This window comes from Prauserella sp. PE36 (assembly GCF_003311655.1).
Lineage (GTDB): Bacteria > Actinomycetota > Actinomycetes > Mycobacteriales > Pseudonocardiaceae > Prauserella_A > Prauserella_A endophytica.
In genome coordinates, this window is sequence record NZ_QEQT01000048.1 from 56,936 (window position 1) to 109,853 (window position 52,918).

A 52,918-nucleotide genomic window follows, 5' to 3' on the forward strand; every position below is an offset into this window, starting at 1 on the left:
GCCCCGGCCGTCGCCCAGATCCAGCTGGTCGGGCAGTCCGCCGCGGACGGTCACGCGGTCGCCGCCGAGCACCCGCTCGGCCTCGCGTTCGAACCACCCGCTGTCGAACTTGACCCCGAGCACCGTGCACGTCGCGTCCCAGTGGCTGATGAGCGACGGCGTGTCCGCGCGGAACACCGTGGCCTGCCCCGGCACGGAGGTCACCGGCCCGTACCGGCCCCGGCTCTCCAGGTGCCCGGTCAAGGGCAGGTTGATCTCGTAGGCGCCGGGGTAGTCACACGCGATCCGCACGTCGGCGCCCCAGCCCACGTGGCCGACCAGCACCGGTCCCAGATCGAGCGTGCGCAGGGTCAGGCGGGGGTCGCGGCCGCCGCCGACCAGCCGCAGTTCGTGCGGGAAGTACGCCTTTGCCACCTCCCGGGAGGCCTGATCCCAGTCCCGGGGTGCGGCACTACGCCGTGCGCGCATGGTGGAAAGGGTACCTGAGAGCCAGGTCACGAACTCGCCGCGCGATCCGTGCCGGAGCCGCGCGAAGCGTGTCGCCGGGTCGGCCCGCGGCCGCTTACCTTCCCGTCCATCCCGGACAACGACGTGGGAGGACCGAGAACGATGACGACGACCGAGCGGCCCGATCTGGCCTGGCTGAACGACGTCACCATGACCGAGCTGGAGCGCAATCCGTACCGGGCGTACGAGCGGCTGCGGGCGGAGGCGCCGCTGGCCTACGTGCCGGTGCTGGGCTCGTACGTCGCCTCGACGGCCGAGGTGTGCCGCGAGGTAGCGACCAGCCCTGACTTCGAGGCTGTGATCACGCCGGCGGGCGGGCGGACGTTCGGGCATCCGGCGATCATCGGGGTCAACGGTGACATCCACGCCGACCTGCGTTCCATGGTCGAGCCGGCTCTGCAGCCGGTCGAGGTGGACCGCTGGATCGACGACCTCGTGCGCCCGATCGCCCGCCGCTACCTCGAGCGGTTCGAGAACGACGGCCAGGCTGAGCTGGTGGCGCAGTACTGCGAGCCGGTCAGCGTGCGCTCGCTGGGCGACCTGCTCGGCCTGCAGGACGTCGAGTCCGACAAGCTCAGGGAGTGGTTCGCGAAGCTGAGCCGCTCGTTCACCAACGCCGCGGTGGACGAGAACGGCGAGTTCGCCAACCCGGAGGGCTTCGCCGAGGGCGACCAGGCGAAGGCCGAGATCCGCGCGATCGTCGACCCCCTGATCGACAGGTGGATCGAGCACCCGGACGACAGCGCGATCTCGCACTGGCTGCACGACGGAATGCCTCCTGGGCAGACCCGCGACCGCGAGTACATCTACCCCACGATCTACGTCTACCTGCTCGGCGCGATGCAGGAGCCAGGGCACGGCATGGCGTCCACGCTCGTGGGTCTGTTCTCCAGGCCCGAGCAGCTGGAGGAGGTGGTGGACGACCCGGCGCTGATCCCGAGGGCGATCTCGGAGGGGCTGCGCTGGACGTCGCCGATCTGGTCGGCCACCGCGCGCATCTCGACCAAACCCGTGACGATCGCCGGTGTCGACCTTCCCGAGGGCACCCCGGTGATGCTGTCCTACGGCTCCGCCAACCACGACACCGGGCAGTACGAGGCGCCGTCGACCTACGACCTGCACCGGCCGCCGCTGCCGCACCTCGCCTTCGGCGCGGGCAACCACGCGTGTGCCGGCATCTACTTCGCCAACCACGTGATGCGGATCGCGCTGGAGGAGCTGTTCGAGGCCATCCCGAATTTGGAGCGCGACACGCGCGAGGGCGTCGAGTTCTGGGGCTGGGGCTTCCGCGGCCCGACGAGCCTGCACGTCACGTGGGAGGTCTGAGATGGGCTTCGCGGTGAGCGTCGGCGGCCGCCGGGTCGAGTGCGCCGCCGACCAGACCCTGCTCGACGCGTGCCTGCGGGCCGGGGTGTGGATGCCGAACTCGTGCAACCAGGGCACATGCGGCACGTGCAAGCTCACGGTGCTCTCCGGCGAGGTCGACCACGGGGCGTCCCCGCTCGACACGCTCACCGAGGAGGAGCGCGGCGCCGGCCTTGCGCTGGCCTGCCAGGCCAGGCCGGTCGCGGACGTCACCGTGGGCGGCGCGCCCGAGGGCCGCACGACGCACCCGCTGCGGGATCTCACCGCCACGGTGCTGGAGGTCTCCGACATCGCCCGCGACACCCGTCGCGTGCTGCTGGGCCTGGCCGAGCCGCTGGAGTTCGAGGCGGGACAGTACGTCGAGCTCGTGGTGCCCGGCTCGGGTGCGCGGCGGCAGTACTCGCTGGCCAACACCGCCGACGAGGACAAGGTGCTCGAACTGCACGTCCGCCGGGTGCCCGGCGGTGTCGCCACCGACGGCTGGCTGTTCGCGGGGCTGGCCGCGGGGGACACCGTGGACGCCACCGGCCCGCTCGGGGACTTCCACCTGCCGCCGGAGGCCGAGGACGACGGCGGGCCGATGGCGCTCATCGGCGGCGGCACCGGCCTCGCGCCGCTGGAGGGCATCGCCAGGACGGCGCTGCGGCGGCACCCGGACCGTCAGGTGCTGCTATACCACGGCGTGCGCGGCGCGGCCGACCTCTACGACCTGGACCGCCTTGGCGAGCTGGGGGAGGAGCACCCGAACTTCGAGTTCGTCCCCGTGCTGTCGGACGAGCCGGACCCGGCCTACCGCGGCGGCTTCCCGACCGACGCGTTCGTCGAGGACGTCGGCAGCGCGCGCGGCTGGTCGGGTTGGCTGTGCGGGCCGCCGCCGATGGTGGAGGCCGGGGTCAAGGCGTTCAAGCGCCGCCGCATGGCTCCCCGGCACATCCACCGCGAGAAGTTCACTCCGGCCGACGCGATGTGACCCGGCCGGAGGCGATCCCACTCGGTTGATCGCGACTTCCGATCGCCGGGTCGGCCGTTCCCCCTGCGGCCACGAACCGCTGTCGCGCTGAGCCCCGTTCGGTGGAAGGGCGCCGACGAAGGGAAGGCGAGACAGCAGGCGTGAGCCGGATCAACTGGAAGGGCTGACCCGGCACTTCGGCGTGGTCACGGCTGTCGGCGGGTGGCTCGACATCACCGGCGGCGAGTTCCTCGTCCTGCCGGTGGGCCCGAGCGGGTGCGACTGTCCAGTCTGGACATAAGCCTACGAGCCTCGTCCAGCAGCCGTGGCTTCACTTTCGGAGCAGGAGGCTCCGTTCCAGTCGGCGGGAACCCCGACGGGGTAGGGCGCAGCGTCGAACACGCCGGTGCGCGCTGACGTCGTTGTCCTGGACGGGGGCCGCGCCGGTGACGACCAGCGCGGCGATCGTGAGTCCGGTGAGCAACATGCCCGACACTGTGCTCCCGGCGGGCCAGGGCCGATCCGCCGGGAAGCGGCTCCTTCGCCCGCGCGCACCGACGTGGCGTGCCGCAGGCCCCGTGGTGTCCACATCGGAATGCGCGGACGTTGGCGTTTGGCGTCGCCGACCGCGGGTATGCCGCTGGGGTGGACCTGACCTTGGGTCCAGCGAAGGGAGTGAGCTCGCGATGACCAAGGCCCGCGACATCATGACCAGGGACCCCGCGTGCGTTCGCACCAGCGACACCGCGCTGGACGCCGCCAAGCGGATGGCCGAGCTGGGCGTAGGCGCGCTGCCGATCTGCGGTGAGGACAACCGGCTCAAGGGCATGCTCACCGATCGCGACATCGTGGTCGAGGTGCTGGCGGAGGGCAAGGACCCGCGTGCCGTGCGGGCGGGCGACCTGGCGCAGGGTGAGGCCGTGACAATCGGCGCGGACGACGATGCCGACGAGATCTTCCGCACCATGTCCCGGCACCAGGTGCGCCGGCTGCCGGTGATCGACGGCCACGACCTCGTCGGCATCGTCGCGCAGGCCGACGTGGCCCGTGCGCTGGACGATCCGCAGGTTGGCGACCTGCTCGAGGCGATCTCGCGCTGAGGTACCCGGAGGGGATGACCGGGCCGGCCCACCGGTGGCCGACGCGGTCGATCCGGACGTGCCGCTGGACCGCGTCGGGGACGCGCGCGGTGCCGCTCGGCGAGGCGAGCCTCGGCACGCGCGAGTTCGACGTCAACGGGAGTGTGCGTGGCCTGCCCGGTGCGCCTGGCGATCCGAGGGTGGCGCTGGGGCCTTCGAGCGCTGGCCGACGTGCATCGGTCGGCTCGCCCGGAGCGCAACGGTCGCGGTGGCGTCGTGCCGGCGGGCCTCGGCGCACACCACGGTCGCGTCATGGCGGCGCGGGGCCGGGGAGGGCCGACGGAGGTCATGCCGGGCGCCCGGGTTCGCTCGACGCCGTGCCCCGGAGCGCCGCGTTCGTCTTACCCGGCGGCGAACCCGCCCCGGGGTGCTGACCGGCAAACCGGGCCGCTGGGACCTCGGCGTGGCCCGCCGCCCCGAGCGGGAACGGTGGGGCAGCTACGTGCCGACCGTACCTCTGCGCTGCGACGTGTTTCCGCGGGTCGCCGAGACCTGGGAGTGCGACCACTGGTGGCCAGCGTGGCCGATGGCCCGGAACCCGTCGAACGGACGTAGCGAGCCTGCCACGCCGGGCGGCAGACTGGCCGGTCATGATCAGATCGACGTTCACGGGACTGCTCGCCGCCGTCGCCGTACTCGGTTTCGTCTCGCCGGCACAGGCCACCCCGCGTGACCAGCCGGTCGACCCCCGGCCCAGCACCGCCGAACTGGCCTGGGAACTGCACGCGCTGGAATGGCGGAGCCGGGGTGCGGTCGACGTGTCCGAGATAGGCAGGTCCAACCAGGGCAGGCCGGTGTGGAGCGCACGGGTCGGCCACGGACCGCTGCGCATCCTCTACGTCACCCAGCAGCACGGGGACGAGCCCCTCGGCACCCCGGCGGCACTGGAGTTCCTGCGGGAGACCGGCGTCGGCCAGAGCAGGTACCAGCGCTGGCTGCGCTCGCGGGTCACCGTCGACATCATCGTGCGGGCCAACCCGGACGGGCACGAGCAGAACTGGCGCTACAACTACGATCCCGACGCCCAGCCGGAGTACGGCGAGGCGGGCAAGGGCTACGACATCAACCGGTACCACGACCCGGCGGTCGCGCCGGAGGACAACCCCGCCACCGAGGCGGGACTCATCCAGGCCCACCACGCGAACTTCGACCCGGCCATCGTGGTCGACTACCACATGCAGGGCCGCTACGTCGACGACGACGGCAGGGAGATCACCGCGTCGCTGATGTGGCCGACCCATCCCGGCGTCGACCCCGCCGCGGTCGCGCTGGCCAAGCAGGTCTCGGCGGTGGCGCACCGGGCGATGACCGAAGCCGGCGGGAACGCCACGCAGTACCCCGGCGGCGACTACGAGGGCATCGCCCGCAACGCCTACGGGCTGCTCGGCAAGGGCAGCGTGCTCATCGAGCTGAGCGACATGGGCGACGAGCACGAGCAGGCGCAGATCGCCTCGGCGCTGAGCTCGATGCTGGCGATCGCGCGGAGCGCCGCGGACGGCTCGCTCGGCACGGTCGATCCCGGCGAGGCGGAGCGGATCCCGCCGCGCGGTGAGCCGTTGCCGCGGGCCGCTGGCGCCCTCCTCGTGGACAGCGGCGACTGACCGGCCGAGCCCGCGGCTGACGACTGCGGTGAAGGCCACGATCACTGCGTTGATCGGGCACAGTGGCGCGGGGCGTCTCCGTTTGGGTGGTGGGGAGACGGGTGGGCGCGGGCAGGGTGGCCTTCACCGCAGTCCGGCCGATCAGGCGCTGACCTTGGCGGAGAGCTCGACGTTCTCCTCCACGGGGCGACGCGGGGACGTCCCGGTGCGGGCGTGTGTGGCCTAGGGCGTGAGCCCCACGAGGTCGCCGATGCCATCGGATCACGTCGGGATCACCGTCGGCGGCCGGGCGGTGTGCGGGGCCGCCGGGGTCAGCCGAGGCGCTCGCGCAGCCGGATGTGCACGGTGTCGCCCTCGCTCTTGCCGATCGCGCGCTGGACGTCGGTCTTCACCGGCAGCTTGTGGGTGCCGTCGCCGAGCGCCATGAACGACGCGCGGAACGGGTGGCCGTCGATCGTGCCGCGGACCTTGACGAGCCCTCGGGTGCCGAAGAACTCGGCGGAGCCCGGCAGGACCACATAGGTCCAGCCGCCCTTGGCCGGGCTCTTGAGCAGAGTCGCGGTGAACTCCTTGTTCAGCGGTCCAGGGTGCTTGCCGGTCATGACGTCCTCCTCGCCGGGGGTGGAGCGCGGTTCGCCGTCGGGTCGAAGCCGGTGGCCCCCTTCTCGACATCGCCGTGGAGAAAAGTTCGTGACGCCATGGACGTGCCGAGATGGATAGTGTAGGTTTCCATTATGGATAGTTGAGGTATCCATCACTGCTTGGGAGGTCAGGTCTCATGACAACGACAGACGTTCGTCCCTCGCGTTTCCCCTCGGTCACCCGCAGGGCGGTGCTGCACTACCTCGAGATGTCGGCCGCGATGGGCCTGGGCATGGCGATCCTCGGGCCGCTGGTGCGCTGGGGCCTCGGCGCGGCGGGCTGGTCGGCCGTGTTCGAGTACACCGACGTGCGGGCAATGATCATGGCCACGGAGATGGCCGTCGCGATGGCTGCGTGGATGCTCGTGCGCGGACACAGCCTCCCGGCGGTGGCCGAGATGACCGCGGCGATGTACGTGCCGTTCGTGGTGCTCCTGGTGCCGTACTGGGCCGGGCTGATCTCCGGGGGCGCGCTGATGGGCGTCGGCCACGCCGTGATGTTCGTGGCGATGGCCTGGCTGGTCTACCGGCGCAGGCACGAGCACCAGCACGGCTGACCCCTTGCCGGCGAACCGGTCGGCGCCCACCATTGGTCGTGATCGAACCTGGGAGGACCGGTGAACGACGACCTCTGCCGCCTCAGCGCCCTGGACCAGCTCGCGGCGCTCCGGCGGCGTGAGCTCAGCGCCGAGGAACTGGTGCGCGCCCACCTCGACCGCATCGACCGGCACAACCCGGACGTCAACGCGATCGTCACGCTCGTGCCGGAGCGGGCGCTGGCCGACGCGAAGGCCGCCGACGACCGCCTCGCCTCGGGTGAGGAGCCGGGCCCGCTGCACGGGCTTCCCGTCGCGCACAAGGACCTGCACCTGACGAAGGGCATCCGCACCACGTTCGGCTCGCCCTCGCTGGCGGACTTCGTGCCCGACGAGGACGACCTCGTGGTCGAGCGGCTGCGGGCCGCCGGCGCCATCACGATCGGCAAGACGAACACCCCGGAGTTCGGCGCGGGGTCGCACACCTTCAACCCGGTCTTCGGCGCCACGCGCAATCCCTACGACCTCACGCGCAGCGCCGGCGGCAGCAGCGGTGGGGCCGCAGCCGCGCTCGCCGCGGGCTTCCAGCCCATCGCCGACGGCAGCGACATGGGCGGCTCGCTGCGCAACCCGGCCTCCTTCTGCAACGTCGTCGGCCTCCGGCCCTCGCCGGGAAGGGTGCCCGGCTACCCGGCCGCGCTGGGCTTCGCGCGCCTCGGTGTGCAGGGGCCGATGGCGCGCACGGTGGCCGACACGGCGTTGACCCTGTCGGTGCTGGCCGGGCCGGACGACCGCAGCCCCATCGCGCTGACCGACCCCGGTGAGACGTTCCGGCGGCCGCTGGAACGGGACCTGACCGGGCTGCGCGTGGCGTGGTCGCCGGACCTCGGCGGCGCGGTGCCGGTGGAGCCCGGCGTGCTGGAGGTGCTGACGCCGGGGGTGAAGCTGTTCGAGCGGCTCGGCTGCCACGTGGCTGAGGACTGCCCCGACTTCGCCGGCGCCGACGAGGTGTTCCGGACGTTGCGGGCCTGGCAGTTCGAGCAGGCCTACGGCAGGCTCGTGGAGCGTGAGCCCGAGCTCGTGAAGCCCTCGCTGCGACGCAACGTGGAGCAGGGCAGGGCGCTGACCGGACCCGACCTCGGCCGGGCGGAGGCGTTGCGCACCCGGCTGTACCACCGGGTGCGCGAGTTCTTCACCCGCTACGACGTGCTCCTGCTGCCCGTGTGCCAGGTGCTGCCCTTCGACGCCGGGCAGGAGTACCCCGCGTCGGTCGACGGCATCCCGCAGGACGATTACCTCGGCTGGATGCGGTCGTGCTACTTCGTGTCCACAGTGGGCAATCCGGCGCTGTCCGTGCCCGGCGGGTTCACCGACGACGGGCTGCCCGTCGGGTTGCAGATCGTCGGCCCGCCGAGGGCGGACTTCTTCGTGCTGCAGGTGGGGTACGCGTTCGAGCAGCTCACCGGGTACGGCGGGCGCGCTCCCGCACTCAGCTGACCGGGTCCCGGTCGGCGACGTGCACGGCCCGCCCGTCCTGGTAGACGGCCAGGACGCGCTTTCCGAGGTCGTGCACGTCGAGCGGGTCCCCGTCGACGACGACGAGGTCGGCCCGCTTACCGGGGGTGAGGGAGCCCAGCGTGGCGTCGAGCCCCATCAGCTCGGCGGCCGACAGGGTCGCCGCGTGCAGCGCGTCGGCCGGGGTGAGGCCGTGCTCGACGAGCAGTTCCAGTTCGAGGAGGTTCTCGCCGTGCGGGTAGAGGGGAGCGTCGGTGCCCATCGCGATCCGCACCCCGGCCTCGACGGCGCGCCGGACGCTGTTGTCGCTCGGCGCCTGGATCTTCTCGACGATGTGCTCGGGGTAGGGGACACCGGCCTCGATCGCCTGCCGCAGGCCGACTCCCGCGCTGAGCGTCGGAACGAGCCATGTGCCGCGGTCGGCCATCATCGCGAGCGTCTCGTCGTCGAGGAAGTGGCCGTGCTCGATCGAGCGGACCCCGTTGCGCACGGCGGCCTTCGCGCCCTCGCCGTGCGCGTGCGCCATGACGTGCAGCCCGGCCGCCCCGGCCTCGGTCACCATCATGCTGATCTCGTCGTCGCGGAAGTGCGGGATCCGCGGCCCCGCTCCGCTCGACACGACCCCGCCGCTCGTGGCGACCTTGATGACGTCCGCGCCCGCGCGCACGAGTTCCCTGATCTTGCGACGGATCTCCTCCGGCCCGTCCACGATCACGGGCGGACGGCCCGGGTGCGGCGGGAGCAGGTCCAGCACACAGGTCGACGGCCACCACGGATCGCCGTGCCCGCCGGTCTGGCTCAGCATGTTGAGCGAGAGCTGCATCCGGGGCCCGGGAATCAGGCCGCGTTCCCGCGCGACCCGCATGCCGAGGTCGGCGCCCGCGGCGTCGCGGACGGTGGTGACGCCCGCGGCCAGTGTCTTCGCCATGTTCAGGGCGCCCTCGTAGAACTGGAGCGAGAACGGCTGCTGCGCGCTCTCGACGATGTCCGAACCGGTCATCGTCAGGTGCACGTGGCAGTCGATCAGTCCGGGCAGGACACCACGGCCGGCGCAGTCCACCTCCTCGTCGCCGTCGAGGCCGGTGCCCACGTCTACGATCCAGCCGTTCTCCACCGCCACGTCGGCGGGAGCGGCGGTCCGGGACACCGCGTCGAACAGGGTGCCGCCGCGGAAGACGGTGCGCTTCATCGCTGAACTCCACTCACGGTCTCGGCGCCGGGTTCACCGCTCGGCGCCTTCCGTTCGGTCTGCCTGCGGATCAGGGGAGTGACGGCGAGCAGCAGCAGCGCGATCACGACCGCGCCGGCGCCGAGCAGGCCGAAGTAGGCCGCCGCCGAACCGGCGTCGTAGAACTTGACGAGCTGGGCGCCGATGCCCTGGCCCGCGGCGTTCGAGGACAGCCACAGGCCCATCGTCTGCGTGGCGAACGCGGCGGGCGCGAGCCGCGCCGTCGCGGAGAGCCCGATCGGCGAAAGGCACATCTCGCCGATCGTCACCACCGCGAGGCTGGCGACCAGCCAGAGCGGGTTGGTCTGCCCGCCACCCAGCGCGGGCAGCACGAGCAGCAGGTACGACAGGCCCGCGATGGCGAGGCCCACGGCGAACTTGTGGGCCGGCGACGGTGGCCGCGTGGACCGGTCGAGCCGCAGCCACAGCACCGCGAACAACGGCGTCAGGACGATCAGCACCAGCGAGCCGACCGACTGGAACCATGACGCCGGGATGGTGAACCCGAGCGCACCCAGGTCGGTGCTCTCGTCGGCGTATTGAGCGATCACCGTCGCGCCCTGCTCCTGGATGCACCAGAAGGCGACCGCGGCGACGAACATCGGGATGTAGCCGCGCACCCTCGCGCGTTCGACGGCGGTGGTCCGCCCGCTGCGCAGCATGACCGTGAAGTACGCGGCCGGAACGGCGATCGCGACCACGCTGATGAGGTTCACGACCCCGCCCGCGTCGAGCGTTCCCGTCGCCACGGTCCCGACGATGATCGCGACGAGCGCCGCGATGCCCGCGAGCACGCCGGCCAGCCGCCCACGCGGAACCTCCCGCAGCCGCAACGGGTTCTTCGGGCGGTCGCTGAGCGGGCTGAGGTGCCGCTGCGTGCGGACGTACACGATCAGGCCGACCGCCATGCCGACCGCCGCGATCCCGAATCCGAGGTGGTAGTCGTACGTCTGGCCGACCGTGCCGACCACCAGCGGAGCGGCCACGGCGCCCACGCTGATGCCCATGTAGTAGATGCTGAAACCGGAGTCGCGCCTCGGGTCGTCCCGGGCGTAGAGGTCACCGACGGATGAGGAGATCGTCGGCTTCAGCAGTCCGGTGCCGCTGGCGATGAAGATCATCGACGCGAACAGCGCACCAGCGCCGGCCGGGATCGCCAGGCAGATGTGCCCGCACATGATCAGGACGCCGCCGAGCAGGGTCGCGCGCCGGTCGCCGAGCAGCCGGTCGCTGATCCAGCCGCCGAGGATCGCAGCCAGGTAGGTCGCGGAGCCGTAGACCGCGATGAGGGACCGGGCGTCGGCGGAGTCGATCCCGAGCCCGCCGTCCAGCATCCGGTCGGTCATGTAGTACAGCAGCAGCGCCCGCATGCCGTAGTAGGAGAACCGCTCCCACGCCTCGGCGAAGAACAACCCCACCAGGCCGCGGGGCTGGCCGAAGAACGCGCGATCCGTATCCGTACTGCCCATCCCACCGCACCCTTCGGCCAGACCCGTGATTGGCAGCAGACGATACATCTGCCCTATCGGCTGATCAATAGACGATTCGGCGGCGATCGATGGACTCGGTCGCTGTTACGGTCTTCGGTACCTGAGTGTGCGTGCTATTCGGCGATCGAACCGGGATGCGTTAGGTTGGCTCGCGTGCGAGCGAACCTGGACGAGATCGACGAGCAGCTCGTGCGCGCGCTGCACCGGGACGGCAGGGCATCCTACGAGACGCTGGCGCGGCTGGTCGGCCTCGCCAGGTCGACCACGAAGGCGCGCGTGCAGCGGCTGCTCGGGGAGGGCGGGATCCGGCTGGTCGGCGCCATCCATCCCGCCGTGTTCGGGCTCAACCAGCTCGGCCACGTGATCGTCGAGACGCACGGGCCGGCGGCGCCCGTCGCCGAGCAGATCGCCGAGCTCGACGAGATCTCCTTCGTCACCACCACCGCGGGCCGGTTCGCGGTCACCGCCGAGCTGCGCACCGAGGACATGGAGGCGTTCGCGCGCGGCCTCGCGCGGGTCCAGGCCGTCCCCGCCGTGCGCGCCGTGCAGGCGATCACGTACCTGCGGATCTGGAAGGACCCGTACTTCCCGCCGGGGCCGCTGGAGAGCCCCGGTCCGCTGAGCGAGATCGAGCTCGACGCCTCCGACCACGCGCTGCTCGCCCACCTGCGGGTCGACGGGCGCGCGTCCTTCGCGGAGCTCGCGAGCGTCAGCGGACTCTCGCCGGGAGCCACCCGGGCGAGGGTGCTGCGCCTGCTGGAGTCCGGTGTGGTGCACGTCGGCGCGCTGGTCCGGCTCAACCCGCTCAGCCGGACCTACACCGTGGGGTTCGCGCTCAACGTGGTCGGCGAGACCGAGCCGGTCGCCAGGGAGGTCGCCGCGCTCGACGAGGTGGACTGCTTCGCGACCGGTGTCGGCTGGTGCAACGGGATCGGCACCATCCGGGCGGGTTCACTCGACGAGGTGCTGGCGACGCTGGAACGCCTGCGCGCACTGCCCGGCGTCCGGACCGTCGAGTCGTGGGCGCATCTGCGCGCGATCAAGGAGGAGAGCGACCGGGCGCTGCCGCTCGCGGCTGCTCCCGCGTCCGTCCACAGTTGACTCCACGAGGTTCAGCGCAGTCCGTCGAGTACCGCTTTCGCGACGGGGCTGGGGTGTGGCGTGTCGAGATCCAGCAGGCCGGTCGGCGTCAGTGGTGGCTGCGCCATGAACCGCGGCCGTGTGCCCCGGTGGGGCTGGGCCGCGTGCACCAGGAACGGGTGGCACACATAGACGTCGCCCAGCTCGCCGGTCGCGAGCGTGACCGGGCGGTGCGCCGACGCCTCGACCGCGTCGACGCACAGGGACATCCACTCGCGGCCCTCGTCGCCCGCCTTCGCCAGCAGCGGTGGGACGTCGAGGTGGGAGCCCGCCCGGATCCGGGTCGGCGCGTCGTCGGGACCGATGTCGGAGAACAGGAACAGCAGCAGCAGTGCGCGGTTGCGGGAACGCAGGTTCAGCCGCGGTTCGCCCTGTGTCCCGGCGTAACTCGCCTCCACGTGCCAGCCGTCGTCGCCGGGCTCGGCTTCGCTGGGGAAGCGCACCGGAAACGTGCCGAGCCCACCGAGCGGCACCCAGCGGTCCTCGCCGACGAGGGCGTCGAACGTCTCGTGCAGCACGGGGGTGGTGGCCGCCTCGCGGAAGGGTGGGGTCGAGAACCCGCCGAGCCGGACGACCGGTTCGCGCCACGTCGCCGGGTCGCCGGGGGAGCAGCCCGTGGCCTGCCACAACTCATCGACGCACCGCTTCCCGACGTCGCGGGGGAACGCCCCCGGCAGCTTGACGAAGCCCTCGGTCACGAACCGGTCGATCTGCTCAGCACTCAGGCCCACGCGGTCATCCTGGTGTGCGGCACCCGGCGGGAGCCACCGGTTTTCACCGTGGCGATGCCGTGTGGACGGTCCCTGTAACGACACGTAGTGCCATTACTGAGGGTGTCCGCCCGAGGGCCGCAGTGACGCGCTGATCTGCTGGACGACCTCCGCCAGTGACGCGGAGCTGCGCAGCACCGCCACCACGGTCTCGTCGTCGCCGGTCTCGCGCCGGGGCTGCTCCGTGGAGAAGGCGTCGACCACCAGCTGGAAAGCCTTGCGCGCCATGGCATGCGCGTCCTCGGTGCCGCCGCTGCGCAACCACCGGCGCAGCACGTGGTTGTGCGCGGCGGCGACGGCCGCGGCGGCCACGGACGCCCGGAGATCCGCGAGTGGTTGCCCGTCGGTCTCGAACCGCGCGCGCAGGTACCGCGCGAGCACGCGCTGGTAGCGGTCGACGCTGGCGACCTCCCTGTCCCGCAAGGGGGCCACGGTGTGGGTCAGCGTGTAGCGCTTGACCGAGACGTCGGGGTCGGACAGGTACGAGTCGAGCACGAGGGTGACGCCCGCGCAGGCCACCTCGATGGGGTTCTGCCGGTCGTCGGCCTCGGCGAAGAGGCGCTCGATGTCGCGCAGAACCTCGTCGTGGCTGGGAAAGATGGCGTCTTCCTTGGAGCGGAAGTACCGGAAGAAGGTCCGCCGTCCCACGCCGGCGGCCGCCGCGATGTCGTCCACGGTCGTTTGTTCGTACCCGCTCTCGAGGAACAGGTCGATCGCCGCCACGGTGAGCGTGCGCCGCAGGAGCCTGCGACCCTCCGTGGTCCGGCCGACCCGGCGGCGGCCCGTCTGCTGAGGTTCCACCGACACGCGCCGAACTTACCAGGACCCATTGCTAATGGCACGGAGTGCCGTTAGCATCGACACATACCCGAGGTGCCGTGGAGACGAGGAGCGCCATGGAGCTGCAGCGAGACCTGGTAACGAGGCCGGCGTTTCCGGACTACCGTGGCGTGTTCGGCTGGCCCGTGCGGTGGGAGGCGACCGGCCCGCATCTGGTGATCGGGTCGGGAATCGGCGCCGTGGCCATGCCGAAGGCGCAGTCGGAGGCCGTGCTGGCCGGGCTCGCCAGGCAGGACTGCCTCGGTCCCGTGCTGGCGATACCCACCAAGCGCGAGATGATGAGCGTCCTGCTGGTGGAGGCCGAGCTGCCCGCCTGGGGTGACGCGCCGCCGCCCGAACAGGTCAGGGTGCTGCCCGCGGGCACCACGGTGCCGCTGCCCGACTGGCGCAGGCCCGAGATCCACGCCAGGTGGATCGTCGAGCCCGACGCCCATCGCCGCTGGTTGCCGAGCCTCGGCGCCGTGCTGGCCACCATCCGCTCGTCGACGCCCGGCGCGCTGTTCCGGACGCTGGTGCCCGGCGGCGCCCGCTGAGACCTCGGGGCGCCTACGTGGGCACGTCGGCGTTGTCCTGGTGGTCCGAGGCGGCCCGCAGCTCGGCGCCCCTGGTCTCCTTGACGGCGGAGACCGCGGCGAACGAGACCACGCACAGCACCATGATGTAGACGCCCACCGAGCCCGACCAGCCGGTCCGCTGCATGAGCAGCTCGGCGATCATCGGGGCGAAGGCGCCGCCGAGGATGGTGCCCAGCGCGTAGCCGATGGAGACGCCGGAGTACCGGACGGCCGCGGGGAACATCTCCGCGTACATCGCCGACATCGGCCCGTAGGACAGGCCGAGCCCGATGGTCAGCACGAAGATCGCGGCGCCGAAGAGCCAGATGTTGCGCGTGTCGATCAGCAGGAACAGCGGGATCATCCACACGAACACCAGTCCGTAGCCGAGCTGGAACGTGCGCACCCGGCCGAGCCGGTCGGAGAGCGCGCCGCCGTACACGGTCGCCGAGAGCCAGCCCAGCGAGCCGATGACGATCGCGAGGAGCACCGACGACCTCGGCAGCTCGAGAGTCGCGACGCCGTAGTTGAGGAAGTAGGCGATCACGAGGTACCCGGCGGCGTTGTTCGCGACGAAGATCAGCGCGCTGAGGACGATCTGCCTGGTGTTGCCGCGGAAGACGTCGCGCAGCGGCGCGGCGGACTGCTTCTTCTTCGCCAGCATCTCCCGGAAGACCGGGCTTTCCTCGACGGCCCTCCGGATGACGTAGCCGATGCCGATCAGCACCACGGAGAAGAGGAACGGGACGCGCCAGCCCCAGCTCTCGAACTGCTCCGGCGTGGTGACGGTGGTGGTGACCCACAGGACGCCGGTGGCGAGGATGAGCCCCAGCGGCACGCCGGCCTGCGGGTAGGAGCCGAACAGCCCGCGCCGGTGGAGGGGCGCGTGCTCGACCGACATCAGTGCCGCGCCGCCCCATTCGCCGCCTGCCGAGAACCCTGCAGGATGCGCAGCAGCATCAGCACGATCGGAGCGGCCAGCCCGATGTCGGCATACGTGGGCAGCGCACCGATCAACGCGGTCGCGGCGCCCATGAGCACGAGCGTGAGCACGAGCATCTTCTTGCGGCCGAGGCGGTCGCCGTAGCGGCCGGCCACGACGGCTCCGAGTGGACGGAAGAGGAAGCTGATGCCGATCGTCGCCAGCGAGATGACCGTGGCCAGTCCTGGTGCGTGCTCGCCGACGGGAGCGAAGAAGAGCGGCGCCAGTACGAGGCTCGCGGCCTGCGCGTAGATGAAGAAGTCGTACCACTCGATGGTGGTCCCGGCGAGGGTGCTCACGAGCACCCTGCGCTCCTCGGTCGATCTGCGGTGCCGGCGCGCGGCCGCGGCTTTCTCGGTGGGCATTGGAACTCCGTTGTTCGAGCGGGGATCGGGGAGGTCGCCCTAAACGACCGAATGGACGGTAATTAATACGCTCCCCGAAGGCAAGGCCGAGATAGGGTCGCCGGGTGCCCGACCCGATCTTCGCCCACCGCCGCCTCGCGCCCGTCTACGACGCTTTCGAGGGGGACCGCGACGACCTTTCGGCCTACCTCGCCGTCGCCGACGAGCTGGGCGCGCGCCGGGTCGTCGACGTGGGCTGCGGGACGGGCTCCCTGGCGATGCTGCTCGCCGACAGCGGCCGCACCGTGGTCGGGGCCGACCCGGCCGGCGCGTCGCTCGAGATCGCGAGGGAGAAGGACCCCGCCGGGAAGATCACCTGGATCCACGGCGACGCGACCACGCTGCCCGCACTCGGCGCCGACCTCGCCGTGCTGACCGGCAACGTGGCGCAGGTGTTCCTCACCGACGAGGCCTGGTCGAAGACCCTGCGGGGCGTCCACGCCGCCCTGCGTCCGCGCGGCCACCTCGTGTTCGAGACCAGGCGTCCCGAACGGCGGGCGTGGGAGGACTGGGCCGCCGACACCAGGGTGGTCACCGTGGACGTCCCCGGGATCGGCCGGGTGCGGCGGTGGCTGGAGGTCACCGACGTGAGCCCGCCGCTCGTCTCCTTCCGCCACGTCTACCGGTTCCTCTCCGACGGCGCCGTGCTCACCTCCGACTCCACCATCCGGTTCCGCGACCGGGCCGAGGTCGAGGCGAGCCTGGCCGCCGAGGGATTCCGGGTGCTCGACGTGCGCGGGGCGCCGGACCGTCCCGGTCGCGAGTTCGTCTTCCTCGCGCAGCGCACGGGCTGAGACCGCCAGGGCGACGGGGACGCCGGGCGGGCATACTGCCTCCCATGGAGCGGAGGAAGCGGCGTGGCTGGAGGGAACTCTCCCCTGGGGAGCGGATGGTGATCGGCTCCGGCGCGGTGGTCCAGTTCGCGCTCGCGGGCTACGCGTGGGCCGATCTCGCCAGGAGGCCGGAGGCCTCGGTGCGGGGTCCGAAACGGGTCTGGGGCCTCGTCATCGGGATCAACTTCATCGGCCCCGCCGCCTACCTGTGTTTCGGCAGGCGCTGAACGCGGTCAGCGCGCGATGGGGGACCGCCACCTCGATCCGGTACGTGGCCGCGGCGCGCTCGCCGAGGTAGAACTCGATCGGCGGCCCGCCGCGGCGGTAGCCGTGCCCGGTCATCCAGTGTTCGAGCGCCGGTACGCCTCGCCGAGGTAGCACACCTCGGGTGGCTCGGCCGTACCCAGGCCGTGCCGTCCGGTTTCGGCGTACAAACAAGACAGTGCCGTGCCGATGACCTCGCCCAGCCGCCCGGGCGCGGCCTTCTGCCGCAGCGCGAGCACCGTCCGGTTCGGGGTCTCGCGCACGCGCACGGGACGTTCCATGCACGCCAGTCTTGGGGCGGCGACCCGCTGCCGGTCCGGGCTAAGGTCAGCGACAATAGGGACCAAGGGCCCTGTGCCGGACGCCCGTCGGCGGGGATCGTCGCGTTTGTGACGACATCTCTGCCGGGGCGGCCCGCGCCGACGGTTCACGTCGAGGCCGCCTCGGGCGTCGACCCGGCGTTCCTGGACTACGCGCTCGAGCGGACCCGCGCGCTCTGCGCCCGCTATCCGATCGACTCGCTGAACGTGCGGATGTCCCGCACCCGGCATCCGGCCATGCCCGCGGCGGTCCGCACCGACGCGACGGCCGTCTGGCACGGCCGCACGGTGCGGACCCGCGCGGTCGGCAGGTGCGCGCGCAGCGCCGTGGAGGCCGCGGTCGAGGGACTCGACAACGGCTTGCGCACGGCCCAGCGCTGACGCCGGGACCCGTCAGTCACCTCCGGAGGGGCGGCCGGACGAGTCCACCGGCCCGAGCCCGCCTCGCCGAGGCAGCCGGGAGCAGGGTGGTCGTGGTCGGCGAACCACGCGAGGCAGCGCCGACCTGCCCGGCCGCCCGTCGCCTGGTGGGCGACCGGTCGGCGACGTGATGACCGTGCCCGCCGTGGCGGCTGGCGCGCGCGAAAACGTCGGGGAAGTCGTGGACGTGGTGAGCGACATGCTCGACAGGGGGCCGCGCAGCCTGCCGGTCGTGGTGGGAACAAGGTGGTCGGCATCGAGAGCCGTCGCGACCTCGCCGGATGCTCGCGCGCAGCGACGAGGCGCTCGCGCGCGACGTCCAGCACCGGCTCGCGACCTTCGGCGGCCCCGGCAGGTGGACCGTCGCGGTGCACGCGGGCGAGGTGACGATCACCGACCGGTTCGACAGCGAGACCGACCGCCAAGCCGAAGTGCTGGCGGTGGGCGTTCCCGGAGTGCTCAGGGTCTCCTGCGTCGGCGCGTCGGCCTGAGCGCGCGTTCGCCACGGCGTCGCCCCGCCCTGCCGGGCTCGCGTGGGGTCCGGCAGGGCCGGAAGCCACCCACCCCAGGGGACCTTCGCTCCTGTCCGGCGGCGGGGTCCGTGGCGCACCGTCAGGGCAGAAGCGCGAGCAAGGTGAGGAGGTGCTTCGGCATGACGAACGCGAATCCCTATCCCGTCCGGGTCGAAGCGGAGCTGGACCCCGGTCTGTCCCGCTGGTTGTGGCTGGTGAAGTGGCTGCTGGCGATCCCGCACTACCTGGTGCTTTCGGTGCTGTGGCTCGCGTTCGGCGTGCTGACGGTGGTGGCGTTCTTCGCGATCCTCGTCACCGGCCGCTATCCGCGCGGCATCTTCGACTTCAACGTCGGCGTCCTGCGGTGGACGTGGCGCGTGCACTACTACGCCTACGCCGGACTGGGCACCGACCGGTACCCGCCCTTCACCCTGGCCGAGGTGCCGGACTACCCGGCGCACCTGGACGTCGACTATCCCGTGCGGCTGTCCCGCGGCCTGGTGCTGGTGAAGTGGTGGCTGCTGGCCATACCGCACTACATCGTCGTGGGGCTGTTCGCGGGCGGCGGGTTGTGGTTCCTGTGGTGGCCGGGCGACAGCGACGACACCACCTGGGCAGGCGGCGGCCTGATCGGGATCCTGGTGCTGGTGGCCGGGTTTGTGCTGCTGTTCACCGGCTCCTACCCGCGACCGGTGTACGACTTCGTGCTTGGCATGGACCGGTGGGTGGTGCGGGTCGCGGCCTACGCCGGGCTCATGACCGACGAGTACCCGCCCTTCCGGCTCGACCTCGGTGGCGGCGAGCCGTCGAGGCAGCCCGAGGGTCCGCTTCCGGCGCCGCGCTCCGGCGCCACGTCGGCCCGGCCGGGCGGCTGGACGCCGGGCCGGATCACGGCCGTGGTGGTCGGAGCCGTGCTCGCTCTCGTGGCGATGGGACCGATCACCGGGGGCGTCGCCATGCTGTGGGCCGACCGGAGCCAGCGCGACGCGGATGGCTTCCTCACGGCGTCGGGCACGTTCGACACCGGCACCTACGCACTCGCGACCGAGGCGGCCCGGTTCGCCGGCGCGCCCGAGTGGGTCGGGGCCGCCCTCGGCGATGTGCGAGTCCGGGCGGCCTCGACCGATCCGAGTGAGGCCCTTTTCGTCGGCATCGCGCCGTCGGACGAGGCGGCCAGGTACCTCGCGGGCACCGAGTACGCGACGGTGCGGGACGTCGACGACGACGGCTCCGCGGCGATGACCGTCCACAGTGGAGGCGCGCCGGCCACGCCGCCCGCCACGGCCGGGATCTGGACGGCGCAGTCGAGCGGCACCGGAACCCGGACCGTGCGCACCCCTGTGGACGTGGGCGACTGGACGGTCGTCGTGCTCAACGCCGATCGCGGCCGCGGCGTGAGCGTGCGCGCGGAGGCCGGGGCGACCGTGCCCGCGCTGCCGTGGGTCGGCGGTGGGGCCCTCGTGCTCGGCGTGCTCCTCCTGGGCGCAGGCGGCCTCCTGATCGGCAGGGCCGCGCATCTTGCGGCCGAGCACCCGCGAGGCAGCAAACCACCCACCGGCGAGCCTGCGCGCGCCCCGCACGGATAACCCGACCGCGGTGAAGGCCACCATCACTGCGCCCACCCGTCTCCCTGCCACCCGAACGGAGACGCTGTGCGCCACTGAGTTCGCCTCCACGCAGGCATGGTCGCCTTCGCCGGGCGGTGGAGCGCTCAGTGGGCTTTGGCCGCGCGCCAGTAGCCGCAGAACATGATGTCCTCCTTGGGCACGCCGGCGCGGATCCAGTGGCGGCGCAGGGTGCTGGGCAGCGTCTGCTCCCCGACCACCCAGCCGTAGAAGCGCTCACCCGGCAGCTCCATCGCGGTGGCGGCCTCGATCGCGGCCTGGCCGGGCCTCGCGGCGTGGCCGGTGCGCACGACCCAGTGGAGCTCGACGCCCTGCGGCGCCTCGAGTTTCTGGCGGTCGTCCTCGCCGGGCACCTCGATGACCGCCTCGCCTGCCAGGTCGGTGGGCAGCGCGGCGAGGATGCCGGCGACGGCGGGCAGGCCGGTCTCGTCGGCGACCAGCCGGACCCGGCGCAGCGCCGGGTCCGGGTTGAACCCGATGCCCTCGTCGAGAATGGCCACCGGGTCGCCGGGCCGGCAGGTCTGTGCCCAGGTGGCGGCGGGGCCCGCGGTCCCGTCGCCCGGCGTGCCGTGCAGCACGAAGTCGACGTCCAGCTCTGGTCCGGCGGGGCCGTCGGGCCGGTACGCGCGCACGGTGTAGTTGCGCAGCACCGGGCGCTCGGTCCTGGAGATGGTGAGGTACCTCGCGTACGCGAGCGTGTTGAGCTTGTTGGGCAGGCGCGCCAGCGAGTTCTCGGCGACCGGAAGGAAGAGCCGGAACCACTGGTCGAAGCCCATCGGCGTGAACCGCTCGATGTCGCGCCCTCCCAGGGTGACCCTGGCGAAGTGCTCGGAGATCCGTTCGCGCCGCAGCACCTCGAGGGTGAGCAGTCCCGTGGTCGCCGGCTTGACCCTGGTGGACGACAGGTTCGTACGCGCCATCACGCCTCCTGCTTAGGTTAGGCTCAACTTACCCCATTGCGTGTCTGTGGCACAGTAGCCTGTGTCGCGGCCGGAGGGAGTGTGGTGACGCGAACGAGACCCGCCGGGCAGCGGCGCGCAGCGCTGCTCGACGCGGCGGACACACTGGTGCGGCGCGACGGTGCCGGGACGCCGCACGCGTTGCGCGAGCGGTTCGTGCCGCGGCGGGGCCTGGAACGCGACGCGCCCGACGCCGCGTCGGCGCGCTGGCGGACCCGGTCGCCGAGCTGGACCCGCCCGCCCGTGACTGGGGTCAACCGGTGCTCGGCCGGCAGGCACGGTGTCACCGAACAGCTCGTGCACCGGCAGGACGGCGAGCGGCGTGTACTCGGCGGGCTCGCCCGCCGGTGCCGTGCGCCGGGTCCCGCCTCGTGACCCCGGAGCGCCTGCGCGCGCGGCTCGCCGAGCTGTACGGTCTGCGCGTCGCCGAGGTGGAACCGGTGGACCGGGGAGCGGACAACACCGCCCGGCTGTACCGGGTCACCGATGCCGACGGTCGCGCGTTCGCCGTGAAGTCGACCGCGGGCGGTTCCCCGGCCGGACTGGTCGTCCCCGCCGCGCTCGGCGCACGGTACGCACCACAGCCACGGCGCACCCGCGGGGGTGAGCTGTGGGCCGACGCCGACGGCCTGCGACTGTCGGTTGTGGACTGGGTCGACGGTGCCACCGCGCTGGAGTCCGGAATGGACCGTGCGCGGTGGAACGCCTACGGGAGGCTGATCGCGGCACTGCACGCCGTGCCGGTGGACGGTGCCCTGCGCCGCTGGGTGCCGGAAGAGACCTTCGACCCGCGGCGGTGGGCCGCCCTCTTCGACCGCGTCGACGCCGAGCTCGAAGGGCGCCCTCGGGACGCGCACGGGGAACGCCTCGCGCAGCTGTGGCTGGCTCACCGGGACGCGCTGCGCGCGGTGCGCGAGCGGACGGTCCGCCTCGGCGCGGAGCTGCGGAAGCGCACCGGGCTGCCCTCGGCGGTGCCGTGCCACGCCGATCCGCACCTGGGAAACCTCATCGTCACCAGCGCGGGCGACGTCGTGTTGATCGACTTCGACGACGCCATCCTCGCCCCACCCGAGCGTGACCTCATGTTCGTGCTCGGGGGAGGCGTGATCGCGGCGGCGTCGGTCACCGCCGAGCAGCAGGGCTGGTTCGCCGAGGGCTACGGGTACCACGAGCCGGACCCGGGGCTGCTGGCCTACTACCGCGGCGTGCGCGTGCTGGAGGACGTCGCCGAGCCTGCGCGGCTCGTGCTCGACCCGCGCAGCACACCGGGCGAGCGGGAGACCGGCCTCGGCTACGTCGCCGACGTGCTCTCCCCGCTCGGCCTGCTCGGACAGGCGCGGTAGCGCACCTCACACCTATGCTGGCGCCGGTGTGCGTGACGTCTCGCCCGGGACGGTGTCTGAACCTGCGACGGCGGGTGCGGCACGAGGGAGGCACGATGAGGTCGGGACGGGGACCGGCCGGCCGATGAGGGCCGGGACCGGGGTGCCGGGCGCCGTGGCGGCGCTCGACGACGAGGCGCTGGTGGCGCGCGCCCGCGGCGGTGACATGCGCGCCTACGAGCAGCTCGTGCGCCGGTACCAGGGGCCGATGTACCGGCTCGCGCTGCGGATGCTGGCCGGTTCGGGCGAGGCCGAGGACGTGGTGCAGGAGGTGTTCCTGACGGCGTGGCGGCGGCTCGGCCAGTTGCACGAGGACACCGCCTTCGTCGGGTGGTTGTACCGTTCCACCACGAACCGTTGCCTCAACGTGCTGCGGTCGCGCCGTCCGGTGGCCGACGTGGACCCGGACACCACGGCGACACGGCGGGTGGAGGCCCAGCCGGAGCCGGCGGCCGAGCTCAACGACCAGGTGGCGGCTTTGCTGGAGGCGTTGGAGCGGTTGACTCCCGAGCAGCGGGCCTGCTGGCTACTGCGGGAGGTCCACGGGCGGTCCTACGAGGAGATCGCCCAGATCGTGCGTGGTACGACGGCCGCGGTGCGGGGCCGGATCGCCCGCGCCCGGGCCCAGCTCGCGGAGGTGATGCGGCCATGGCGCTGAACCAGCCAGAGGCGGACTACGACCTGCCGTGTGGCCGGTCGCTCGCCGGGCTGTGGGACAGGCTGGACGCCGTCGAGCGGGGCCGGGCCGATGAGCACGAGCTGACCTGCCCGCACTGCTCGACGGCGCTACGGGGACTCGGTGACCTGCGTGCCGCCACCGGCGAGCTGAGGGCCGAACGGCCGCGGCCCTCGCGCGACCTGACCGAGCGGATCATGGCCGCGGTGCGGGCTGAACCGAGGACGCCCCCCGCGATGCTGCCGCTGGACGCCGGGCGGCCTGGCCGCACCGAGGTGAGCGATCGGGCCGTCGCCGCCGTCGTGCGCTTCGCCGTCGACGCGATCGACGGGGTGCGCGCGCGCCGGTGTCTCCTGCGCGCCATCGGCGTGGACGAGGATGGCACGACCGTCGTGGAAGGACGGTTGACGGTGACCGTGACGTACGGGGCCGACCTTTCGGAGCTGCTGGCCGTGGTGCGGCACCGGGCGGCGGCCGCGTGCACGGCCAGCGTCGGGGTGCGGCTTTCCGTGCTGGACATCGATGTGGCCGATGTCGACGACAGATGACACCTGATCGGGTGATCGTCGCGACATCGCCGCGATCAGCCGTGACGTTTCGGTGCCGCCCGTGTCGTGATGGGTGACGGGGTGCCAGACCCCGGTTCGTCCCAGGCACGAGGAGTCAGCACGATGACGAGCACCGCACCGGCGGCCACTGTGGACAGACGGGCCGCGTGGCCTGGCACGGGCCTGCTCGTGACCGGCCAGGGCGCCACGACCATCGCCACCACCGTGGTCCGCCGGACAGCCGGAACGGCCGCGCGCGAGGTGTCCGGTGTCCATGGCCTCGGCAGTGGTGCGACCAGGGCGCTCGCAGCGCTGCGGGACCGCGTTCCCGGCGCGAGCGCGAGCGCGGGACAGGGCGTGTCGGTGGGGGTCGGCGAGAAGCGGGCGGCGATCGACACGCGCGTCGTGCTCGACCACGGCGTGCCGATTCCCGCGGTGGCGCGGGCCGGCCGCGCGAACCCCATCGCCGCCGTCGAGGACCTGACCGGACTCGAGGCGGTCGAGGCCGGCATCGCTGTCGAGCACGTCCACATGCCGGGTGACAACGGAGAGCGCGCGGCCTTGAGCCGTGTGCGGTGACCAGAGCGATCGAGGAGAGTAGTTCCATGGCACAGAACAACAGCAGCGGTGACACGGGCACCTCGCCCGCCACGCGGGCCGGTTCCACGACCACGCTGAACGAGGACGGCACGGCCGGCAAGACCACCATCGCGTCCTCGGTGGTGCAGAAGGTCGCCGGTATCGCGGCCCGCGACGTGTCCGGTGTGTACGCGCTGGGCGGCGGCGTGTCCCGCGCTTTCGGAGCGATCCGCGAGCGCATTCCCGGCTCGGGCACCGCGACCACGTCGGGTGTTTCGGTGGAGGTGGGGGAGAAACAGGCCGCGGTCGACCTCGACGTGGTCGTGGAGTACGGCGCGCGGATCGTCGACGTCGCGAGGGCCGTCCGCCGCAACGTGATCACCACCGTCGAGGAGATCACCGGCCTCGAGGTCATCGAGGTCAACATCGCGGTCAACGACATCCACGTGCCCGAGGACGACGAGGTCGAGGAGACCAGCACCCGGGTGGAGTGAACCATGAGCGCAACCGAACGACTCGCGGACGCGATCGCCAGGGACCTCAGCGCCCATCCTTCGGTGGTGAGGCTCGACGGCGGCGTGCGCGGCACGCTCGCCACCCATCTGCCCGGTCGCAAGGTCGTGGGCGTTCGCGTGACCGGGGAGGGGGAGCCGGTGGACCTCGGCGTGGTGCTGCGCCTCGACGACAGCCTGCCCGGTGTGCTCGACGACCTGCGCGCGCGGGTGCGGGCGATCGCGGGGACCGTGCCGGTGAACGTGGAGGTCGCCGACATCGTCCACGTCCGCGAGGACACGCCGGAGCAGAGGCGGGCCAGGTGACCGCGGAACCGGGCTGCCGGGAGGTGCGACGGCGGGCAGAGTTCCGTGCGTTCGTCCGCCGGCACCATCCCGACGTCGGCGGCGATCCCGACGTCTTCGTCGCCGGTGTGGCCCGGTTCCGCCAGAGCGAGAGCGAGACCGGCGGCGAGAGCGAGAGCTCGCGGGACCCGGGCCGCGACCGGTCCGACGCGCCGGTGGTGTTCACCACCCGGCGCGGGGGAATCACCGGAGTGCTCGCGCGGTGGCGGCGTCGCCGGCGGCACCGCCGCGTCCGATGAACCGAGACAACCGAGGAGATCAACAACGATGAACGCAACCCAGACCGGTCTGCTCGGCGGTCTCGTGCTTGGCCTCGCGGCCTCGCAGAGCTTCGCCGCGTTTCTGGTCACGCTGGCCGTGGGTGTGATCGGCCTCGTCGTGGGCAGGGCACTCGACGGCGAGCTCGACCTGTCCGACCTGTTCGGCCGGGGCAGGGACCGGTGACCGGCGCGGCCGTTGCGGAGGAGCGCGGCACGCTGGAGATCGCCCACGCCGTGGTGCGCAAGGTCGCCGAGCACGCCGCCGATCGCGTGGACGGGACCGAGCGCACCACGCGCCGGGTGTCCGGGCTCGGCTCGGGGCTGCGCGGCGCCAGCGTGAAGGTCTCCGGGCACGGCAACGACGTGGACCTGGCACTGGAGCTGGCCCTGCGCTACCCCGCGGCCGTCGGCGAGGTGGTGGAGCGGGTGCGCGCGGCCGTGACGGACGAGGTCGAGCGCATCACCTCGTACCGGGTGCGTGCGCTCGACGTCACGGTATCCGCGCTGCTGGCCGAGACACGCACGCGGGTGAGCTGAGGGGAAGACGCCGTGCGTGTACTAGTCCGTCTACTGTCGACACTGCTCGGGCTGGCCGTCGCGGGGGCGGGCGCCCTGCTGGCGCTGGAGGTCGCCTGGCACTGGTGGCGCCCGGCCGACGTGCCGCTCGTGGCGCCGTGGCCGGCCTGGCGCGACGCGCTCGCGAACACCGGCTGGGACTCCTTCTCGGTTCGTGTCGCCGCGGTCGTCGTGGCGGTGAGCGGGCTCGTCCTGCTGCTGGCCTCGGCCGTCGCGCGGCGAAGGGACGTCCGCCTCACCGATCCGGCCACCGACGTCAGCGTCACCACCTCTCCACGTTCGCTGGCCCGCGTGGTCGGCACCCACGTGCGGGCGCAGGACAACGTCACGTCCGCGTCCGTGACGGCGAGCGCGCGCAAGGTGCGAGTGCGGGCGTCCAGCACGTTCGAGAGCGAGGAGCAGTTGCGGCCGCGCCTGACCGAGAGTGTCACGGGGCTGATCGCCGACCTGCCGCTGGTGCGGCGCCCGAAGATCTCCGTCGTCGTCGACTCTCCCCGGGACCGCCGATGAGCAGACCCGCCTCCGCCAAGGCTCTCGCCCGCTCCCAGGGCACCGAACGTTCGCTGACCTTCGTCACCGGGCTGCTCGCCCTGCTCGCCGGAACGGCCGTGCTCGTGCTAAGTGCCGGCTGGTTCGGCACCTACCGCGCCCGGCGCCCGGTGCTCGACCCCGCTGTGACCGAGTGGCTCGCCGCGCGGGAGCCTGTGGTGCTGCGCGTGGTCGCGATCGTGGCCGGGCTGGCGCTGCTGGTGTTCGGACTGTGGTGGTGCTTCCGGTCGCTGCGGCCTGAGGCGAAGCCCGATCTGCGGCTCGACCGCACCGAGGGTCGCGCGCTGACCGTCACCGCGGGCGCGCTGTCCGCCGCCGTGCAGGCCGACACCGAGGCGGTCGACGGCGTCACCAAGGCCAAGGTCCGCTCCGTGGGGGATCCCGGCGAACCCGCGCTGCGGCTGCAGGTCTGGCTGCGCGAGGGCACGGACCTGCGGCGGGTTTGGCGGGACCTCGACGCCGAGGTGCTCGCGAGGGCGCGGACGGCGCTCGGCGTGGAGACGCTGCCCGTCGCCGTGCGCATCGAGCTGGGCGCGAGCCCGCGCCGGCGCGTGCGGTGAGCCCGCGGTCTTGAAGTCGCGCGGGCCGACCTGGCACCATGCCCGACAGTGAGAACGTGTTCTAGCTTCGGGAGGGTCCGAGCCGCGATGCCGCTGCCAGCCGCGAGACCCCGCGCGCTCGACTCGCCGTTGCTGCCGAAGGTGTTCCGCTGGATGTCCCGATGCCATGTCTGGGCCTATCGCCGCAGCGGAGGACGCGTCGGCTACCACTGGCGCGTCGGCGCGGCGCTGCGCAAGCCCGCGCCGACCCTGCTGCTCGACCACCGCGGCCGCCGCTCCGGCAGAGTGTTCACCACGCCGCTGATCTTCCTGCGGGACGGCGCCGACGTCGTCGTGGTGGCCTCCCAGGGCGGCAGGCCGGAACACCCGCAGTGGTACCGCAACCTGCTGTCCTCGCCGGACACGACGGTGCAGATCAAAGGTGACCTCGTCCCGGTCCGCGCCCGCACGGCGGACGCGGCCGAGCGCGATGCGCTGTGGCCCCTTCTGCTGGACCTCTACGCCGACTTCGGGACCTACCAGAGCTGGACGTCGCGCGAGATCCCGGTCATGATCCTCGAGCCCCGTTGACCGGACAGTGAGGAGCGAACGCGTGGGAGCCAACCAGCGTGCCCAGATCGTGATGACCGCCGAGGAGATCGACGACTTCCTGCGCCGCAGCCGCACCGCGACGCTCGCGACCGTCGGCGCGAACGGCGTGCCCCACCTGGTCGCGATGTGGTACGGCTACCGCGACGGCGCGATCTACTTCGAGACGAAGGCCAAGTCGCAGAAGGCGGTGAACCTGCGGCGCGACCCCACCGCCGTCGTCCTCGTCGAGGCCGGTGAGACCTACGACCAGCTCCGCGGCGTCTCCATCGAGGCCAAGGCCACGATCATCGACGACACCGGCTCCGACGAGTACTGGCAGACGGCGATCGACGTCTACGAGCGCTACACCGGCCCGTACGACGAGTCCGTGCGGCCCGTCGTGGAGGCGATGATGAACAAGCGGGTCGTCATCCGGCTCGACCCGGTCCGCACCCGTTCGTGGGACCACCGCAAACTGGGCCTGCCCGCGATGCCGCTGGCGGGCAGCACGGCGCAGGAGCCCTCCTGAGTCGCGTCCGGCGAAGGCACGTGAACGGGAGTCGCTGGGCATTCACGGCGATTCAGGCATCGCGAGCGGCACCACCTGACGCGGCCCTCCGGGGAACCAACGGATCGGGCCGGGCGGCGACGCGACGGGTGAGCGAGGGCGGCCGGGTCAGCCCTTCTTCGTGTAGTCGTAGAAGCCGCGGCCGGACTTCTTGCCGTACAGCCCGGCGTCGACCATGCGCAGCAGCAGCGGGGGCGGGGCGTACAGCGGTTCCTTGAACTCGGCGTACATCGACTCGGCGACGGCCTTGGTGGTGTCGAGGCCGATCAGGTCGGTCAGGCGCAGCGGTCCCATGGGGTGGGCGCAGCCGTGCATCATGCCGTTGTCGATGTCCTCGGCGTCGGCGAAACCGGACTCGAGCATGCGGATCGCCGAGAGCAGGTAGGGGATCAGCAGGGCGTTGACGACGAACCCGGCGCGGTCCTGCGCGCGCACCACCGTCTTGCCGAGCACGCCGGTGGCGAAGGCCGACGCGCGCTCCGCCGTCTGCTCCGAGGTGAGCAGCGACGGGATCAGCTCGACCAGCGGGAGCACGGGCACGGGGTTGAAGAAGTGGATGCCGACCACCTGCTCGGGCCTCGCGGTGGCCATCGCGAGCTTCATGATCGGGATCGAGGAGGTGTTGGAGGCGAGCACGGCGTCGGGCCGCGACACGATCTTGTCGAGCCTGCCGAACACGTCGGCCTTCACGTCCTCGCGCTCGGCGACGGCCTCGACCACGAGGTCGCGGTCGGCGAACTCGTCGAGATCGGTGGTGTAGGAGAGGCGGTCCGCCGCGGCTGACGAGTCCTCGGCGGTGAGCTTGCCGTTGCGAACCGCGCGGTCGAGCGAGCCGCCGATGCGGGCGCGGGCCGCGTCCAGCGCCGCGGCGTCGACCTCGGTGACCTTCACGTCCAGACCCGCGCGGGCGCACACCTCGGCGATGCCAGAGCCCATGAGCCCGCCGCCGACCACGCCTACCTTCTTGATGTCGTCCACGCCGCCGACATTAGTAGGATTTCCGACTTTTCTGGTGCGAGGAACATCTCATCCGGCGGGGACGGACCGTGCGATACGGAAGCCCACGTCGTCGATCCGGAAGCCCGGGTGGCCGCGCCTGCGGACCGAGGCCCGGCAACTCCAGTGCTCGTCGCACCACCCGCCGCCCCGCAGCACGCGGTAGCCGGGATGATCGGGCGCGGCGAAGGCGTCCCAGCACCACTCCCACACGTTGCCCAGCATGTCGTGCAGGCCCCAGTCGTTGGGGCGTTTGCCACCGACCTCGTGGCTGCGCTCGCCCGAGTTGCCGCGGTACCAGGCGATCTCGTCGAGCGGCCCGTACCGCGCGCCCGAGGTGCCCGCGCGGCAGGCGTGCTCCCACTCGGCCTCGGTCGGTAGGCGGTACCCGTCGGCGGCCCGGTCCCACACCGGGTCGCCGCCCCCGTGGTAGGCGGGCGCGAGCCCCTCCCGCACGGACAGGGCGTCGCAGAACCGGATAGCGTCGAGCCACGACACGCCCTCGACCGGCAACCTCTCGCCCCGGGCGGTGCTCGGCCGCGTCCCCGTGACGGCTTCGTACCCGCCCTGGGTCACCGGGGTGGCGGACAGCAGATACCCGCCGACGTCGACGGCCCAGCTGCTCGCGCTCCGGCGGTCGGACAGGGACACCCGCCCCGGCGGGACAGCGATCATCGCGTGTCCCGCGGAGAGGTCCATGGTGGATGATCTTAACTGTGGGACCGGACGAGAACCGAAGCAGAATGGACGACGAGGCGTTCCAGGGCCACGTCGTCGAACGACTGGCCGCGCTGCCCGGCGTGCACGCGGTGACCCTCGGCGGCTCGCGGGCCGAGGGGACGCACAGCCCGGAAAGCGACTGGGATTTCGCCGTGTACTACCGCGGCGGCTTCGACCCGGCCGACCTGCGCGCGATCGGCTGGGAGGGGGAGGTGACCGAACTCGGCGCGTGGGGTGGCGGTGTCTTCAACGGCGGCGCCTGGCTGACGATCGACGGCCGCCACACCGACGTCCACTACCGCGACCTGGAGGTCGTCGAGCACGAGCTGGCCGAAGCGGAGCAGGGGCGGTTCCACTGGGAGCCGCTGATGTTCCACCTCGCCGGGATACCCAGCTACCTGGTGGCCGCCGAGCTCGCGCTGGCCCGGGTGCTGCACGGTGTCCTGCCCAGGCCCGCCTACCCCGAGGCGCTGAAGAGGACCGCCCCGGCGATGTGGCGGGGCCGGGCCGCGCTGACCCTCGGGTACGCGCGCGGCGGCTTCGCCCCGCGCGGCCAGGTCACCGAGGTCGCCGGCGCGCTGGCCACCGCCGCCGCGGAGACGGCACACGCCGTCCTCGCCGCGCGCGGCGAGTGGGTCACCAACGAGAAGCGGCTCATCTCGCGCGCGGGCCTGCGCGACATCGACGCCATCGTTGGCGCGCTGCGCGCCGAACCGGAGGCACTCGCGGAGGCGATCACAGCGGCCGGGAAGCTGTTCGACGCGGCCACGTGATGTCGGTGGTGGCTGCTACGTTCGCGACCTGAAACGAGACCCGAAGGAGCCCGCATGCCGGAATCCGAGACCGTCGCGCCGACCGAGTTCCCCCGGCGGATGGGCAAGGTCGCTCCGCGCGAGCTGGCCCTGAACGGCTACACGCGCTACGAGCAGCTGACCCGCGTCACGGCCAGTGAACTGCTCAGGATCCACGGTGTGGGTCCCAAGGCGATCCGGATCCTGGAGGAGGAGCTGGCCGCCAGGGGGCTCGCGTTCGCCGAGTCCTGAGGCGCTCAGCCCAGGCTCGCGATGATCGCCGGGCCACCGCTTCGGTGCCGGGCCGTGCCGTGGCGCCCGAGCGCACCGACCCCACGACGGCCTTGGCGGCGTGCCGGGGTGGCCCGCGGCGGATCCGGCGTGGCTCCGCCGCGGGCACGTCCTTCGCCGTGCCGCCTAGCCGGGCTGACGTTCGCGGAGGCCACCGCTGGGTCCCCATGCGCTCGAACGTCCTGTCCGTGGTCTCCTACGGCGAGGTCGGAGCTGAATCATTGGACGGTGTCCAGATCGGCGCCCTTCGTCTCACGGCTCGTCGCCACCGCCACGACCGTGACCGCCATGGTGAGCACGAGGTAGCCGATGACCGTGCCAACGCCGAACGAGTCGATCAGCCAGACCGCGATGAGCGGCGCGGGAGCGCCGGCGATGATCGAGGAACCCTGGAACACCAGTGAGGCGCCGGCGTAGCGGTGGCGCGTGGGGAACAACTCGGTGATCCACGCGGCCTCGGTACCGGCGAGCATGCCGTGGAAGAACGCGCCGACACACACGCCGAGCCACAGCATCGGCAGGCTCTCGGTCTGCACCAGCCAGAAGAACGCCGGCGCCCACACCACCAGCACCACGGCGGGCACGAGCATGGCCTTCTTCCTGCCGACGCGGTCGGACCAGTGCCCGCCGCCGATCATGCCGAGGAACTGCGCCAGCGAGGCGAACGTGACCGCCATGATCACGTCGCCGCGCTCGTAGCCGAACGACGTGGTGGCGTAGGCGATCACGAACACCGTGTAGATGTAGAAGGCGATGTTCTCGCCGAGCCGCATCCCGAGGCCGTGCAGCACCGGGCGCGGGCGGGAGAGCGCCTCGAGCACGCTGGACCGCCGTTCGGTGGCGGCCCGGGTCTCCGCCCTGGCCTGCGCGGCCCGGAAGACCGGGGACTCCTCGACGCTGCGCCGGATCCAGATGCCGATGATCAGCAGCGGGATGGCGACGAGGAAGGCGAGGCGCCAGCCCCAGCGGTCGAAGGCGTCGCTGGGGAAGAGCACACCGATGGACGTGACCACCACGGTCGCCAGCACGGTGCCGAGCGGAGCGCCGGCCTGTGGCCAGGCGGCCCAGAAGCCGCGCCGCTTGGGCTCGCCGTACTCGCTGACCATGAGCACGGCGGCGCCGAACTCACCGCCGAGCGCGAAGCCCTGCACCATGCGCAGCACCACGAGCAGCACCGTGGCCCACAGCCCGATCTGGGAGTAGGTCGGCAGCAAGCCGATCATGGCGGTCGAGATGCCGAGCAGGAGGAAGGTGACGACGAGCATCGGCTTTCGGCCGTACTTGTCGCCGAGGTGGCCGAACACGATGCCGCCGAGCGGGCGGGCGACGAAGCCGAGCCCCTGGGTGGCCAGCGCGAGGAGCAGCTTCACGATGCCGCTGTCGCCGGGGAAGAAGAGCGGACCCAGCACGGTCGCGGCGAGGATGCCGTAGATCGCGAAGTCGTACCATTCGAGAACTGCCCCGGCCATGCTGCCGGCCAGCACGCGCCGGAACCCGGCCCGCTCGCCGGGCGCGGTGCGCGCGGCCGGGTGTTCCACCGGTGACGTCATTGTCGAGAACCTTTCTGGAAAGAGGGAACCGGCTCAGAGGCCGAGGGTGAGCTTGCTCCCGCACGCGCGGGAGCAGCACGTCATCATCACGGTGTTGGCGGCCCGCTCCGCCTTGGTCAAAACGAGGTCGCGATGGTCGACGTCACCGTCGAGCACCGGCGCCTCGCACGAGCCGCAGAGACCTTCCTCGCAGTCGCTGGAGATGTCGATGTTCGCCGCGCGCAGCGCCGCGAGCACGGTCTGACCGGGGCCCACGTGCACGGTGAGGCCGGAGTCGGCCAGCTCCACGTCGAACCCGTGCTCGACGGTGGGATCGAGCTCCCGCTTGATGCTCGTGAAGTGTTCGATGTGGAGGGTGTCGGCGGGCCAGGACTCCGCCTGCTCCTCCAGCGCGGCCAGCAGCCGCTCCGGCCCGCACGCGTAGACCTGGACACCGTCGCTCTCCTCGGCCACCAGGGTGGTCACGTCGAGCCGTCCTCCCTCCTCGCCACAGTGCACCGTGAGGCGCTCGCCGTGGTCGCGGCGGGCCCGGTCGAGCAGGGCCATCCCGCTCGCCGTGCGGCCGCAGTAGTGCAGCTCGTAGCTCGCGCCCGCGGAGCGCAGGTGGTCGGCCATCGCGATGATCGGCGTGATGCCGATGCCGCCCGCGACGAGGACGTAGTGCCGGGCGGCGGGGTCGAGCCGGAAATGGTTGCGGGGCCCGCGCAGCGTCAGCGTGCTGCCGGGCCGAAGCCGCTCGTGCACGTAGCGGGAACCGCCGCGGCTCTCCGGCTCGCGCAGCACCGCGATGCGGTACCGGCGGGTGTCGGCGGGATCCCCGCACAGGGAGTACTGGCGGGACAGCCCGTCGAGGTCCAGGTCGATGTGCGCGCCGGGCGACCACGCCGGCAGCGGCTTGCCGGTCCCGTCGGTGAGGGTAAGCGTGACGACGCCGTCCGCGGCGGGCTCGACCGACTCGACCGTGACCGTCCTGGTGATGGCTCGGGTGGAGGGCTCACCGATGCGCACCGGCCGGTGCCGCCGCAGGATCGAGGGGTCGCTGCGCTCCGGGTTGGCCGAGGGGTCCCATTGCACCCACAGGTGGTCGGGCCCGCGGAAGGAGGTGTTGGGCAGGTAGGTGAACTCCTGGTCGGGCACCAGCTCGAGGTGCGGCAGCCGGGTGGTCAGCTCCTCCAGGAAGATCTGCAGCTCCATGCGGGCGAGGTTCTTGCCCATGCACTGGTGGCTGCCGTAGCCGAAGGTCAGGTGGTCGCTGGCGTTCTCGCGGCGGATGTCGAAGGCGTCGGCGTTGTCGAAGTGCCGCTCGTCGCGGTTTGCCGAGGAGTTGACGATCAGCAACTTGGCACCCCGGGGGATCGGCACCCCGCCGATCGTGGTGTCGGCGGTGACGAGCCGCCGCCATGCGGCGACGGAGCCGGAGTGGCGCAGGCATTCCTCCACGGCGTTGGGGATCAGCGCGGGGTCGGCGCAGAGCTCCTCCCACACCGAGCGGTTCTCCAGCAGCAGCTTGATCGCGTTGGCCGCGGCGTTGGCCGTGGTCTCGTGTGCGGCGACGATTCCGGCCATCATGATCGAGTGCAGGTAGGAGTCGGTGATGACGTCCGGCTGCTCGCGCTGCGCGCGGATGCTGAACGGCATCCAGCCCGGACCCGAGGGGTCCTGCCGCAGCTTCTCCACCACGGTGCCCGCGAACTGCCAGAACTTGCCCACGGCCTCGGCCACCGCCACCTGCTCCTCCGGTGAAGGGCGGCCCCAGGTGTTGACGGTGTGCGCGATGGAGTACCTCCGCAGCGTCTCCATGTCCTCCTCGGGCACGCCGAGGAAGTGCAGCGCGACGGTGAGCGGGACCTCCCAGAGCATCTCGTCGACGAGGTCGGCCTTGCCCGCGTCGACGAACCGGTCGACGTACTCCCTGGTCAGCTTGCGCACCATGGGCTCGTGGCCGGCGAGGTGCTCCGGCGTGAACGGCTCCATCAGCGCGCGCCGCCTTGGCATGTGCTCCGGCTCGTCCTCGTTCACGAGCGTGCGGTTCATCGCGTAGCCGTACTTCGCGAGCGTCGCGGTGGCCTCCTCGGAGACCGGGGTGATCTTCTCGAGCGCGATGGACGGCGAGAAGAGGACGTTGTCGCGGAACACCGCCTTCACGTCGTCATAGCGCGTGACGACCCAGTAACCGATCTCCGGGCTGTAGAAGACGGGCTCCTCCTCGCGGGACCAGCGGACCGCCTCGGGCGGGTCCGCCTGGTACGCCTCGCCGAACGGGTCGAACGCGGCCGCGTTGGCCGACACGGGGCAGCCCGCGGCTGCCATGGCCGAGTGGTCGACCGGGCACGACCCTGTGCTCATACTGCGCCCTCCACGATGCTGAGCTGGTGTTTTACTAATAACGAACAGATTGTCGCTGTCAGCGAACAGAAGGAGAGTAAGTGGGGGCCAGGGGAGAGTCAAGAAGGTCGCCTGCGGCTCAGGCGGAGAGCAGCTGCTCCAGCTCACGGGCGGCGCGCATGACGGCGTCCGCCGCGAGATCGGTGTCGAGCCCGTCGATGGCGACGACGCCGACGCAGTGCTCTGCCGTGCCGAGGCCGGCGGGGGCGCGGATGCCCGCCGCGATACCGACGGCGCCCCGCTCCAGCTCGCCCCGCGTGAGGCTGTAGCCGTCGCGGCGGGCCTGCCGCACCGCTTCCGGGTCGGCCGGGTCCTCCGGCCGCGCGGCGAGGATGGCGATGCCCGCGGCGCCCTTCGTGAGTGGGTGCCTGCTGCCGACGCGGTAGCCGACGGTCAGCACGGTCCCCTCCGGCTCGGCGACGAGCACGGCCACGCAGTCCTTGCCCTCGGCGGCGGAGATGAACGCGGTCGCGTGGGTCTCGTTGGCGAGCGCGTGCAGCAACGGCCGCGCGTCCTCGGTGAACCGGGACTCGAACCGTGAGGCCAGCACGGCCACACCCACCGCGAGCCGGACCCGCCCTTCGTCGGTGCGGGACACGAGCAGGTGCTCCTCCAGCGTCGCGACGATGCGGTAGCAGATGGCCCGGTGGATGCCGAGCTCCTTGGCCAGCTCGGCGACGGAGATGCCGGCGGGGGAGTGCGAGATCACCTCGAGCGCGCGCAAACCCCGGTCCAGCGTCTGCAGCGTGCTCATGCGCTCGGGCCCCCTTCTCCGCCGGTACTCCGCCGACCTTACTGCGTGCCGGACGCGCCACTGGCCGGTGGATCTCCGCCGCGCCCGGCCCGGCGCATTCAGTGTCCATTCAGGACGGTTTAACGGTCGGATCACCTCACCGGCGGGCCGGGCGGCGTCGTGGGGTTTCTCGTGCTATACCTGGAGATACGAGCGACGCGGCCGAGCACTCACCGCCGGTGCGCGCTCGCCGTCTTGATCACACTTGTTTTCTTCGTTCGGGCGATTCGTGTTGCCCTGGAAAAGAGGAGGGAGAGTTGTCCCGCGTTGTGAGGGCCGAGATCACCCGTGCCGGGCAGCTGCCCGCGGTGGCCGCCGTGATGTCGGCGGCGTTCCTGCTCGCCGCGGTCACCGGGCTCGCGTCACTGGTCGTCTCCGAGCTTCCGCAGCTGTCGTTCGCGCAGAGCCTCGCGTACGCCGGCCTCGGTGTCTGGGGCTGGAACATCTCGCGGACCGTGCCCGGCGCGCAGCGTTTCCTGCGCGGCGTCGGCGTCGCCTTCCTGGTGCTGTGGTTCGTCGGCGTGTTCGGCGGGCGACAACAGCCGCTCAGCCTGCTCGGCCTCGACCCCGTGGACAACCTCGTGCACCTCGGCGTGGCGATCGTCGCGTTGCTGCTCGCGACGATCGTGTCCCCACGGCTGACCGCGGACTGACCGCTTCCCGGTGAAGGGCCCGGCCCTTCACCGGGGGCCTGTTCCTAACCGACCGGCACGGCGTCCGGGATCCGGGCCGCCGTGCTGAGCGCGGGACCTCCGCCGCGCGCCTCGCCGGTGTCGAACGGGGTGAAGTCGAAGCGCACCTCGCCGCGGTCGGGACCGCAGACGGCCGGCGTGATCAGCCCGGCCGCGCCGGTGGCACTCAGCTCGGAGAGCAGGCGTGCCAGCGCCTCGGGCGCCAGCCGCGGTTCCTGGTCTGCCTGTGCAAGGGTGCGGTGCAGGTTCGTCACCTCCCAGCCGTCGGCCGTGCCGCTGCCCGCCGGCGCCGCGAGCGCCGCCGTGACCAGCCACCGGCCGGGCTTGCCCGCCAGCGCGGGCGTGCGGCGGCTCCCGATCCCGATCACCTGGTCGGCGCGGATCAGCCCGTCGCCGAGCGTGCGGATCCAGACGTTCTGCAGTGCCATCGTCCCCTCAGTCCTTTCGCGTCTTCGCTCCCTCACTCGAACCGGACCCATTGCCGCCGTCCCGCTCGCCCAGCCTGCGGCGTAGCTCCTGGTTCTCCGCCTGTGACTCCGCGAGCTCGTCCTCCAGCCGCACGATGCGCTCGGCCGCGGCCAGCGTCATGCCGTTGTCGAACAGCTCTCGCATGCGCGCGGCCAGCCGGAGCTGCCGCCGCGTGTAGCGGCGGTGTCCGCCCGCCGAGCGGTGCGGCTGGACGACGTCGGCCGCGTCGAGACTCCGCAGGAACGCGGGCTGCACCTCGAGCGCGTCGGCGGCCTGGCCCATGGTCCAGGCCGGATAGTCCTCGTCATCCAACCGGTTTACATCCACGTAGCCAGGGTATCTAGACAACAGACTTGACTCAATCTGTAGTTCGAACTATAGATTTTCTCAGGTGTGGTCGATCTTTCGAGGAACCTGCTCGGGGACGGAAAATGGATCTGGAATCACACAGCGCACCCGCGAGGGGATTGCGCCGGTACGTCCGTCTGGTGGAGGATGCGCTCGGCCTGACCGGCCAGGGCTCGTACGTGCAGCTGGAGACGCCGGTGAGCGCGTACGTCGCGCTGAGCGGGCAGCTTCCCGGCTTCGCCGACCGGGACGTCGCGCTGATCTGGGACGAGGAGAACGGCTGGGCGGGCGCGGTGGAGTCGCGCTGCGGCGAGGACCTGCTGGTGCTCGCCTATCTCGGTGACCGGATACTCCCGCCGCCGAGGGTCGTCGCGAAGTTCACCGAGCGGCTGTTCGCGGGCGAACTGCCCGGCCCGCCCGAACCGCCCGCGCTGCGGGATGCCCACATGACCGACGACCTCCCGATGCTGCTCGCCGAGTACGCCGAACCCGCGAGGGCGCTCACCGGGCTCGCACGGGTGTAGCCGCCGGACCGCGAGTCGTACGCTCAGGGCCGCGAGTCGTGCGTTCCGGGCGCCGAGTTGCGCGTTCGGTGCCGGGGCCCGCGGTCATGGCCGCTTGAGGGCGAAGTAGGCGTACCGGGAGTCCAGCTCGTTGCGTGCGACCAGGTTGACCAGGGCGATGTCGGCGAAACCAGCCTCCTCGGCGAGCTGCCAGAAGACCTCCGCGCGGTAGGTGGTCATCTCCGCGAGGCCGCGCCGGTAGCCCCAGCCACGCGCCGTGGTGCCGAAGCCGGTCGCGTACTTGATCTGGATGACGGCCATGCCGCCCGGCGCGAGCAGCTGGTACATGATCCGCAGCAGGCGCTCGCCGTAGGCCGGGCTGGGGATCAGCTCGAACACGTAGAAGGAGACGATCAGGTCGACGCTCTGACGGTCCACCTGGTCGAGCACGGCCTCGGGCTTGCCGACGTCCACCCGCACCGGCTGGAAGCTCGCCGCGGTATTCGCCCGCAGCTGGCGTTCGGTCTCCGCGAGCGCCGCGCGGCTCACGTCCAGGCCGATGAGCCGCTCGCAGCGCGACGCCAGCGCGACGGCGTTGGCGCCACCGCCGCAGCCCCAGTCCAGGACCGTGTCCGGCTGCCGGTCGAACCCGACCGCGCCGGCTGCCTTGTCGACGACGGCCAGGTGCTCCTTGCCCATGCGCAACCACAGGTCGTCGCCCATGGCGGCGCGGAAGTGCGAGTTCGCGGCCCAGTTCTCGTCGGCCGGGTCGTCCCAGTAACGCTGGGCGTCGGCGGCGAGCGCGCGGTCCGACTGGCGCAAGCCCGCCGCCGTGAGGAGGCGCTGTAGCGAGGCGAGCCCCAGTCCGGCAGCGCGCTTGATCGCGAAGATTGTCATGCCGGTTGGTCGTTGTAAGCGGTTTGTCCGTTACGCCGAACTTGCGCCTACCACGCGAGCGCGTCGCCGCTCTCGCCTCACTGTGCCTTCAGGGGGCTTCGACGTCGGGTCGGCTGGCACGCCGGGTCGCCGCGGCCGCCTCGGGCTCGTGCTCGGCCTCGCCGCAGCGTCGGGGCGCCTTCCCCGGGTGGGTCCTGGTACGCGACGCGCGCGGACGATGCCGGGTTCACACGGTGAGGAAATCCAGCACCAGCGGGCTCGCCACGGCGCGGAACTCCTCGAAGTAGGCGTGCCGGGCGCCCTCGATCAGCTCCATGCGGGCATCCGGGATGCGCTTGGCGAGCAGCGGCGCGTTCGCCGTGGGGTTGAAGCGGTCGTCGGTGCCGTGCACCACGAGCGTCGGCGCGGCGATGGCGGGCAGCGCCGCCCAGCTGTCGTGGTCGGCGCTGGCTCTGCGGTGGCGGCGCAGCACGTGGCCGGGTGTGCCGCGCTCGCCGATCGTGTTGTAGGGACCGGGATGGGTGGCCAGCCACTCCGGTGTGTACATCAGCTCCAGCAGTGCCCGCCGGGCCGCCCTCGCGTCGGGCTGGGCGAGCGCGCGGCGCACCTCGTCGTCGCGTTCGACGCCGTGGGGCGCGCCGGGGGAGGTGCAGCCGAGCACGAGCCGGCGCACCCGCTCGGGGTGGTCGGCGGCGAGCCACTGCGCGACCCGGCCGCCCATCGACGTGCCGTACACGTGCACGCGCCCGGCTCCGAGGTGGTCGAGAACGGCGAGCGCGTCGGCCGCGAAACCTCGGGTGCTGTAGGAGTTGGTGTCCGGTTTGCCGCTGCGGCCGATGCCGCGGTAGTCGAGCACGACGGTGCGGAACACCGCGTCGAAGTCCGGGCGCGCGCAGTCCCACCAGTGGTGGCTGTTGGACTGCCCGGCCAGCAGGAGCAGCGTGTGCTCACCCTCGCCGTGGACCTCGTAGTACAGGGCCGTGTCGTCGGTGGTTCGCGCGTAGGGCACACGCGATCGTACAAAGCGGACCCGCTTCAGCCCGGAGCCGGGAGCGCGTTCTCGATCACGCGCCGGGCGCCCGCGACAGCCCGGTCGCTCACGAGGTGCTCGCGGTCGTCGTAGGTCTCGGTGGTCACGTCGCCGCCCAGCTCACGCAGGAGCCGCGCGGTCTCGGTGACGCGCTCGAGCGGGACCCACTCGTCGTAACGGCTGCTGCCGAGGAACACGGGCGTGCCCGCGAGGTCGCCCGGCGCCGTGCGCGGCGCGCCGGGCGGCCCGACGTAGCCTCCGGTGAGCAGTGCGGCCCCGGCGTAGCGGCGTGGGTGGCGGACCAGGTGCTCGGCGAGCAGGCACGCGCCCTGGGAGAAGCCGAGCAGTACGGTGCGTTCGGGCCCGAAGCCGTTGTCGCGCAGGGTGTCCAGCATCCGCGTGCACGCCTCCAGCGCCTGGTCGAGCCTCGGCTGGTTCGCCTCCAGCGGTTCGAGGAAGCTCGCCGGGTACCACGTGTTCCCGGCCGCGCGCGGCAGCACGCAGGCGACGCCGTCGAGCCCGATGCGGTCGAGGACACCGCGCATGAACCCGGGGTCCTGGCCACGGCCGTGTACGACGAGGGCCGCCAGGCGGGCGGTGGTGAACGGAGCGCCCGCGAACTCGGGCGGCTGAGCCAGGTGCGGGTTCATGAACACGACCCTAGGCGGAGGGCGTCGGCAGGGACCTTCCAGGCGCGCGGCGTGCGGCACGAGCCCGGACGACGAGGCGTGCAGCACGTGGCGCCATGGCACGCGTCCGGCACGACCGCACATCGGTAAGTCTGGACGAACGGTTGACTACGGCTTACCGTTCGTTCAGACTTACCGGTATGAGCGTGTCCGCCTCCGCCGTCCTCGACGCACTCGGCGACGCCAACCGGCGCGCCATCCTGGAGCGGTTGACCGGGGGGCCGCTGGCCGTGGGCGTGCTCGCGGACCGGCTGCCGATCTCGCGCCCTGCCGTGTCCCAGCACCTGCGTGTGCTCAAGGAGGCCGGGCTGGTGACGGAGTCCTCGGTGGGCACGCGGCGGCTGTACCGCATCGACTCCGCCGGCCTCGCGGTCGTGCGGGAGTACCTGGACGGGTTCTGGGGCAGCGCCCTGGACAACTTCGCGCGCCTCGCCGAAGCCGAGGCCGAGCGGAAGGAGTGACCGGCATGAGCGCCGAATCCGGCACGGAGATAATGGTCCACCGGCAGGTGAGCGTCCCGCTCACCCCACAGCGGGCCTTCACGCTGTTCACGGCCCGGATGACCGAGTTCTGGCCCTCGGAGCATTCGATCGGCTCCTCGGCGCTCGCCGAGGTGGTGGTGGAGCCGCGCGAGGGCGGTCGCTGGTTCGAGCGGGGAGCCGACGGTTCCGAGTGCGACTGGGGCCGTGTCGCGGAGTGGACGCCAACGGGCCGCGTGGTGCTGCTCTGGCAGATCGGCGCGGACTGGAAGTTCGACCCGGACCTGGAGACCGAGGTCGAGGTCACGTTCACCGAGGAGCCCGGCGGCCGGACGCTGCTGGAGCTGCGCCACCGGCACCTGGAGCGGTACGGCGACCAGGCCGGGGCGATGTACGCGGTCTTCGACTCGCCCGGCGGCTGGGACGGCACGCTGGCCGCGTTCGTGGCTCTGGCGGCCTGACCGTGGACGTGATGGCCCTGGCGCGCGCCGAACGTGCCGACCTCGCCGACCTGCTGGCGACGCTGACGCCCGAGCAGTGGGAGGTGCCGTCGCTGTGCGCGGGCTGGCGGGTCCGTGACGTGGTGGCGCACCTGCTCAGCTACGAGGAGCTGGACGGCCGGGGGCTCCTGCGACGCCTCGTGAGGGGGCGCTTCACCCCGGGCCGGATCAACGCCGTCGGGCTCGCGGACAACGGGGCGCACGACCCGGAGGAGCTGCGCGCCCTGCTGGCTCGGCATCTCACGCCGAGGGGACTCACCGCGGCCTTCGGCGGCCGGATCGGCCTCGTCGACGGCCTCATCCACCACCAGGACATCCGCAGGCCGCTCGGGCTGCCGAGGGAGGTTCCGGCCGAGCGGCTCCGGCAGGCGCTCCCGTTCGCGCTGTACGCACCCGTCATCCGCGGGGCGCTGCGAGCGCGGGGGCTACGGCTGGTCGCGACCGACCTGGACTGGACGCACGGCAGGGGACCGGAGGTGCGTGGCAAGGCCGAGGCGTTGCTCCTGGCGATCGCGGGGAGGGCGAGTGTGGTCGACGAGCTGTCCGGCGAGGGGCAGGCGGAGCTGAAGCGCCGCAGTCGCCGCTGGTGAAGCGAAGTGTATAACGACCTATACGGCTCGGCCCTGTAGGGGCCTTCGCGCCCCGGTCCCTTTCTAGCGCCGGTCAAAAACGCACGGAGATGCCGAACAGCACGGGCGTGACCGATCACGTTCGGGCCAGCCGGCGTGATCGGTGCCGGCGGCTCAGCCGGGTGTTCCACCTGACCGGACGTCGAGCACGTCCATGACCTCCGCCGCGAGGCGGGCCGCGGGCTCCCGGAAACGGGCGTCGAGCCTGCGGAAGAGCGACTCGGCCCTGATGGCGGGCCAGTCCCGGTCGAGGTGCTCGGCGGGCAGGTGCGGGTCCCGGCGCACCAGCTGGAGCCAGTCCGTGTGCAGCAGGAGCTGACGCGCGAGGTCGTCGGGTGCGTCCGGCAGTGGCTCGGGAACGTCCCACCGGGCCAGGAAGGCGTGGTATCCAGCGGCGATCTCGTCGGTGTCGAACGCCCGGTGTACGAGGTCGGCCGATTCCGTCGGCTTCGCGTGCTGCGCGGTGAAGACGGTGACGTGCTCGGTCAGGCCGAGCCGTTCGGCGATCGCGGCGGCGTCCTTGACGCCAGGGGCGATCCACAGGCCGTGCTGCAGCATGCCGAACCCCGCCCACCCGAGCTGGGACCGCAGGTCGTGGCGGTCGCGCCAGCGCCCGTCGGGCAGCGAGAAACCCACGAGGGTCCAGGTACCGTCCCAGTCGCGGTTGACCGCACCCGCGTCCCAGACCCGGCGAAACCCGTCCTCGAGCACATCGGTCGCGTGCCGGGTGAGTCCGAAGTAGACCTTTCGGCCCTCGCGGGTTCGGGTGAGCAGCCCACGCCGCGCCATCCGGCTCAGCGTGGAGCGGACGGCCTCTTCGGACACCCCGACCCTGGCGAAGACGTCGATGACGCTGCCCGAGTAGACGGCGGTGCCGTGGCCGAGCAGGTAGAGCCCGAGGAAGCTCAGCATCAGCGACTGCGGCCGCACCGGGTGACCCGGCGGCACGCGCTCACCGATGGACCTGGCCCTCACCCGGCCGAGCGTAGCCGCCAGGGCCGGACCGCGCGCGGACCGCGTGCTCGAGCGCCGCGCGCGGAGCGCAGGCCGGGCAGCCGCCTGCCCGCACTCGCCGAGACCGGCACGGTGTGACGGTGAACTCGGTGATCGCGCGGCCCACGCACGCCGGCGGTGTGAAGGACCGGGCGTCGGCTACATCGCCGGGCACCCGATCCCGGTTGATCTCCGTCACAGCCCTACGGTTGGGTGACGTGACTGCACAGTGAACGGGGTGGCCCAGGGTTTCCTGGTCATCGGGGTCGTCGTGCTGGTCGGCTACTTCGTGGGCCGCGCCGGTCTGCTCGGCCCGCACGCCACACAGGTGCTCTCCCGTACCGCCTTCTTCGTGGCGAGCCCCGCGCTGTTGTTCACCACGCTGGCCCACGCCGACGTCGGGGCCGTCTTCTCCGAGGACCTCGTGGTCACGGCGGTGACGAGCACCCTCGCGTGCGCCCTGTTCGTGCCGGTGGGGCTGTTGCGGCGCAGGCCGCCCGGTGAGATCACCGTCGGCTCCATGGCCAGCGGGTACGTGAATGCGGGCAATCTCGGCCTGCCGATCGCCACCTACGTGTTCGGCGACGCCGCCGAGGTGGCGCCCGTGCTGCTGTTCCAGCTCGCCGTGCTGACGCCGCTGTTCACGACTGTGCTCGACGTGCTGTCCGAGCGCGCGGACGGCACCCGTCCGCCGATCCTGCGCACGGTGACCGCGCCGCTGCGCAACCCGCTCGCCGTCGCCACGGCGGCCGGGCTCGTGGTGTCCGCGACGGGCCTGGTTCCGCCCGACCCCGTCATGGCGCCGGTCGAGCTGCTGGCCGATCTGGCGGTGCCGGGGATGCTGCTCGCGTTCGGCATCTCGCTCCGCTCGGCCGCGTGGCCGTTGCGCCGCAACGAGACGATGCCGCTGCTGCTGTCGGTGGTGCTGATCAAGAACGTGGTGCATCCGCTGCTGGCCGCCGGGCTGGGCCTGGTGCTCGGGCTCGAGGGGGAGGCGCTGCTCGCCGTGGTGGTGTGCGCGGCGCTGCCCGCGGCGCAGAACGTCTTCGGCTACGCCGTCCGGTTCGACCAGGGCGTGACGCTCGGGCGGGATGCCGTGCTGCTCACCACGCTGGTGAGCATGCCGGTGATGTTCGTGACGGTCGCCCTGCTGGCGTGAGGCCGAGGCTTCGGTCAGCTCGCCGGACGGTTGACCGTCGCGATCGGACGGTCGGCGAAGGCCGCCCAGTCGGCGCTGATCGCGCTCGCGGTGCTCAGCAGGATCGGCAGGTGGTGGTCGACGAGGTGCTCGACGGAGGTCTCGGCGGCGTGTGCGTTGACGTTGACCGCCGCGACGGTGTGCCCGCTGCCGTCGCGGACGGGCGCGGCGACCGAGCGGATGCCGAGGGCGAGGTCCTGGTCGGTCACCGCCCAGCCCTTGGCCCGCGTGTCGCGCAGCACGGCGTCCAGCTCGGACCGGTCGGGCTTCCACCGTGGCTCGATGCCGGAGCGGCTCGGCGTCGCGAGCAGCTCGTCCAGTTCGGCCGGGTCGAGCGCGGCGAGCAGCACCTTGCCCAGCGAGGTCTGCACGGCGGGGAAGCGGGTGCCGATGGTGACGGCGAGCGTCACGAGTTTCGGCACCGCCACCCGCGCGACGTACACGATGTCGGAGCCGTCGAGCTGCGCGATCGAGCAGGACTCGCCGGTGCGGTTCACGAGCGAGCGCAGGTGCGGCTCGGCCAGCTCCCACACGTTGCGGGAGCCGATGTAGGCCATGCCGAGCTCCAGCACGCGGGGGGTGAGCGAGAACCCGGCCGGGCCACTGTGGACGTAGCCGAGCTCCTGCAGCGTGATCAGGATCCGCCGGGCCGTCGGCCTCGCGAGGCCCGCGTTGGTGGCGACCTCGCTCAGGGTCATGTGCGGCCTGCCCGGCTGGAATCCCCTGAGCACGTCGAGGCCGCGGGCAAGTGCCTCGATGAAGTCCGGGCCGGCGTCCCGGCGCATGTGCTGTCCCTTCCCGCGGAGAACGTGGTGCGCCTGTGACTCTAACCGGCCTGCGGCGGATCGCCCCGGCGCACCGCGACGCCCGCGCCCTGGTAGTCGGTGTAGGTGTAGGGGTTGGCGATCGCCTCGGTCTCCGGGATCTCCGGTGACATGCAGCCCTGCCAGTCGTCGCCGATGCGCCCGCGCGCGTACTCCACGGTCGCGGTGACGGCGCTGCGGGCCTTCGCGAGGTCGCAGCCGATCAGCTCGTGGTGGTACTTCACCGCCCTGCCATCGACGAGCACGGTGTGCACGTCGCCGCGGCCGGCCTGGAACACGACGTGGCCGTAGGGGTTGACGATCGGGAACATGGCGGGGGAGCGGTCGTTCTTGACCAGCACGAGGTCGGCCTTCTTGCCGGGCGTGAGTGAGCCGAGCTCGGCGTCGAGGCCGAGCGCCCTCGCGCCGCCCATCGTCGCCCACTCGACGACGTGCTCGGCGCGCAGGCTGTTGTGCACCACGGTTTCCTGCTGGGCCTGTGCTTCGAGGTGTTCGCGGGAGCGGTCGGCCGACAGGGTCGCGCGCATGGCGGAGAAGAGGTCGGCGCTCCACCACACGCTCGTGTCCATGGAGAGCGACACGGGGATGCCGTACCGGCGCAGCCGCCAGCTCGGCGGGTACCCCTGTCCCGCGCTCTGCTCGCTCTCGGTGGCGAGTGACACCGAGCCGCCGGTGGCGGCGATGCGCTGGTAGGAGTCCTCGCTGAGGCTGCACGCGTGGACGTAGGTGACGTCGGGCGTCATGAAGCCGTGGTCCCACATGAGCCGGATGCTGTCGTCGCCCGTGGCGCCCCACACCCCGGCGTGGGTGGTGACGGGCACGTTCAGCTCGCGGGCCGCCTCGAACGCGCCCTTCTCGGGGAACGTGGCCTCGCCCGTGACGTCGAAGGCGAGCTGCAGGCGCAGCAGGTCGCCGGGGGAGCTGAAGTGGCGGTGGACGAACGCGCGGAACTCGGGCGAGTTCGCCCATTCCCAGGGTGCGCCCAGCAGGTTGCCGTAGGCGAGGACGAACCGGCCGGGCACGGCGCGCAGCGCCTCCACCGCGGCGTCGCCGTGCTCGGGGGTCTGCAGGCCGTGTGACCAGTCGACGGTGGTGGTGACGCCGGCGTCGAGCGATTCGATGGCGGAGGTGAGGTTGCCCGCGTAGATGTCCTCGGGCCGGAAGATCCTGCCCCAGTTGAGGTAGTAGAAGACGAAGTACTGGGTGAGCGTCCAGTCGGCGCCGAAGCCGCGCAGGGCGGTCTGCCACATGTGCCGGTGGGTGTCGATCATGCCGGGCAGCAGGATGCCTCCGGTGGAGTCGACCACCACGGCGTCGTCCGGGGCGGCAAGGCCGGGTCCGACCTGCTCGATGCGTTGACCCCTGACCAGCACGTCGCCGCCGTCGAGGACGCCGAGTGCGGGGTCCATGGTCAGCACGGTCGCGTTGCGGAAGAGGATCGGACGGCCGGAGGACAGCTCGCCGGGTGGTGGTGGGGTGCTGGTCATGTCGTTCACCTCGGTGTGAGTGGACCTCGGGTCCGCAGGACGCGGGCCCGCAGTGCGAGCGGTACGGCCGCGGCGGCCACGCCCGCCGCCACCGCGGCGACGCCCCACCAGTGGCCGGAGAGCGAGTCGAGTCCGAGCGCGTGGTCGAGCGACCAAGTGCCGGGGCCGCTGAAGGCGAGCACGGCGGCGAGCGCGCCGTAGCAGAAGGGCACCTCGCAGCCGCCCTTCACCGCCCAGAATCCGTTGGGCGCGGTGGCGACGGCGGCGACGGTCATCGTGCCGATCACCAGCGCGCAGCCGCCGGGCGTGAGTAGCCCGGTGGCGATCGAGCCCGCGCCGAAGAGCTCGGTGAGCCCGGCGAGGACCACGAGCCGTCGTCCCGGCACGAACCCCCACTGCTCGAAGATGACGGCGGTGCCCTGCTGCCCGGCGCCGCCGAACCAGCCGAGGAGCTTCTGCGTGCTGTGCCCGAACAGCAGCCCGGCCAGCAGGATCCGCAGCAGGAGCAGGGCGAGGTTCATGGCAGGCGCTCGAGTACGAAGTCGAACCGGGCGTGGAGGTAGGGCCGGTCGATGGTGCCGCCGTCGGGCGAGGGGCCTGCCTCGTGCTCGGTGAACGGGACGACGAGCGCGTCCTTGGTGCCGAACACGACGTCGGTGTCCAGGTACTCGGCGCCTTCCTGGAACAGGTGCGTGATGAGCGTGGCGTAGCCGGGCTCGTCGAGCAGGAAATGGACGTGGGCGGGCCGGAAGTGGCTGATGCCCGTCCGGCGGATGAGGTCGCCGACGGGCCCGTCCATGGGGATCGAGTAGCCGCGCGGGGCGATGGTGCGCACGCAGTACGTGCCGTCGGCGCGGGCGCGGTACTTCGCGCGGAGCCTCGCCTCGTCGACGTCGGCGAGCTGGGCCTCGTAGTAGCCCTCGGCGTCGGCCTGCCAGACGTCGAGCACCGCGCCTGGCACCGGGTTGCCGTCGGTGCCGGTGACCGTGCCGGTGATGAACAGCGGCGTGCCGGGCAGGCCGTCGGCCATGTCGTCGCCGAACTCGGCGGGCGGGGAGTCCTCGATGTGGAAGGGGCCCAGCACGGTCGCGGGTGTGGCCTTTTCGGAGAAGCGGTTGTTGAGCTGGACGACGAGCATGCTCAGCCCGAGCACGTCGGAGGCGAGGATGAACTCCTGCCGTTTGTCGTCGCTGAGCTTTCCGGTGGCGGTGAGCCATTCGATGGCGGCCGCCCATTCGGACTCGGTGAGCCGGACCTCCCTGGCGAAGTCGTGCAGGTGCCGCACGAGCGCGGTCATCAGCTCGGCGAGCCGGGGCGAGCCGGCGGTGTTCCAGCGCTGCTGTGCGAGGTCGGTGATGTTGTCCTCGTTGACGAAAGCCATCGCTCTCCTCGATCCGGCGACGGTGACGGCTGCTGCGGACGATGGTCCGTGGTGCGGACATTCTTGTCCGCGTGGTGCCCGCGGGGCAAGGTTTGACAGGAGTTGAAGTCCTAGCGAACACTAGTCCGCATGGCGGACACTTACGTGCCAGGAGCCCTGGACGGGCTGCTGGTCGCCGATTTCTCCCGGATACTCGCCGGGCCCTACGCGACGATGCTGCTGGGTGACCTCGGCGCCGAGGTGATCAAGGTCGAGGCCCCCTCGGGCGACGACACGCGCACGTGGGTGCCGCCGGACCGCGAGGGCGTCTCGACCTACTACCTGGGCATCAACCGCAACAAGCGCTCGATCGCACTGGACCTGGCCGACGACGGCGACCGTGAGCTCGCGCGCAGGCTCGCCGCCCGCGCCGACGTGCTGATCGAGAACTTCAAGCCGGACGGCCTGCGCCGATTCGGGCTCGACTACGAGACGGTCAGCCGGGACAACCCCCGCGTCGTCTACGCCTCCATCAGCGGCTTCGGTACCGCGGGCGGCGCGGCGCTGCCCGGCTACGACCTGCTGGTGCAGGCGGCGTCGGGACTGATGAGCCTCACCGGTGACCCGGACGGACCGCCGTACCGCGCCGGGATCTCGGTGTTCGACGTGATGACCGGCATGCACGCGGCCATCGGCATCCTGGCCGCGCTCAACCACCGCCACGCTACGGGCGCAGGACAGCACGTGGAGGTGAACCTGCTGTCCTCGGCGCTGTCCGGGCTCGTGAACCACACGTCGGCGTACGTCGCGGGCGGGGTCGTGCCACACCGCATGGGCAACGCGCACCCGAGCCTGTTCCCGTACGAGCCGCTGCCGTGCGCCGACCGCGAGCTGATCGTGATCGCCGGCAACAACGGCCAGTTCCGCAGGCTCTGCGGGGTGCTCGGGCTGCCGGAGCTGCCCGGGGACGAACGGTTCGCCACCAACGAGTCCCGCACGGCCAACCGGGAGGCGCTGCGGCCGCTGCTCGTGGCGAAGCTGCGTGAACGCGGCGCCGACGAATGGTTCAAGGAGCTCTCCGCCGCGGGTGTCCCGTGTGGACCGATCAACCACGTCGACGGCGGCGTGGCGCTGGCCCGCGAGCTGGGCCTCGACCCCGTCGTCGAGGTCGGCGAGGGCGAGCGCGCGGTTCCGGTGATCCGCAGCCCGATCGGGCTCAGCGCCAGCGCGAGCAGGCACGTGCTGCCCCCACCCGCCCTGGACGAGCACGGCGCCGAGATCCGTGCGTGGCTCACCGATGAGGAGTCCCGATGACCGCCGAACGCGGCTATCCCACGTCGATCGGCACGTCCGACGCCGACACGATCAGCCTGCTCGGCCACGACCTCGCCGGTGACCTGATGGGCAAGACCGGCTTCGGTGAGCTGGCCTTCTGGCTGGCGAGCGGGCGACGGCCGGGTGCGGGCGAGGTGCGGGTGTTCGAGACCGTGCTCGTGGCGCTCGCCGACCACGGGTTCACGCCCACGGCCATCGCCGCCCGGCTGACCCTGTACTCGGCGCCGGAGTCGATCCAGGGCGCGCTCGCGGCCGGCCTGCTCGGCGGCGGCTCGCGGTTCCTCGGCGTCACCGAGGACACCGGCCGGTTCCTGGCCGAGGTACTCGCCTCCGCAGAGCGGCCACCGGCGACGGCGGCGGAGTTCGACGCCCTCGCCCGGACGGCGCTGGCCGAGCGGAAGGCGGAGAAGCGGCTCGTGCCGGGGCTCGGTCACCCGGTGCACAAGCGGCAGGATCCGCGCACGCCGGTGCTCGTGCGCGTCGCGCGCGAGGAGGGCACCCACGGCCCGCATCTCGCCCTGTTCGAGGCGATCGGCAGGGCGGCTCCGGACGTGCTCGGCAAACCGCTGCCGCTCAACGGCGCGGGGGTCTGCGGCGCGGCGCTGGCGGATCTGGGCTTTCCGGTCGAGCTGCTGCGTGGTGTCGCGCTGCTCGCCCGCACCGCCGGCCTGCTCGGGCACCTGGCTGAGGAGCTGCGCCGCCCCGTCGCGGGCGACGTCTACCTCACGGTCGACCGCAACGCCCGCTACGTTCCCGATTCCTGAGCGCCGGTGACGAGTTCGGCGAGGCGCTCCGGGTTTTCCTCGACGACGAGGTGGCCGGCCGAGGGGAGGACCTGGAGCTCCACGCCCAGCGTCCTGCGCACGGCGGGAGCGAGCTTCCGGCTGGGCAGGAACACGTCGGACTCGCCCACCACCACGGCGCGCGGCACCTCGCGACCGGCGACCGCGGCCTCTCCCGGGTCGGCGGTGGAGCGGACGTGGCGGGCCACGAGTGTCATCCACTCCACGAGCTCAGGACGTGGCGCATGCGCGGGCCCGTGCATCAGCCGGAGGAGGCGCGCGCTGGCGGTGGGCGTGCGCCGGAGCACCCAGTTCGTGGAAGCCGCGAGGATGGCGGGGGTGATCCGCAGCCGGGTGAGCCCGCCTGGCGACACCAGCACCTGGTTCCGGACCAGCGGTGAGTCGGCGGCGAGCGCGATCGCGGCGCCGAGCGAGTGGCCCAGGACGGTCACCGGGCCGCGTGCGGTCTTTTCGATCAGCGCGGTCAGCCAGCGTCCGTACCAGTCCAGCCTGCCGGCGCGTGGAATCCGCTCGCCGCTGCTGAGGCCGGGCTGGCCGGGCAGGTCGGCCACGACCACGCGGCAATGTGCGGCCAGCGCGGTGGCCAGTGGGAGGTAGGCGGCCGCGCCGAAGTTGGTGCCCGGCACGAGCAGCACGGTGTGCTCACCCCGGCCGGCGGCGACCACGTGCGTGGGGGTTCCGTGCGCGACGGTCGTCTCGCGTTCGTGGGCGACCGCCCACCGGTCGAACCGCTCGTGGCACCACGCGGCGACGGCCTCCCGGCCTGCCGGTGTCCGGTAGATCGAGGTCACGTCAGGCACGCTCTCCGGGCTGGGAGATGCGCCGCTGCCGGTCCAGGTAGCGGGCCATCAGTTCCCAGTACACGAGCAGCAGAGCCAGCTGTGCCGCCGTGGCCGTGGCCGCGGGTGCGAGCCGACGCCCGCGGGCGGCGACCACCGCGACGGTCCCGGCGATCGCGGCCCCGGCGTTGACCCCCAGCGCCACGTCCCGTGGGCGGTCGACGAGCCACAGCTCCTCACCGAGGATCGCGCGAGTCGCCCAGGCGCGCTCGTCGGCCGGTGGCGGGAAGACCACCGGGTTGAGCGCCATCCAGGAGCCCACGAGCGCCGCGTGCCGCCAGTTCCGCGTCCATACGGGCACGAGCACCAACGGGGCGGTCGCCCAGCGTGTCCAGGCGCTCCACGGATTGGCGTGCCGGGCGAACACGGCACGGCGAAGCCTTGCCAGTGTGGTCGAGGGGGTGGTGTCCATGGCTGTGCTCCATCCCGGGGCCGGTCGCTCACTCACGCCGACCAGACTTCCCGGCACACCGGAGATCACCTTACTCCCGTGTGGCGTCAGCGGAGTCGCGCCACGTCCGGTAGCCCTGCGGCAGGCAGACCGCGCACGGCCGGTAGGCCGCGCTGATGGCGGTGACCTCGTCGGCGAAGAACACCCGCTGCGCCGCGTAGCCGCCACCGGCGATCGCGCGCAGCGCGGAGGGGCAGTCGAGGCGGCCGTAGATCCGGCTCGCCCGGTGGCCGCCGAGCCGACCCGGCGCCTCGCTCTCGTACGGCACCCCGTCGGTGCCGATCAGCGTGTAGGTGGGCATGGTTCAGGTCGCGTCGTGGAAGACGAGGCCGAGGGTGTGCCTGCGGCCCGAGCGGACCGCGGAAACCCCGTGCCGCACCGGGGAGGCGGACCAGCCGCGGGCCGAGCGCACCGGGCGGTCCCTGGTGGTGAAGACCAGGCCGTGCCCCTGGGGGATCAACGTCGCTGTGCCGCGCGACTGCGCCCGGGGGCGCTGCTCGACGAGCAGGAACTCGCCGCCCGTGTGGTCGGTGCCCGGGTCGTTGAGGTTCACCACGACCTGCAGCGGGAACACCTTGTCGCCGTAGAGGTCGCGGTGCAGCGCGTTCCAGCCGCCCTGCTCGTAGCGCAGGAGGATCGGCGTCGGCCGGGTCTGCCCCGCCGCGTGGCACATCCCGAGCCACGCGGCGAGCGAGTCCGGCCATTCGGCGTCCCTGCCGAGCCGCGCGGCCCATGCCCTCGCGATGGGCAGCAGCCGTGGGTAGAGCTCCTCGCGCAGCCTGCGCACCGGATCGGGGAACGGCTCGGCGAAGTAGCGGTAGTCGCCGTGGTCGCCGAAGCGGTGCCTGCGCAGGTTCACGGTCGCGCGGAACCGCTCCGGCTCGTCCCACAGCGCCACGATCCCGGCGCATTCGGCGGCCGTGAGCAGCCGGGGCAGCAGCGCGCAGCCGTACTCGTCGACCTCCTCGGCCACCGCGGCCCAGTCGGCGGCGGCGACGCGCTTCGCGAAACGGTCCACAGTGGATCGGGTGTTCATGCCGCGGCCTCCAGGTTCAGCAGGGTCAGTTTGGCCTGCTCGCCGCCGACGTAACCGCCGGACGAACCGTCCGAACGCACCACGCGGTGGCAGGGCACCACCACGGGCAGGGGGTTGGTGGCGCACGCGGTGCCCACGGCCCTGACCGCCCTTGGGCTGCCCGCGGCGGCGGCGATCTGCGCGTAGCTGGCGGTGTGGCCGTAGCCGATGTCGGGAAGGTGGGTGAGCACGGCGCGGCGGAACCCCTTGGCCAGGCGGAAGTCCAGCGGTACGTCGAACGTCCGGCGGGTGCGGCTGAAGTACTCCTCCAACTGGCGCGCCACGGGATCGAGCCGGGGGGCCGCGCGCAGGACGCGGGGGCTGACGACGTCGGCCAGCTTCGCCAGCACGGCGTCGTGGTCCTCGCGGTCGTAGGCGACACGCAACAGGCCGGCGTCGGTCGCGGCGAGCAGCAGGGTGCCGACGGGGGAGTCGATGGTGCGGTAGGCGATGTCGAGCAGGCCGTCACGCTCCGCGGCGGCGGCGAGCCGCTCACGCAGGCGGCCGAGTGCCGCGTCGTCGGTACGGGCGAGCGCGCCGAAGAGGTCCGGGGCGCTGTCGTGTCCGGTGGTCATGGTCTCGCTCCTTCCACACTCGAGGTGGGGCGGTAGGTGGCGCGCAGGGTCCGGATGCCGTCGGCCGCGGCCCTGCGCGCGGCGTCGGTGGTGCCGCCGATGATCTCGGCGATGTCGCGGTAGGGCAGGCCCGCGAGGTAGTGATAGGCGACGGCCATCCGCTGCCGGTCGGGTAGCCGGGCCAGCGCGGCCCACAGGTCGCCGTCCCAGTCCTGCGGCAGGCCGAAGGCGCTCGGCCGGTCCGGCACCTCGCCGACCGGCACGGCCCGCCGCGACCGGGCGCGGGTGACGTCGAGGGCTTTGCGGTGGGCGATCGTGACGAGCCAGGCCTCGACGTTGGCGCCCTCGGGCAGGTCGGGATAGGCGCGCAGGGCGGCGAGGAACGTCTCCGACCACGCGTCCTCGGCTTCGGCCGGACCGAGCACCGCCCGGCACACCCGCAGCACCACCGGCCCGTACTCGTCGACGATCCGCTCGAAAGGTCTCACTCTCACCTCC

General features: G+C 72.2%; 66 protein-coding genes and 1 pseudogene (1 of these 67 only partly in view). 37 read left to right on the forward strand and 30 right to left on the reverse strand.

Going from position 1 to position 52,918, the window contains the following annotated elements:
• Positions 1-468, reverse strand: partial view of an AraC family transcriptional regulator gene (locus tag DI005_RS09765; protein ID WP_112270220.1) — the beginning only. 471 nt of this gene lie to the left of the window's left edge; the window shows 468 of its 939 coding nt (coding positions 1-468); it begins with the start codon at positions 466-468; its stop codon lies off the left edge, out of view.
• Positions 469-609: 141 nt separating this feature from the next.
• Here DI005_RS09765 and DI005_RS09770 point away from each other — a divergent pair, with 141 nt between their 5' ends.
• The 4 genes from DI005_RS09770 (at position 610) to DI005_RS09785 (ending at position 5,561) form a co-directional block, all read left to right on the forward strand.
• Positions 610-1,833 carry a cytochrome P450 gene (locus tag DI005_RS09770; protein ID WP_112270222.1) on the forward strand — a complete coding sequence of 408 codons (1,224 nt, stop codon included), beginning with the start codon at positions 610-612 and terminating at the stop codon, positions 1,831-1,833.
• 1 nt (position 1,834) lies between these two features.
• On the forward strand, positions 1,835-2,842 hold the full coding sequence (locus DI005_RS09775) for a 2Fe-2S iron-sulfur cluster-binding protein (protein WP_113641921.1): 1,008 nt from the start codon (positions 1,835-1,837) through the stop codon (positions 2,840-2,842).
• 665 nt (positions 2,843-3,507) lie between these two features.
• Positions 3,508-3,921: a CBS domain-containing protein gene (locus DI005_RS09780; RefSeq protein ID WP_112270226.1), complete on the forward strand. Its 414-nt coding sequence runs from the start codon at positions 3,508-3,510 to the stop codon at positions 3,919-3,921.
• A gap of 629 nt (positions 3,922-4,550) precedes the next feature.
• Positions 4,551-5,561: a M14 family zinc carboxypeptidase gene (locus tag DI005_RS09785; RefSeq protein ID WP_113641922.1), complete on the forward strand. Its 1,011-nt coding sequence runs from the start codon at positions 4,551-4,553 to the stop codon at positions 5,559-5,561.
• A 311-nt stretch (positions 5,562-5,872) separates the two neighbouring features.
• Here DI005_RS09785 and DI005_RS09790 read toward each other — a convergent pair whose 3' ends face one another.
• Positions 5,873-6,163, reverse strand: a complete 291-nt coding sequence (locus DI005_RS09790; RefSeq protein WP_112270230.1) for a DUF1905 domain-containing protein — start codon at positions 6,161-6,163, stop codon at positions 5,873-5,875.
• 176 nt (positions 6,164-6,339) lie between these two features.
• Here DI005_RS09790 and DI005_RS09795 point away from each other — a divergent pair, with 176 nt between their 5' ends.
• Together DI005_RS09795 and DI005_RS09800 are read left to right on the forward strand one after the other, a co-directional pair.
• Positions 6,340-6,759, forward strand: a complete 420-nt coding sequence (locus DI005_RS09795) for a hypothetical protein (RefSeq protein WP_113641923.1) — start codon at positions 6,340-6,342, stop codon at positions 6,757-6,759.
• 60 nt (positions 6,760-6,819) lie between these two features.
• Complete coding sequence (locus DI005_RS09800) at positions 6,820-8,235, forward strand: amidase (protein WP_113641924.1); 1,416 nt, start codon at positions 6,820-6,822, stop codon at positions 8,233-8,235.
• Here DI005_RS09800 and DI005_RS09805 read toward each other — a convergent pair.
• A complete protein-coding gene (locus tag DI005_RS09805; RefSeq protein ID WP_112270236.1) occupies positions 8,228-9,442 on the reverse strand; it encodes an amidohydrolase family protein in 1,215 nt (404 codons plus the stop codon). The two genes, DI005_RS09800 and DI005_RS09805, sit on opposite strands and share 8 nt — an antisense overlap.
• Positions 9,439-10,950 (reverse strand): peptide MFS transporter, encoded by a 1,512-nt coding sequence (locus DI005_RS09810; RefSeq protein WP_113641925.1) that lies wholly within the window; start codon positions 10,948-10,950, stop codon positions 9,439-9,441. Before DI005_RS09810 ends, DI005_RS09805 begins: the two co-directional genes overlap by 4 nt.
• A gap of 174 nt (positions 10,951-11,124) precedes the next feature.
• On the opposite strand from DI005_RS09810, the gene DI005_RS09815 reads away from it, so the two are divergent.
• Entirely contained in the window at positions 11,125-12,072 is a 948-nt protein-coding gene (locus DI005_RS09815; RefSeq protein WP_113641926.1) for an Lrp/AsnC family transcriptional regulator, read from the forward strand.
• Between the two features lie 11 nt (positions 12,073-12,083).
• Here the strand turns inward: DI005_RS09815 and DI005_RS09820 are convergent, their stop codons facing one another.
• A complete protein-coding gene (locus DI005_RS09820) occupies positions 12,084-12,842 on the reverse strand; it encodes a phytanoyl-CoA dioxygenase family protein (protein WP_113641927.1) in 759 nt (252 codons plus the stop codon).
• A gap of 93 nt (positions 12,843-12,935) precedes the next feature.
• Positions 12,936-13,688: a TetR family transcriptional regulator gene (locus DI005_RS09825; RefSeq protein ID WP_233520071.1), complete on the reverse strand. Its 753-nt coding sequence runs from the start codon at positions 13,686-13,688 to the stop codon at positions 12,936-12,938.
• An 89-nt stretch (positions 13,689-13,777) separates the two neighbouring features.
• On the opposite strand from DI005_RS09825, the gene DI005_RS09830 reads away from it, so the two are divergent.
• The gene (locus DI005_RS09830) at positions 13,778-14,254 is read left to right on the forward strand and encodes a hypothetical protein (protein WP_112270243.1); all 477 of its coding nucleotides are present in this window, start codon (positions 13,778-13,780) and stop codon (positions 14,252-14,254) included.
• Positions 14,255-14,267: 13 nt separating this feature from the next.
• Here the strand turns inward: DI005_RS09830 and DI005_RS09835 are convergent.
• A pseudogene (locus DI005_RS09835) lies at positions 14,268-15,622 on the reverse strand (MFS transporter).
• 104 nt (positions 15,623-15,726) lie between these two features.
• Between DI005_RS09835 and DI005_RS09840 the strand changes: the two are divergent.
• Together DI005_RS09840 and DI005_RS09845 are read left to right on the forward strand one after the other, a co-directional pair.
• Entirely contained in the window at positions 15,727-16,455 is a 729-nt protein-coding gene (locus DI005_RS09840; protein WP_113641928.1) for a bifunctional 2-polyprenyl-6-hydroxyphenol methylase/3-demethylubiquinol 3-O-methyltransferase UbiG, read from the forward strand.
• A 44-nt stretch (positions 16,456-16,499) separates the two neighbouring features.
• Entirely contained in the window at positions 16,500-16,721 is a 222-nt protein-coding gene (locus DI005_RS09845) for a PLDc N-terminal domain-containing protein (RefSeq protein ID WP_112270248.1), read from the forward strand.
• Positions 16,722-16,832: 111 nt separating this feature from the next.
• Here DI005_RS09845 and DI005_RS09850 read toward each other — a convergent pair whose 3' ends face one another.
• Positions 16,833-17,039 (reverse strand): hypothetical protein, encoded by a 207-nt coding sequence (locus tag DI005_RS09850; protein WP_147263835.1) that lies wholly within the window; start codon positions 17,037-17,039, stop codon positions 16,833-16,835.
• A 108-nt stretch (positions 17,040-17,147) separates the two neighbouring features.
• Between DI005_RS09850 and DI005_RS09855 the strand changes: the two genes are divergently transcribed.
• The 3 genes from DI005_RS09855 to DI005_RS09865 all read left to right on the forward strand — a co-directional run bounded on the left by DI005_RS09855 (position 17,148) and on the right by DI005_RS09865 (position 19,596).
• Positions 17,148-17,459, forward strand: coding sequence for a hypothetical protein (locus tag DI005_RS09855; RefSeq protein ID WP_112270251.1), 312 nt, complete (start codon positions 17,148-17,150; stop codon positions 17,457-17,459).
• 320 nt (positions 17,460-17,779) lie between these two features.
• Positions 17,780-17,989, forward strand: a complete 210-nt coding sequence (locus DI005_RS09860; RefSeq protein ID WP_113641930.1) for a hypothetical protein — start codon at positions 17,780-17,782, stop codon at positions 17,987-17,989.
• A gap of 161 nt (positions 17,990-18,150) precedes the next feature.
• On the forward strand, positions 18,151-19,596 hold the full coding sequence (locus DI005_RS09865) for a DUF4389 domain-containing protein (RefSeq protein WP_112270253.1): 1,446 nt from the start codon (positions 18,151-18,153) through the stop codon (positions 19,594-19,596).
• A 125-nt stretch (positions 19,597-19,721) separates the two neighbouring features.
• Here DI005_RS09865 and DI005_RS09870 read toward each other — a convergent pair whose 3' ends face one another.
• Positions 19,722-20,555: a siderophore-interacting protein gene (locus tag DI005_RS09870; protein WP_199542695.1), complete on the reverse strand. Its 834-nt coding sequence runs from the start codon at positions 20,553-20,555 to the stop codon at positions 19,722-19,724.
• 84 nt (positions 20,556-20,639) lie between these two features.
• Here DI005_RS09870 and DI005_RS09875 point away from each other — a divergent pair, with 84 nt between their 5' ends.
• From DI005_RS09875 to DI005_RS09940, 14 genes are all read left to right on the forward strand, one after another.
• On the forward strand, positions 20,640-20,969 hold the full coding sequence (locus DI005_RS09875) for a hypothetical protein (protein ID WP_113641931.1): 330 nt from the start codon (positions 20,640-20,642) through the stop codon (positions 20,967-20,969).
• Positions 20,966-21,937, forward strand: coding sequence for a phosphotransferase enzyme family protein (locus DI005_RS09880; RefSeq protein WP_113641962.1), 972 nt, complete (start codon positions 20,966-20,968; stop codon positions 21,935-21,937). The genes DI005_RS09875 and DI005_RS09880 overlap by 4 nt, the downstream gene beginning before the upstream one ends.
• 124 nt (positions 21,938-22,061) lie before the next feature.
• Positions 22,062-22,634 (forward strand): RNA polymerase sigma factor, encoded by a 573-nt coding sequence (locus DI005_RS09885; protein WP_112270255.1) that lies wholly within the window; start codon positions 22,062-22,064, stop codon positions 22,632-22,634.
• The gene (locus DI005_RS09890; RefSeq protein ID WP_113641932.1) at positions 22,625-23,200 is read left to right on the forward strand and encodes an Asp23/Gls24 family envelope stress response protein; all 576 of its coding nucleotides are present in this window, start codon (positions 22,625-22,627) and stop codon (positions 23,198-23,200) included. Before DI005_RS09885 ends, DI005_RS09890 begins: the two co-directional genes overlap by 10 nt.
• A gap of 123 nt (positions 23,201-23,323) precedes the next feature.
• A complete protein-coding gene (locus DI005_RS09895; RefSeq protein WP_112270257.1) occupies positions 23,324-23,779 on the forward strand; it encodes an Asp23/Gls24 family envelope stress response protein in 456 nt (151 codons plus the stop codon).
• Between the two features lie 26 nt (positions 23,780-23,805).
• Entirely contained in the window at positions 23,806-24,273 is a 468-nt protein-coding gene (locus DI005_RS09900; RefSeq protein ID WP_112270258.1) for an Asp23/Gls24 family envelope stress response protein, read from the forward strand.
• A 3-nt stretch (positions 24,274-24,276) separates the two neighbouring features.
• A complete protein-coding gene (locus DI005_RS09905; RefSeq protein ID WP_113641933.1) occupies positions 24,277-24,597 on the forward strand; it encodes a hypothetical protein in 321 nt (106 codons plus the stop codon).
• The gene (locus tag DI005_RS09910; protein WP_228713700.1) at positions 24,594-24,875 is read left to right on the forward strand and encodes a hypothetical protein; all 282 of its coding nucleotides are present in this window, start codon (positions 24,594-24,596) and stop codon (positions 24,873-24,875) included. Before DI005_RS09905 ends, DI005_RS09910 begins: the two co-directional genes overlap by 4 nt.
• A 28-nt stretch (positions 24,876-24,903) precedes the next feature.
• Positions 24,904-25,080: a hypothetical protein gene (locus DI005_RS09915; protein WP_110336139.1), complete on the forward strand. Its 177-nt coding sequence runs from the start codon at positions 24,904-24,906 to the stop codon at positions 25,078-25,080.
• Positions 25,077-25,433, forward strand: a complete 357-nt coding sequence (locus DI005_RS09920; RefSeq protein ID WP_112270262.1) for an Asp23/Gls24 family envelope stress response protein — start codon at positions 25,077-25,079, stop codon at positions 25,431-25,433. Before DI005_RS09915 ends, DI005_RS09920 begins: the two co-directional genes overlap by 4 nt.
• 12 nt (positions 25,434-25,445) lie before the next feature.
• The gene (locus DI005_RS09925; protein WP_113641934.1) at positions 25,446-25,982 is read left to right on the forward strand and encodes a DUF6286 domain-containing protein; all 537 of its coding nucleotides are present in this window, start codon (positions 25,446-25,448) and stop codon (positions 25,980-25,982) included.
• Positions 25,979-26,581, forward strand: a complete 603-nt coding sequence (locus DI005_RS09930) for an alkaline shock response membrane anchor protein AmaP (protein ID WP_113641935.1) — start codon at positions 25,979-25,981, stop codon at positions 26,579-26,581. Before DI005_RS09925 ends, DI005_RS09930 begins: the two co-directional genes overlap by 4 nt.
• A gap of 87 nt (positions 26,582-26,668) precedes the next feature.
• Positions 26,669-27,151 carry a nitroreductase family deazaflavin-dependent oxidoreductase gene (locus DI005_RS09935; RefSeq protein ID WP_113641936.1) on the forward strand — a complete coding sequence of 161 codons (483 nt, stop codon included), beginning with the start codon at positions 26,669-26,671 and terminating at the stop codon, positions 27,149-27,151.
• A 22-nt stretch (positions 27,152-27,173) separates the two neighbouring features.
• The gene (locus DI005_RS09940) at positions 27,174-27,680 is read left to right on the forward strand and encodes a pyridoxamine 5'-phosphate oxidase family protein (RefSeq protein ID WP_113641937.1); all 507 of its coding nucleotides are present in this window, start codon (positions 27,174-27,176) and stop codon (positions 27,678-27,680) included.
• A gap of 147 nt (positions 27,681-27,827) precedes the next feature.
• Here the strand turns inward: DI005_RS09940 and DI005_RS09945 are convergent, their stop codons facing one another.
• Positions 27,828-28,697, reverse strand: coding sequence for a 3-hydroxybutyryl-CoA dehydrogenase (locus DI005_RS09945; protein ID WP_112270272.1), 870 nt, complete (start codon positions 28,695-28,697; stop codon positions 27,828-27,830).
• 48 nt (positions 28,698-28,745) lie between these two features.
• Complete coding sequence (locus DI005_RS09950; RefSeq protein ID WP_113641938.1) at positions 28,746-29,414, reverse strand: formylglycine-generating enzyme family protein; 669 nt, start codon at positions 29,412-29,414, stop codon at positions 28,746-28,748.
• Positions 29,415-29,458: 44 nt separating this feature from the next.
• Between DI005_RS09950 and DI005_RS09955 the strand changes: the two genes are divergently transcribed.
• Both DI005_RS09955 and DI005_RS09960 read left to right on the forward strand, forming a co-directional pair.
• Positions 29,459-30,208, forward strand: coding sequence for a nucleotidyltransferase domain-containing protein (locus tag DI005_RS09955; RefSeq protein ID WP_113641939.1), 750 nt, complete (start codon positions 29,459-29,461; stop codon positions 30,206-30,208).
• 54 nt (positions 30,209-30,262) lie between these two features.
• On the forward strand, positions 30,263-30,478 hold the full coding sequence (locus tag DI005_RS09960; RefSeq protein ID WP_112270278.1) for a hypothetical protein: 216 nt from the start codon (positions 30,263-30,265) through the stop codon (positions 30,476-30,478).
• Between the two features lie 257 nt (positions 30,479-30,735).
• Here DI005_RS09960 and DI005_RS09965 read toward each other — a convergent pair whose 3' ends face one another.
• The 3 genes from DI005_RS09965 to DI005_RS09975 form a co-directional block, all read right to left on the reverse strand.
• Positions 30,736-32,067 carry an MFS transporter gene (locus DI005_RS09965; RefSeq protein WP_113641940.1) on the reverse strand — a complete coding sequence of 444 codons (1,332 nt, stop codon included), beginning with the start codon at positions 32,065-32,067 and terminating at the stop codon, positions 30,736-30,738.
• A 33-nt stretch (positions 32,068-32,100) separates the two neighbouring features.
• Positions 32,101-34,413 carry a cytochrome P450/oxidoreductase gene (locus DI005_RS09970; protein WP_113641941.1) on the reverse strand — a complete coding sequence of 771 codons (2,313 nt, stop codon included), beginning with the start codon at positions 34,411-34,413 and terminating at the stop codon, positions 32,101-32,103.
• A 118-nt stretch (positions 34,414-34,531) separates the two neighbouring features.
• Entirely contained in the window at positions 34,532-35,206 is a 675-nt protein-coding gene (locus DI005_RS09975) for an IclR family transcriptional regulator (protein WP_112270281.1), read from the reverse strand.
• Positions 35,207-35,502: 296 nt separating this feature from the next.
• On the opposite strand from DI005_RS09975, the gene DI005_RS09980 reads away from it, so the two are divergent.
• On the forward strand, positions 35,503-35,898 hold the full coding sequence (locus tag DI005_RS09980) for a DUF4383 domain-containing protein (protein ID WP_137093882.1): 396 nt from the start codon (positions 35,503-35,505) through the stop codon (positions 35,896-35,898).
• A gap of 44 nt (positions 35,899-35,942) precedes the next feature.
• Here the strand turns inward: DI005_RS09980 and DI005_RS09985 are convergent, their stop codons facing one another.
• Positions 35,943-36,365 carry a hypothetical protein gene (locus DI005_RS09985; RefSeq protein WP_199542696.1) on the reverse strand — a complete coding sequence of 141 codons (423 nt, stop codon included), beginning with the start codon at positions 36,363-36,365 and terminating at the stop codon, positions 35,943-35,945.
• Positions 36,366-36,372: 7 nt separating this feature from the next.
• Positions 36,373-36,732 carry a helix-turn-helix domain-containing protein gene (locus DI005_RS09990; RefSeq protein WP_369973568.1) on the reverse strand — a complete coding sequence of 120 codons (360 nt, stop codon included), beginning with the start codon at positions 36,730-36,732 and terminating at the stop codon, positions 36,373-36,375.
• Between the two features lie 104 nt (positions 36,733-36,836).
• Between DI005_RS09990 and DI005_RS09995 the strand changes: the two genes are divergently transcribed.
• Positions 36,837-37,277, forward strand: a complete 441-nt coding sequence (locus DI005_RS09995; RefSeq protein WP_137093884.1) for a DUF6292 family protein — start codon at positions 36,837-36,839, stop codon at positions 37,275-37,277.
• 84 nt (positions 37,278-37,361) lie between these two features.
• Here DI005_RS09995 and DI005_RS10000 read toward each other — a convergent pair whose 3' ends face one another.
• From DI005_RS10000 to DI005_RS10010, 3 genes are all read right to left on the reverse strand, one after another.
• Positions 37,362-38,153 carry a bifunctional 2-polyprenyl-6-hydroxyphenol methylase/3-demethylubiquinol 3-O-methyltransferase UbiG gene (locus tag DI005_RS10000; protein WP_113641942.1) on the reverse strand — a complete coding sequence of 264 codons (792 nt, stop codon included), beginning with the start codon at positions 38,151-38,153 and terminating at the stop codon, positions 37,362-37,364.
• A 226-nt stretch (positions 38,154-38,379) separates the two neighbouring features.
• Entirely contained in the window at positions 38,380-39,162 is a 783-nt protein-coding gene (locus DI005_RS10005) for an alpha/beta fold hydrolase (protein WP_113641943.1), read from the reverse strand.
• 26 nt (positions 39,163-39,188) lie between these two features.
• Positions 39,189-39,833, reverse strand: coding sequence for an alpha/beta hydrolase (locus DI005_RS10010; RefSeq protein WP_112270664.1), 645 nt, complete (start codon positions 39,831-39,833; stop codon positions 39,189-39,191).
• 179 nt (positions 39,834-40,012) lie between these two features.
• Between DI005_RS10010 and DI005_RS10015 the strand changes: the two genes are divergently transcribed.
• Genes DI005_RS10015 through DI005_RS10025 form a run of 3 tightly spaced genes read left to right on the forward strand, consistent with a single transcriptional unit; the run spans position 40,013 to position 41,441 of the window.
• Positions 40,013-40,333: a helix-turn-helix transcriptional regulator gene (locus tag DI005_RS10015; RefSeq protein WP_113641944.1), complete on the forward strand. Its 321-nt coding sequence runs from the start codon at positions 40,013-40,015 to the stop codon at positions 40,331-40,333.
• 5 nt (positions 40,334-40,338) lie between these two features.
• On the forward strand, positions 40,339-40,812 hold the full coding sequence (locus tag DI005_RS10020) for an SRPBCC family protein (protein WP_113641945.1): 474 nt from the start codon (positions 40,339-40,341) through the stop codon (positions 40,810-40,812).
• A gap of 11 nt (positions 40,813-40,823) precedes the next feature.
• Positions 40,824-41,441: a maleylpyruvate isomerase family mycothiol-dependent enzyme gene (locus DI005_RS10025; RefSeq protein WP_113641963.1), complete on the forward strand. Its 618-nt coding sequence runs from the start codon at positions 40,824-40,826 to the stop codon at positions 41,439-41,441.
• A gap of 153 nt (positions 41,442-41,594) precedes the next feature.
• On the opposite strand, the gene DI005_RS10030 is transcribed toward DI005_RS10025, so the two are convergent.
• Positions 41,595-42,455, reverse strand: coding sequence for a PaaX family transcriptional regulator C-terminal domain-containing protein (locus tag DI005_RS10030; RefSeq protein WP_233520072.1), 861 nt, complete (start codon positions 42,453-42,455; stop codon positions 41,595-41,597).
• A 247-nt stretch (positions 42,456-42,702) separates the two neighbouring features.
• Between DI005_RS10030 and DI005_RS10035 the strand changes: the two genes are divergently transcribed.
• Complete coding sequence (locus tag DI005_RS10035) at positions 42,703-43,632, forward strand: AEC family transporter (RefSeq protein WP_113641946.1); 930 nt, start codon at positions 42,703-42,705, stop codon at positions 43,630-43,632.
• A gap of 14 nt (positions 43,633-43,646) precedes the next feature.
• Here the strand turns inward: DI005_RS10035 and DI005_RS10040 are convergent, their stop codons facing one another.
• From DI005_RS10040 to DI005_RS10055, 4 genes are read right to left on the reverse strand one after another with little or no spacing between them, the layout of a single operon-like run.
• Positions 43,647-44,456 carry an IclR family transcriptional regulator C-terminal domain-containing protein gene (locus DI005_RS10040; RefSeq protein WP_112270296.1) on the reverse strand — a complete coding sequence of 270 codons (810 nt, stop codon included), beginning with the start codon at positions 44,454-44,456 and terminating at the stop codon, positions 43,647-43,649.
• A gap of 41 nt (positions 44,457-44,497) precedes the next feature.
• On the reverse strand, positions 44,498-45,982 hold the full coding sequence (locus DI005_RS10045; protein WP_112270298.1) for an amidohydrolase family protein: 1,485 nt from the start codon (positions 45,980-45,982) through the stop codon (positions 44,498-44,500).
• Between the two features lie 5 nt (positions 45,983-45,987).
• Entirely contained in the window at positions 45,988-46,503 is a 516-nt protein-coding gene (locus DI005_RS10050; protein ID WP_112270300.1) for a DoxX family protein, read from the reverse strand.
• A complete protein-coding gene (locus DI005_RS10055) occupies positions 46,500-47,363 on the reverse strand; it encodes a dioxygenase (protein WP_112270302.1) in 864 nt (287 codons plus the stop codon). Before DI005_RS10055 ends, DI005_RS10050 begins: the two co-directional genes overlap by 4 nt.
• Before the next feature lie 129 nt (positions 47,364-47,492).
• Between DI005_RS10055 and DI005_RS10060 the strand changes: the two genes are divergently transcribed.
• Positions 47,493-48,656 (forward strand): CaiB/BaiF CoA-transferase family protein, encoded by a 1,164-nt coding sequence (locus DI005_RS10060; protein ID WP_112270304.1) that lies wholly within the window; start codon positions 47,493-47,495, stop codon positions 48,654-48,656.
• Positions 48,653-49,441: a citryl-CoA lyase gene (locus tag DI005_RS10065; protein WP_113641947.1), complete on the forward strand. Its 789-nt coding sequence runs from the start codon at positions 48,653-48,655 to the stop codon at positions 49,439-49,441. The genes DI005_RS10060 and DI005_RS10065 overlap by 4 nt, the downstream gene beginning before the upstream one ends.
• Here the strand turns inward: DI005_RS10065 and DI005_RS10070 are convergent.
• The 6 genes from DI005_RS10070 to DI005_RS10095 form a co-directional block, all read right to left on the reverse strand.
• Entirely contained in the window at positions 49,423-50,271 is an 849-nt protein-coding gene (locus DI005_RS10070) for an alpha/beta fold hydrolase (protein ID WP_113641948.1), read from the reverse strand. The two genes, DI005_RS10065 and DI005_RS10070, sit on opposite strands and share 19 nt — an antisense overlap.
• A gap of 1 nt (position 50,272) precedes the next feature.
• Positions 50,273-50,731: a DUF6653 family protein gene (locus tag DI005_RS10075; RefSeq protein ID WP_113641949.1), complete on the reverse strand. Its 459-nt coding sequence runs from the start codon at positions 50,729-50,731 to the stop codon at positions 50,273-50,275.
• 70 nt (positions 50,732-50,801) lie between these two features.
• Positions 50,802-51,071, reverse strand: coding sequence for an Ada metal-binding domain-containing protein (locus tag DI005_RS10080; protein WP_113641950.1), 270 nt, complete (start codon positions 51,069-51,071; stop codon positions 50,802-50,804).
• A gap of 3 nt (positions 51,072-51,074) precedes the next feature.
• On the reverse strand, positions 51,075-51,806 hold the full coding sequence (locus DI005_RS10085) for a 2OG-Fe(II) oxygenase (RefSeq protein WP_199542697.1): 732 nt from the start codon (positions 51,804-51,806) through the stop codon (positions 51,075-51,077).
• Positions 51,803-52,420, reverse strand: coding sequence for a methylated-DNA--[protein]-cysteine S-methyltransferase (locus DI005_RS10090; RefSeq protein WP_112270315.1), 618 nt, complete (start codon positions 52,418-52,420; stop codon positions 51,803-51,805). The genes DI005_RS10085 and DI005_RS10090 overlap by 4 nt, the downstream gene beginning before the upstream one ends.
• Entirely contained in the window at positions 52,417-52,914 is a 498-nt protein-coding gene (locus DI005_RS10095; protein WP_113641951.1) for an RNA polymerase sigma factor, read from the reverse strand. Before DI005_RS10095 ends, DI005_RS10090 begins: the two co-directional genes overlap by 4 nt.
• Positions 52,915-52,918 lie beyond the last annotated feature (4 nt).

Excerpts from the sequence above, each read along its gene's own strand:
- DI005_RS09810 (WP_113641925.1), bottom strand. The coding sequence starts at position 10,950 with ATGGGCAGTACGGATACGGATCGCGCGTTCTTCGGCCAGCCCCGCGGC.
- DI005_RS09960 (WP_112270278.1), top strand. The coding sequence starts at position 30,263 with ATGCCGGAATCCGAGACCGTCGCGCCGACCGAGTTCCCCCGGCGGATG.
- DI005_RS09995 (WP_137093884.1), top strand. The coding sequence starts at position 36,837 with ATGGATCTGGAATCACACAGCGCACCCGCGAGGGGATTGCGCCGGTAC.
- DI005_RS09975 (WP_112270281.1), bottom strand. The coding sequence starts at position 35,206 with ATGAGCACGCTGCAGACGCTGGACCGGGGTTTGCGCGCGCTCGAGGTG.
- DI005_RS09845 (WP_112270248.1), top strand. The coding sequence starts at position 16,500 with ATGGAGCGGAGGAAGCGGCGTGGCTGGAGGGAACTCTCCCCTGGGGAG.
- DI005_RS10015 (WP_113641944.1), top strand. The coding sequence starts at position 40,013 with ATGAGCGTGTCCGCCTCCGCCGTCCTCGACGCACTCGGCGACGCCAAC.
- DI005_RS09915 (WP_110336139.1), top strand. The coding sequence starts at position 24,904 with ATGAACGCAACCCAGACCGGTCTGCTCGGCGGTCTCGTGCTTGGCCTC.
- DI005_RS09865 (WP_112270253.1), top strand. The coding sequence starts at position 18,151 with ATGACGAACGCGAATCCCTATCCCGTCCGGGTCGAAGCGGAGCTGGAC.
- DI005_RS10040 (WP_112270296.1), bottom strand. The coding sequence starts at position 44,456 with ATGCGCCGGGACGCCGGCCCGGACTTCATCGAGGCACTTGCCCGCGGC.
- DI005_RS09870 (WP_199542695.1), bottom strand. The coding sequence starts at position 20,555 with ATGGCGCGTACGAACCTGTCGTCCACCAGGGTCAAGCCGGCGACCACG.
- DI005_RS09965 (WP_113641940.1), bottom strand. The coding sequence starts at position 32,067 with ATGACGTCACCGGTGGAACACCCGGCCGCGCGCACCGCGCCCGGCGAG.
- DI005_RS10080 (WP_113641950.1), bottom strand. The coding sequence starts at position 51,071 with ATGCCCACCTACACGCTGATCGGCACCGACGGGGTGCCGTACGAGAGC.
- DI005_RS09905 (WP_113641933.1), top strand. The coding sequence starts at position 24,277 with ATGAGCGCAACCGAACGACTCGCGGACGCGATCGCCAGGGACCTCAGC.
- DI005_RS10025 (WP_113641963.1), top strand. The coding sequence starts at position 40,824 with ATGGCCCTGGCGCGCGCCGAACGTGCCGACCTCGCCGACCTGCTGGCG.
- DI005_RS10055 (WP_112270302.1), bottom strand. The coding sequence starts at position 47,363 with ATGGCTTTCGTCAACGAGGACAACATCACCGACCTCGCACAGCAGCGC.
- DI005_RS09985 (WP_199542696.1), bottom strand. The coding sequence starts at position 36,365 with ATGGCACTGCAGAACGTCTGGATCCGCACGCTCGGCGACGGGCTGATC.
- DI005_RS10000 (WP_113641942.1), bottom strand. The coding sequence starts at position 38,153 with ATGACAATCTTCGCGATCAAGCGCGCTGCCGGACTGGGGCTCGCCTCG.
- DI005_RS10090 (WP_112270315.1), bottom strand. The coding sequence starts at position 52,420 with ATGACCACCGGACACGACAGCGCCCCGGACCTCTTCGGCGCGCTCGCC.
- DI005_RS10050 (WP_112270300.1), bottom strand. The coding sequence starts at position 46,503 with ATGAACCTCGCCCTGCTCCTGCTGCGGATCCTGCTGGCCGGGCTGCTG.
- DI005_RS10045 (WP_112270298.1), bottom strand. The coding sequence starts at position 45,982 with ATGACCAGCACCCCACCACCACCCGGCGAGCTGTCCTCCGGCCGTCCG.
- DI005_RS09805 (WP_112270236.1), bottom strand. The coding sequence starts at position 9,442 with ATGAAGCGCACCGTCTTCCGCGGCGGCACCCTGTTCGACGCGGTGTCC.
- DI005_RS09850 (WP_147263835.1), bottom strand. The coding sequence starts at position 17,039 with ATGGAACGTCCCGTGCGCGTGCGCGAGACCCCGAACCGGACGGTGCTC.
- DI005_RS09770 (WP_112270222.1), top strand. The coding sequence starts at position 610 with ATGACGACGACCGAGCGGCCCGATCTGGCCTGGCTGAACGACGTCACC.
- DI005_RS10060 (WP_112270304.1), top strand. The coding sequence starts at position 47,493 with ATGGCGGACACTTACGTGCCAGGAGCCCTGGACGGGCTGCTGGTCGCC.
- DI005_RS10010 (WP_112270664.1), bottom strand. The coding sequence starts at position 39,833 with ATGAACCCGCACCTGGCTCAGCCGCCCGAGTTCGCGGGCGCTCCGTTC.
- DI005_RS09860 (WP_113641930.1), top strand. The coding sequence starts at position 17,780 with ATGCTCGCGCGCAGCGACGAGGCGCTCGCGCGCGACGTCCAGCACCGG.
- DI005_RS09935 (WP_113641936.1), top strand. The coding sequence starts at position 26,669 with ATGCCGCTGCCAGCCGCGAGACCCCGCGCGCTCGACTCGCCGTTGCTG.
- DI005_RS09970 (WP_113641941.1), bottom strand. The coding sequence starts at position 34,413 with ATGAGCACAGGGTCGTGCCCGGTCGACCACTCGGCCATGGCAGCCGCG.
- DI005_RS10075 (WP_113641949.1), bottom strand. The coding sequence starts at position 50,731 with ATGGACACCACCCCCTCGACCACACTGGCAAGGCTTCGCCGTGCCGTG.
- DI005_RS09955 (WP_113641939.1), top strand. The coding sequence starts at position 29,459 with ATGGACGACGAGGCGTTCCAGGGCCACGTCGTCGAACGACTGGCCGCG.
- DI005_RS09780 (WP_112270226.1), top strand. The coding sequence starts at position 3,508 with ATGACCAAGGCCCGCGACATCATGACCAGGGACCCCGCGTGCGTTCGC.
- DI005_RS09830 (WP_112270243.1), top strand. The coding sequence starts at position 13,778 with ATGGAGCTGCAGCGAGACCTGGTAACGAGGCCGGCGTTTCCGGACTAC.
- DI005_RS09890 (WP_113641932.1), top strand. The coding sequence starts at position 22,625 with ATGGCGCTGAACCAGCCAGAGGCGGACTACGACCTGCCGTGTGGCCGG.
- DI005_RS09775 (WP_113641921.1), top strand. The coding sequence starts at position 1,835 with ATGGGCTTCGCGGTGAGCGTCGGCGGCCGCCGGGTCGAGTGCGCCGCC.
- DI005_RS09795 (WP_113641923.1), top strand. The coding sequence starts at position 6,340 with ATGACAACGACAGACGTTCGTCCCTCGCGTTTCCCCTCGGTCACCCGC.
- DI005_RS09785 (WP_113641922.1), top strand. The coding sequence starts at position 4,551 with ATGATCAGATCGACGTTCACGGGACTGCTCGCCGCCGTCGCCGTACTC.
- DI005_RS10020 (WP_113641945.1), top strand. The coding sequence starts at position 40,339 with ATGAGCGCCGAATCCGGCACGGAGATAATGGTCCACCGGCAGGTGAGC.
- DI005_RS09900 (WP_112270258.1), top strand. The coding sequence starts at position 23,806 with ATGGCACAGAACAACAGCAGCGGTGACACGGGCACCTCGCCCGCCACG.
- DI005_RS09930 (WP_113641935.1), top strand. The coding sequence starts at position 25,979 with ATGAGCAGACCCGCCTCCGCCAAGGCTCTCGCCCGCTCCCAGGGCACC.
- DI005_RS09895 (WP_112270257.1), top strand. The coding sequence starts at position 23,324 with ATGACGAGCACCGCACCGGCGGCCACTGTGGACAGACGGGCCGCGTGG.
- DI005_RS10085 (WP_199542697.1), bottom strand. The coding sequence starts at position 51,806 with ATGAACACCCGATCCACTGTGGACCGTTTCGCGAAGCGCGTCGCCGCC.
- DI005_RS09885 (WP_112270255.1), top strand. The coding sequence starts at position 22,062 with ATGAGGGCCGGGACCGGGGTGCCGGGCGCCGTGGCGGCGCTCGACGAC.
- DI005_RS10065 (WP_113641947.1), top strand. The coding sequence starts at position 48,653 with ATGACCGCCGAACGCGGCTATCCCACGTCGATCGGCACGTCCGACGCC.
- DI005_RS09790 (WP_112270230.1), bottom strand. The coding sequence starts at position 6,163 with ATGACCGGCAAGCACCCTGGACCGCTGAACAAGGAGTTCACCGCGACT.
- DI005_RS09950 (WP_113641938.1), bottom strand. The coding sequence starts at position 29,414 with ATGGACCTCTCCGCGGGACACGCGATGATCGCTGTCCCGCCGGGGCGG.